The organism is Shimazuella sp. NTD247, from assembly GCF_059510415.1.
In genome coordinates this window covers 575,468-632,983 of record NZ_JCAJZU010000002.1, presented here as the reverse complement: position 1 = coordinate 632,983, position 57,516 = coordinate 575,468, and the positions used below count along the sequence as shown (strand labels likewise).

At 40.2% G+C, this 57,516-nt stretch carries 64 protein-coding genes and 1 other annotated feature (1 of these 65 running past the window's edge); of the genes, 40 read left to right on the top strand and 24 right to left on the bottom strand.

All coding sequences use genetic code 11. The features are described from left to right. Positions 1–806 carry the 3' portion of a zinc-dependent alcohol dehydrogenase family protein gene (locus AC5WOC_RS07835; RefSeq protein WP_496054838.1) on the top strand. Its footprint begins 208 nt before the window's first position, so the window shows 806 of its 1,014 coding nt (coding positions 209–1,014); the start codon falls outside the window, past its left edge; it ends in the stop codon at positions 804–806. 60 nt (positions 807–866) lie between these two features. Further along, a complete protein-coding gene (locus tag AC5WOC_RS07830) occupies positions 867–1,511 on the top strand; it encodes a peroxiredoxin-like family protein (RefSeq protein ID WP_496054837.1) in 645 nt (214 codons plus the stop codon). 95 nt (positions 1,512–1,606) lie between these two features. On the opposite strand, the gene AC5WOC_RS07825 is transcribed toward AC5WOC_RS07830, so the two are convergent. Beyond that, complete coding sequence (locus AC5WOC_RS07825) at positions 1,607–2,431, bottom strand: hypothetical protein (RefSeq protein ID WP_496054836.1); 825 nt, start codon at positions 2,429–2,431, stop codon at positions 1,607–1,609. A gap of 126 nt (positions 2,432–2,557) precedes the next feature. Further along, positions 2,558–2,887 (bottom strand): hypothetical protein, encoded by a 330-nt coding sequence (locus AC5WOC_RS07820; protein WP_496054835.1) that lies wholly within the window; start codon positions 2,885–2,887, stop codon positions 2,558–2,560. Positions 2,888–2,975: 88 nt separating this feature from the next. Between AC5WOC_RS07820 and AC5WOC_RS07815 the strand changes: the two genes are divergently transcribed. The 3 genes from AC5WOC_RS07815 (at position 2,976) to AC5WOC_RS07805 (ending at position 5,676) form a co-directional block, all read left to right on the top strand. After that, positions 2,976–4,082 (top strand): M24 family metallopeptidase, encoded by a 1,107-nt coding sequence (locus AC5WOC_RS07815; RefSeq protein WP_496054834.1) that lies wholly within the window; start codon positions 2,976–2,978, stop codon positions 4,080–4,082. A 15-nt stretch (positions 4,083–4,097) separates the two neighbouring features. Continuing rightward, complete coding sequence (locus AC5WOC_RS07810; protein ID WP_496054833.1) at positions 4,098–5,003, top strand: DMT family transporter; 906 nt, start codon at positions 4,098–4,100, stop codon at positions 5,001–5,003. A gap of 70 nt (positions 5,004–5,073) precedes the next feature. Further along, positions 5,074–5,676, top strand: a complete 603-nt coding sequence (locus tag AC5WOC_RS07805; RefSeq protein WP_496054832.1) for a DedA family protein — start codon at positions 5,074–5,076, stop codon at positions 5,674–5,676. Between the two features lie 178 nt (positions 5,677–5,854). On the opposite strand, the gene AC5WOC_RS07800 is transcribed toward AC5WOC_RS07805, so the two are convergent. Next, entirely contained in the window at positions 5,855–6,376 is a 522-nt protein-coding gene (locus tag AC5WOC_RS07800; RefSeq protein WP_496054831.1) for a DUF4352 domain-containing protein, read from the bottom strand. An 85-nt stretch (positions 6,377–6,461) separates the two neighbouring features. On the opposite strand from AC5WOC_RS07800, the gene AC5WOC_RS07795 reads away from it, so the two are divergent. The 7 genes from AC5WOC_RS07795 (at position 6,462) to AC5WOC_RS07765 (ending at position 11,351) form a co-directional block, all read left to right on the top strand. Next, positions 6,462–6,977, top strand: coding sequence for a YqeG family HAD IIIA-type phosphatase (locus tag AC5WOC_RS07795; protein WP_496054830.1), 516 nt, complete (start codon positions 6,462–6,464; stop codon positions 6,975–6,977). Positions 6,978–6,983: 6 nt separating this feature from the next. Further along, positions 6,984–8,060 (top strand): ribosome biogenesis GTPase YqeH, encoded by a 1,077-nt coding sequence (yqeH, locus tag AC5WOC_RS07790; protein WP_496054829.1) that lies wholly within the window; start codon positions 6,984–6,986, stop codon positions 8,058–8,060. 17 nt (positions 8,061–8,077) lie between these two features. After that, the gene (aroE, locus tag AC5WOC_RS07785) at positions 8,078–8,920 is read left to right on the top strand and encodes a shikimate dehydrogenase (protein WP_496054828.1); all 843 of its coding nucleotides are present in this window, start codon (positions 8,078–8,080) and stop codon (positions 8,918–8,920) included. Position 8,921: 1 nt separating this feature from the next. After that, on the top strand, positions 8,922–9,518 hold the full coding sequence (locus tag AC5WOC_RS07780; protein WP_496054827.1) for a nicotinate-nucleotide adenylyltransferase: 597 nt from the start codon (positions 8,922–8,924) through the stop codon (positions 9,516–9,518). Further along, a complete protein-coding gene (gene yqeK / locus AC5WOC_RS07775; RefSeq protein WP_496054826.1) occupies positions 9,496–10,062 on the top strand; it encodes a bis(5'-nucleosyl)-tetraphosphatase (symmetrical) YqeK in 567 nt (188 codons plus the stop codon). Before AC5WOC_RS07780 ends, yqeK begins: the two co-directional genes overlap by 23 nt. Before the next feature lie 7 nt (positions 10,063–10,069). After that, positions 10,070–10,420, top strand: a complete 351-nt coding sequence (gene rsfS, locus AC5WOC_RS07770; protein WP_496054961.1) for a ribosome silencing factor — start codon at positions 10,070–10,072, stop codon at positions 10,418–10,420. Positions 10,421–10,844: 424 nt separating this feature from the next. Then, entirely contained in the window at positions 10,845–11,351 is a 507-nt protein-coding gene (locus AC5WOC_RS07765) for a GNAT family N-acetyltransferase (RefSeq protein WP_496054825.1), read from the top strand. Positions 11,352–11,534: 183 nt separating this feature from the next. On the opposite strand, the gene AC5WOC_RS07760 is transcribed toward AC5WOC_RS07765, so the two are convergent. Continuing rightward, positions 11,535–11,690 carry a hypothetical protein gene (locus AC5WOC_RS07760; protein WP_496054824.1) on the bottom strand — a complete coding sequence of 52 codons (156 nt, stop codon included), beginning with the start codon at positions 11,688–11,690 and terminating at the stop codon, positions 11,535–11,537. Positions 11,691–12,015: 325 nt separating this feature from the next. Here AC5WOC_RS07760 and AC5WOC_RS07755 point away from each other — a divergent pair, with 325 nt between their 5' ends. From AC5WOC_RS07755 to AC5WOC_RS07745, 3 genes are all read left to right on the top strand, one after another. Then, entirely contained in the window at positions 12,016–12,657 is a 642-nt protein-coding gene (locus AC5WOC_RS07755; RefSeq protein WP_496054823.1) for a TetR/AcrR family transcriptional regulator, read from the top strand. Between the two features lie 5 nt (positions 12,658–12,662). Beyond that, entirely contained in the window at positions 12,663–13,883 is a 1,221-nt protein-coding gene (locus AC5WOC_RS07750) for a cytochrome P450 family protein (protein ID WP_496054960.1), read from the top strand. 170 nt (positions 13,884–14,053) lie between these two features. Beyond that, a complete protein-coding gene (locus AC5WOC_RS07745; protein ID WP_496054822.1) occupies positions 14,054–14,773 on the top strand; it encodes an SDR family NAD(P)-dependent oxidoreductase in 720 nt (239 codons plus the stop codon). Positions 14,774–14,921: 148 nt separating this feature from the next. Here AC5WOC_RS07745 and AC5WOC_RS07740 read toward each other — a convergent pair whose 3' ends face one another. The 6 genes from AC5WOC_RS07740 to AC5WOC_RS07715 form a co-directional block, all read right to left on the bottom strand. Next, positions 14,922–15,215, bottom strand: a complete 294-nt coding sequence (locus AC5WOC_RS07740) for a hypothetical protein (protein WP_496054821.1) — start codon at positions 15,213–15,215, stop codon at positions 14,922–14,924. Next, a complete protein-coding gene (locus tag AC5WOC_RS07735; RefSeq protein ID WP_496054820.1) occupies positions 15,175–16,311 on the bottom strand; it encodes an MFS transporter in 1,137 nt (378 codons plus the stop codon). The genes AC5WOC_RS07740 and AC5WOC_RS07735 overlap by 41 nt, the downstream gene beginning before the upstream one ends. Continuing rightward, positions 16,292–16,693 (bottom strand): hypothetical protein, encoded by a 402-nt coding sequence (locus tag AC5WOC_RS07730; RefSeq protein ID WP_496054819.1) that lies wholly within the window; start codon positions 16,691–16,693, stop codon positions 16,292–16,294. Before AC5WOC_RS07730 ends, AC5WOC_RS07735 begins: the two co-directional genes overlap by 20 nt. 173 nt (positions 16,694–16,866) lie before the next feature. Further along, positions 16,867–18,081, bottom strand: coding sequence for an MFS transporter (locus AC5WOC_RS07725; protein WP_496054818.1), 1,215 nt, complete (start codon positions 18,079–18,081; stop codon positions 16,867–16,869). 5 nt (positions 18,082–18,086) lie between these two features. Further along, on the bottom strand, positions 18,087–18,950 hold the full coding sequence (locus tag AC5WOC_RS07720; RefSeq protein WP_496054817.1) for an NAD(P)-dependent oxidoreductase: 864 nt from the start codon (positions 18,948–18,950) through the stop codon (positions 18,087–18,089). A gap of 106 nt (positions 18,951–19,056) precedes the next feature. Further along, positions 19,057–19,644 (bottom strand): TetR/AcrR family transcriptional regulator, encoded by a 588-nt coding sequence (locus tag AC5WOC_RS07715; RefSeq protein WP_496054816.1) that lies wholly within the window; start codon positions 19,642–19,644, stop codon positions 19,057–19,059. A gap of 312 nt (positions 19,645–19,956) precedes the next feature. Between AC5WOC_RS07715 and AC5WOC_RS07710 the strand changes: the two genes are divergently transcribed. The 5 genes from AC5WOC_RS07710 to AC5WOC_RS07690 all read left to right on the top strand — a co-directional run bounded on the left by AC5WOC_RS07710 (position 19,957) and on the right by AC5WOC_RS07690 (position 23,046). Next, positions 19,957–20,160 carry a hypothetical protein gene (locus AC5WOC_RS07710; protein WP_496054815.1) on the top strand — a complete coding sequence of 68 codons (204 nt, stop codon included), beginning with the start codon at positions 19,957–19,959 and terminating at the stop codon, positions 20,158–20,160. A 403-nt stretch (positions 20,161–20,563) separates the two neighbouring features. Further along, complete coding sequence (locus AC5WOC_RS07705) at positions 20,564–20,848, top strand: hypothetical protein (protein ID WP_496054814.1); 285 nt, start codon at positions 20,564–20,566, stop codon at positions 20,846–20,848. Between the two features lie 411 nt (positions 20,849–21,259). Further along, positions 21,260–21,715 (top strand): hypothetical protein, encoded by a 456-nt coding sequence (locus tag AC5WOC_RS07700; RefSeq protein WP_496054813.1) that lies wholly within the window; start codon positions 21,260–21,262, stop codon positions 21,713–21,715. 230 nt (positions 21,716–21,945) lie between these two features. Further along, positions 21,946–22,323, top strand: coding sequence for a hypothetical protein (locus AC5WOC_RS07695; RefSeq protein ID WP_496054812.1), 378 nt, complete (start codon positions 21,946–21,948; stop codon positions 22,321–22,323). A 357-nt stretch (positions 22,324–22,680) separates the two neighbouring features. Continuing rightward, positions 22,681–23,046: a hypothetical protein gene (locus AC5WOC_RS07690; protein WP_496054811.1), complete on the top strand. Its 366-nt coding sequence runs from the start codon at positions 22,681–22,683 to the stop codon at positions 23,044–23,046. A gap of 242 nt (positions 23,047–23,288) precedes the next feature. On the opposite strand, the gene AC5WOC_RS07685 is transcribed toward AC5WOC_RS07690, so the two are convergent. Next, the gene (locus AC5WOC_RS07685) at positions 23,289–24,395 is read right to left on the bottom strand and encodes a hypothetical protein (RefSeq protein WP_496054810.1); all 1,107 of its coding nucleotides are present in this window, start codon (positions 24,393–24,395) and stop codon (positions 23,289–23,291) included. Positions 24,396–24,652: 257 nt separating this feature from the next. Here AC5WOC_RS07685 and AC5WOC_RS07680 point away from each other — a divergent pair, with 257 nt between their 5' ends. Further along, a complete protein-coding gene (locus AC5WOC_RS07680; RefSeq protein WP_496054809.1) occupies positions 24,653–25,009 on the top strand; it encodes a hypothetical protein in 357 nt (118 codons plus the stop codon). A 322-nt stretch (positions 25,010–25,331) separates the two neighbouring features. Then, positions 25,332–25,958, top strand: a complete 627-nt coding sequence (locus tag AC5WOC_RS07675; protein ID WP_496054808.1) for an SMODS-associated NUDIX domain-containing protein — start codon at positions 25,332–25,334, stop codon at positions 25,956–25,958. A gap of 263 nt (positions 25,959–26,221) precedes the next feature. Here the strand turns inward: AC5WOC_RS07675 and AC5WOC_RS07670 are convergent, their stop codons facing one another. After that, positions 26,222–26,848 carry a chloramphenicol phosphotransferase CPT family protein gene (locus AC5WOC_RS07670; RefSeq protein WP_496054807.1) on the bottom strand — a complete coding sequence of 209 codons (627 nt, stop codon included), beginning with the start codon at positions 26,846–26,848 and terminating at the stop codon, positions 26,222–26,224. Positions 26,849–26,959: 111 nt separating this feature from the next. Here AC5WOC_RS07670 and AC5WOC_RS07665 point away from each other — a divergent pair, with 111 nt between their 5' ends. Continuing rightward, positions 26,960–27,409 carry a hypothetical protein gene (locus tag AC5WOC_RS07665; protein ID WP_496054806.1) on the top strand — a complete coding sequence of 150 codons (450 nt, stop codon included), beginning with the start codon at positions 26,960–26,962 and terminating at the stop codon, positions 27,407–27,409. Positions 27,410–27,756: 347 nt separating this feature from the next. After that, positions 27,757–28,563: a hypothetical protein gene (locus tag AC5WOC_RS07660; RefSeq protein WP_496054805.1), complete on the top strand. Its 807-nt coding sequence runs from the start codon at positions 27,757–27,759 to the stop codon at positions 28,561–28,563. 90 nt (positions 28,564–28,653) lie between these two features. Here AC5WOC_RS07660 and AC5WOC_RS07655 read toward each other — a convergent pair whose 3' ends face one another. Then, complete coding sequence (locus AC5WOC_RS07655) at positions 28,654–29,367, bottom strand: alpha/beta fold hydrolase (RefSeq protein WP_496054804.1); 714 nt, start codon at positions 29,365–29,367, stop codon at positions 28,654–28,656. A gap of 225 nt (positions 29,368–29,592) precedes the next feature. Here AC5WOC_RS07655 and AC5WOC_RS07650 point away from each other — a divergent pair, with 225 nt between their 5' ends. From AC5WOC_RS07650 to AC5WOC_RS07605, 10 genes are all read left to right on the top strand, one after another. After that, positions 29,593–30,357: an IclR family transcriptional regulator gene (locus AC5WOC_RS07650; RefSeq protein ID WP_496054803.1), complete on the top strand. Its 765-nt coding sequence runs from the start codon at positions 29,593–29,595 to the stop codon at positions 30,355–30,357. A gap of 101 nt (positions 30,358–30,458) precedes the next feature. After that, entirely contained in the window at positions 30,459–31,469 is a 1,011-nt protein-coding gene (locus AC5WOC_RS07645) for an ABC transporter permease (protein ID WP_496054802.1), read from the top strand. Positions 31,470–31,484: 15 nt separating this feature from the next. Beyond that, positions 31,485–32,384, top strand: coding sequence for an ABC transporter permease (locus AC5WOC_RS07640; RefSeq protein ID WP_496054801.1), 900 nt, complete (start codon positions 31,485–31,487; stop codon positions 32,382–32,384). Positions 32,385–32,429: 45 nt separating this feature from the next. Continuing rightward, complete coding sequence (locus AC5WOC_RS07635) at positions 32,430–34,001, top strand: ABC transporter substrate-binding protein (RefSeq protein WP_496054800.1); 1,572 nt, start codon at positions 32,430–32,432, stop codon at positions 33,999–34,001. Between the two features lie 64 nt (positions 34,002–34,065). Beyond that, on the top strand, positions 34,066–35,319 hold the full coding sequence (locus tag AC5WOC_RS07630) for a M20 family metallopeptidase (protein WP_496054799.1): 1,254 nt from the start codon (positions 34,066–34,068) through the stop codon (positions 35,317–35,319). A gap of 21 nt (positions 35,320–35,340) precedes the next feature. After that, the gene (locus AC5WOC_RS07625; protein ID WP_496054798.1) at positions 35,341–36,324 is read left to right on the top strand and encodes an ABC transporter ATP-binding protein; all 984 of its coding nucleotides are present in this window, start codon (positions 35,341–35,343) and stop codon (positions 36,322–36,324) included. Beyond that, entirely contained in the window at positions 36,321–37,286 is a 966-nt protein-coding gene (locus tag AC5WOC_RS07620; RefSeq protein ID WP_496054797.1) for an ABC transporter ATP-binding protein, read from the top strand. The genes AC5WOC_RS07625 and AC5WOC_RS07620 overlap by 4 nt, the downstream gene beginning before the upstream one ends. Positions 37,287–37,303: 17 nt before the next feature. Then, positions 37,304–38,251 carry a DUF1177 domain-containing protein gene (locus AC5WOC_RS07615; RefSeq protein ID WP_496054796.1) on the top strand — a complete coding sequence of 316 codons (948 nt, stop codon included), beginning with the start codon at positions 37,304–37,306 and terminating at the stop codon, positions 38,249–38,251. A 14-nt stretch (positions 38,252–38,265) separates the two neighbouring features. Continuing rightward, entirely contained in the window at positions 38,266–38,940 is a 675-nt protein-coding gene (locus AC5WOC_RS07610) for an AroM family protein (protein ID WP_496054795.1), read from the top strand. A 13-nt stretch (positions 38,941–38,953) separates the two neighbouring features. Further along, the gene (locus AC5WOC_RS07605; RefSeq protein ID WP_496054794.1) at positions 38,954–39,916 is read left to right on the top strand and encodes an aminopeptidase; all 963 of its coding nucleotides are present in this window, start codon (positions 38,954–38,956) and stop codon (positions 39,914–39,916) included. A gap of 102 nt (positions 39,917–40,018) precedes the next feature. Here AC5WOC_RS07605 and AC5WOC_RS07600 read toward each other — a convergent pair whose 3' ends face one another. Both AC5WOC_RS07600 and AC5WOC_RS07595 read right to left on the bottom strand, forming a co-directional pair. Continuing rightward, positions 40,019–40,312, bottom strand: a complete 294-nt coding sequence (locus AC5WOC_RS07600; RefSeq protein WP_496054793.1) for a hypothetical protein — start codon at positions 40,310–40,312, stop codon at positions 40,019–40,021. 159 nt (positions 40,313–40,471) lie between these two features. Beyond that, on the bottom strand, positions 40,472–40,753 hold the full coding sequence (locus AC5WOC_RS07595; protein WP_496054792.1) for a hypothetical protein: 282 nt from the start codon (positions 40,751–40,753) through the stop codon (positions 40,472–40,474). Positions 40,754–40,884: 131 nt separating this feature from the next. After that, positions 40,885–41,103: a binding site (T-box leader), on the top strand. Between the two features lie 60 nt (positions 41,104–41,163). On the opposite strand from AC5WOC_RS07595, the gene leuS reads away from it, so the two are divergent. Beyond that, positions 41,164–43,620, top strand: coding sequence for a leucine--tRNA ligase (gene leuS, locus AC5WOC_RS07590; RefSeq protein ID WP_496054791.1), 2,457 nt, complete (start codon positions 41,164–41,166; stop codon positions 43,618–43,620). A gap of 502 nt (positions 43,621–44,122) precedes the next feature. On the opposite strand, the gene AC5WOC_RS07585 is transcribed toward leuS, so the two are convergent. Next, positions 44,123–44,743, bottom strand: coding sequence for a hypothetical protein (locus AC5WOC_RS07585; RefSeq protein WP_496054790.1), 621 nt, complete (start codon positions 44,741–44,743; stop codon positions 44,123–44,125). A gap of 213 nt (positions 44,744–44,956) precedes the next feature. On the opposite strand from AC5WOC_RS07585, the gene AC5WOC_RS07580 reads away from it, so the two are divergent. The 4 genes from AC5WOC_RS07580 to AC5WOC_RS07565 all read left to right on the top strand — a co-directional run bounded on the left by AC5WOC_RS07580 (position 44,957) and on the right by AC5WOC_RS07565 (position 49,260). Beyond that, positions 44,957–45,499, top strand: a complete 543-nt coding sequence (locus AC5WOC_RS07580; protein ID WP_496054789.1) for an isochorismatase family protein — start codon at positions 44,957–44,959, stop codon at positions 45,497–45,499. Positions 45,500–45,625: 126 nt separating this feature from the next. Continuing rightward, positions 45,626–46,357 (top strand): GntR family transcriptional regulator, encoded by a 732-nt coding sequence (locus tag AC5WOC_RS07575; RefSeq protein ID WP_496054788.1) that lies wholly within the window; start codon positions 45,626–45,628, stop codon positions 46,355–46,357. 7 nt (positions 46,358–46,364) lie between these two features. Beyond that, positions 46,365–47,891 carry a gluconokinase gene (gene gntK, locus AC5WOC_RS07570; protein WP_496054959.1) on the top strand — a complete coding sequence of 509 codons (1,527 nt, stop codon included), beginning with the start codon at positions 46,365–46,367 and terminating at the stop codon, positions 47,889–47,891. A 22-nt stretch (positions 47,892–47,913) separates the two neighbouring features. After that, on the top strand, positions 47,914–49,260 hold the full coding sequence (locus AC5WOC_RS07565; RefSeq protein WP_496054787.1) for a GntP family permease: 1,347 nt from the start codon (positions 47,914–47,916) through the stop codon (positions 49,258–49,260). 50 nt (positions 49,261–49,310) lie between these two features. On the opposite strand, the gene AC5WOC_RS07560 is transcribed toward AC5WOC_RS07565, so the two are convergent. From AC5WOC_RS07560 to AC5WOC_RS07530, 7 genes are all read right to left on the bottom strand, one after another. Beyond that, entirely contained in the window at positions 49,311–49,832 is a 522-nt protein-coding gene (locus AC5WOC_RS07560) for a tetratricopeptide repeat protein (protein WP_496054786.1), read from the bottom strand. A gap of 98 nt (positions 49,833–49,930) precedes the next feature. Continuing rightward, complete coding sequence (locus tag AC5WOC_RS07555; protein WP_496054785.1) at positions 49,931–50,356, bottom strand: hypothetical protein; 426 nt, start codon at positions 50,354–50,356, stop codon at positions 49,931–49,933. Between the two features lie 272 nt (positions 50,357–50,628). Then, positions 50,629–50,811, bottom strand: a complete 183-nt coding sequence (locus AC5WOC_RS07550; protein ID WP_496054784.1) for a hypothetical protein — start codon at positions 50,809–50,811, stop codon at positions 50,629–50,631. A 323-nt stretch (positions 50,812–51,134) separates the two neighbouring features. Then, a complete protein-coding gene (locus AC5WOC_RS07545; protein ID WP_496054783.1) occupies positions 51,135–52,766 on the bottom strand; it encodes a glycerol-3-phosphate dehydrogenase/oxidase in 1,632 nt (543 codons plus the stop codon). Positions 52,767–52,865: 99 nt separating this feature from the next. Beyond that, a complete protein-coding gene (gene glpK, locus AC5WOC_RS07540; RefSeq protein ID WP_496054782.1) occupies positions 52,866–54,359 on the bottom strand; it encodes a glycerol kinase GlpK in 1,494 nt (497 codons plus the stop codon). Positions 54,360–54,386: 27 nt separating this feature from the next. Next, positions 54,387–55,097, bottom strand: a complete 711-nt coding sequence (locus AC5WOC_RS07535; RefSeq protein WP_496054781.1) for an MIP/aquaporin family protein — start codon at positions 55,095–55,097, stop codon at positions 54,387–54,389. Positions 55,098–55,298: 201 nt separating this feature from the next. Then, on the bottom strand, positions 55,299–55,850 hold the full coding sequence (locus AC5WOC_RS07530; RefSeq protein WP_496054780.1) for a glycerol-3-phosphate responsive antiterminator: 552 nt from the start codon (positions 55,848–55,850) through the stop codon (positions 55,299–55,301). A 101-nt stretch (positions 55,851–55,951) separates the two neighbouring features. Between AC5WOC_RS07530 and AC5WOC_RS07525 the strand changes: the two genes are divergently transcribed. Then, positions 55,952–56,887 carry a phosphotransferase gene (locus AC5WOC_RS07525; protein ID WP_496054779.1) on the top strand — a complete coding sequence of 312 codons (936 nt, stop codon included), beginning with the start codon at positions 55,952–55,954 and terminating at the stop codon, positions 56,885–56,887. 37 nt (positions 56,888–56,924) lie between these two features. On the opposite strand, the gene AC5WOC_RS07520 is transcribed toward AC5WOC_RS07525, so the two are convergent. Next, positions 56,925–57,416: a hypothetical protein gene (locus AC5WOC_RS07520; RefSeq protein WP_496054778.1), complete on the bottom strand. Its 492-nt coding sequence runs from the start codon at positions 57,414–57,416 to the stop codon at positions 56,925–56,927. Positions 57,417–57,516 lie beyond the last annotated feature (100 nt).

Here is a 57,516-nt window from a genome sequence, read left to right as displayed (position 1 = left end):
TTGTAGAGATAGGCAAAGATGTGACGCGAGTAAATCTAGGTGATAGGGTAGCAGGAAATATATTTCCAAATTGGATTGATGGTCCATTTCATTGGGATAATGCTGCACAATTAGGTGGATCACTCGATGGAATGTTGGCGGAATATGTGGTGCTGAGTGAAGAGGCAGTTGTCCAGATTCCAAATCATCTTACTTATGAGGAAGCTTCAACCCTACCATGTGCTGGAGTTACAGCTTGGAATGCATTGACGGGAGGACAATCGTTAAAAGCTGGTGATACTGTTCTTACCCTTGGTTCAGGTGGAGTTTCGCTTTTCGCTATCCAGTTTGCGAAGCTCTTTGGGGCGCGAGTTATTTCTACTACATCCAATGAAGAAAAAACAGAACGATTGATGATTCTAGGGGCTGATGAAGTAATCAATTATTATACAACACCAGACTGGCACCTTGCCGTACAGGAGTTGACCAATGGACAAGGTGTGAATCGCATAGTAGAGGTTGGTGGAGCAGGTACTCTAGAAAAATCCATTAGGTCAACAGCGGCTGGTGGAGAAATTAGTCAAGTTGGATGGCTAGCTGATGGTGCTTCATCCATTCCTATAAGTGCGATTGCTTCCAATATTTTTAATCTTCGGCGAATTGCTGTTGGAAGTCGGGCTCATTTTACTGCTATGAATGGTGCTATTGATGTTAACCGACTAAAACCTGTAATTGATCGTATCTTTTCTTTCGAAGAAGCGGGGTCTGCATTCCAATATTATAAGGAACATTCTCCTTTTGGAAAAGTGGTTATTACAATCGGTTAGAGAGAAACACAATGTTAATTCAATTTATGTTTAACAATAAATGTGGAAGTTTGAAACAAAATGAACGAATATTTAAATGAACAACTAGAAGCCAGAGAACAAGAAATGAAAAGCAACAAGCCTGATAGTTATCAAATTCTTCAAGAATCAATTGAATATTTGCAGCAGACAGGTCTTGCGAGTGGATTACAGGTGGGAGACACAGCACCAGATTTCACGTTGAGAGATGCACGAAATAGAAATATCCCTTTAGCAGAGAAAACGGCGGGTGGTCCTGTGATTTTGACGTTTTACCGGGGAGGATGGTGTCATTTCTGCAACCTGCAACTAAGAGCTTATCAAGCGGCTCTGCCACAATTTCAAGAATATGGAGCTGCGTTAATTGCGGTTTCACCACAGAGTCCAGATAACACCTTGAGTCAACAAGAAAAAGAACAACTTACTTTTATAGTAGCAAGTGATATCGATGGGCAAGTGGCAAATCAGTACAATGTCTTATATGAGATATCAGGTTCATTGAAAGGATTGTATGAAAAATTTAACTTGAATTTGGAAAAATATAACGTAACAAATCGCTGGGTGCTGCCTATATCGGCAACCTTTGTTATAGATAAGCAAAATATCATCCAATACGCACATGTTGATGCAAACTTTATGAGACGGTTAGAACCAAAAGTGATCTTAGAAATGCTTAAAAGCCTGTGATTTGTAACAATATTTGAAGTTGAAAAACTCCACATAACGTCGGCGAGGCGCCCAGCTGGATTGCTGGGTGCCTCGCTTTCATCCAAGGTAGATTGTCAGTTGTTCTTGACGGCGTTCCATCGGTCGCTCAGGAACTGAACCGCGGCGGTGTTGTACTCCCGCAGAACGGGCTCCTGCGCCTTCTGCTTCTTGTTCTTGTCGGTGATCGCCGATGCAGCCTGCCACTTGGGCGCGAGCTCATCGTTGATCTTCTTGATGAAGTCGAAGTCGATCTTCACGACCGCCTTGATCTTCTTGCAGGTGGCGGTGCTCTCCTTGCAGGCGTTCGCGGCGTTGTTCAGACGCTCGGTGATGATCTGCTTGTTGGCACCGACGTACAGGCCGGCGAGATCGAAGCCAGCACGCTGAGGACCGTCCTTCTTGACACGGTTGAGCAGTGTCTTCATGTCCTCGTTCTGGGGGGTCTCGTACGGGAAGAAGAACTTACCCTTGCTGTAGACGTCCCAGTTCATGTTCTGCTGCTCGATGATCTCGATGACCCCCTGCTTCGCCTGCTCATCCGGGCTCTTCGCCGAGACGGCGGTCGCCTTCGGCTGGGCAGTCGGCTTGAAGCTTGGAGCGCTGGTGACCGGCGACTCCGTTGCGCTCGGCGTCGTCGAAGAAGGCGCCTGCGAGCTCTGCTCCTCTTTGGGAGTGGGCGAGGCACTGGGCTTCTTCGACGGAGTTGCCGATGCCGTCGGCTTCTTCGTTTCCAGCGCGTTCGCGCTGGTCTTCGGCCCCGACTGGGTCACGGACTGCTTGTCGTTTCCGCTCGCGTTCGACAGCGCGTGCACGAGCACCATGCAGAGCATGATGACGATGACAAACGCTGCGCCGATCTGCTGCACCCGCTTGGGAACAGACGGCTTCTTGATGTTCATGAATCTCCTTGGACGAATACCCTATTTTTCCGGGTATGGTTGGTGATGTACTTTTATTATACAAGAAAGTGGGAGGAATGGAGAGATGAAATAAGGAAAAGAAAAAAACCTTGCTTTTCGCAAGGTTTAGAAATCACCTAAAAATCCAGGTATTTCTGCTTGAATATAAATGATGATAAGTTTCAGAAAGAGGAAAAACAAAAGGGGTATCGTACTAGTAAGAATACCAACAACAGAAATAAGGCTCCCATTCGTAGTATAATAACTGTACAATCCTAAAAGCAGAGCAATGATTCCAAAAATGAGAGTCAGCGTTTTTGCGTCTGGGAAAAACACAAGAATAAAGGTGAAAATTCCTAGGATTAGGGAAGCAAATGAAAGGTTTACTGGAGTTAAATATTGCATAAATGCGGAAACACGGTTTTGATTTTCTTGCGGATTTTGATTTGGTTCCAAAATGATTTCACTCCTTGTTAGACAATAAAATAAGTATAACAGAATATATTTACAAATCTACGAAATAATTGGGAAAAGGTGATACAAAATGGACAATCGAATCGACCGTGTTGCACAGTGGCTGCATGAAAATGAATTAGATGCAGCATTTATTACTTCAAGTTCGAATGTATTTTATTTGACTGGGTTTGCTTGTAATCCACGAGAAAGATTGCTTGGAGTATGGATTTTTCCTGATAATAGCTCTGTTTTGGTTTGTCCATTATTGGAGATCGAACGGGTGAAGGAATCGGGATGGCATGGGGAAGTGTATGCTTTTCGAGATGAAGATAGTCCATGGTTATGGATGAAAGATAAATTTGCTCCACTTCTAAACGGTGATGCAAAGGTTGCAGTTGAGGCAGATCATCTCACTTACGGAAGAGCACAAGAGCTATCGGAAACATTAGCGATAAACACATTTATTTCTATCGATGAACAGATGCGAATGATGCGAATACATAAGACGGGAGAAGAAAAAGAAATCTTGCGAAAGGCTGCTAAATTTGCAGATCAAGCCATACAATATGGTATCGAATTCTTAAAAAGTGGACGAACGGAATTAGAAGTAAAAAGTTATATCGAAAACAAAATGCAAGATTTGGGAATAACCAATATGGCTTTTCAAACGATGGTTTTATTTGGTGAACGCACCGCATTGCCCCATGGGACGGCTAGTTCTCGAAAACTACAAGCTGGGGAACTTGTTTTGTTTGATTTGGGGGTAATTGTTGACGGGTATTGCTCGGATATCACTCGAACTGTTGCTTTTGGTGATATATCCGCAAAACAAAAGGAAATATATGATACTGTTTTGCAAGCAAATCAACAAGCGATTCAAGCATTGAAACAAAAAATAGTAGCTACATTTGGAGAACTAGATCAAATAGCACGGGAAGTAATTGACCAAAAAGGGTACGGCGATTATTTCACCCATCGTTTGGGACATGGACTTGGTATTGAGCCGCATGAATATCCTTCCATATCAGGTGATAATACACAGCGTATTCCGAATGAAGCCGTTTTCACGATTGAACCTGGTATCTATATCCCATCGATAGCAGGCGTAAGAATAGAAGATATGGTCATCAGTACAAATGAGGGGTGTGAAGTACTCACTCATTTTCCAAAAGAATTACAGTTGATATCTCCTTGAAGAAAGGATGTAGATATGGGTAAAAGTGGAAAAATCATCTCCGCATTGATTGTTACCTTTTTATGGGGGAGTGTGGCACCTGTGATCAAGCTTGGATATCGTCTATTTGGTATCCAAGCAAATCAAATAGGATCTCAATTACTTTTTGCCAGTCATATTACTTTGTTAGCTTCTTTTCTTCTTTTTTTAATGATGAAAACAGATAAACAATCTATTTTTGTCCCTCGTTCCATCTGGTTTTCTCTCATACAGATTTCCTTTTTCCAAGTTTTTTTCAATTATGTCTTCTTCTTTGTCGGCATCAGTATCAGTACAGGAATCCTTGGTGCAATTATGGCTGGTACCACCTCGTTGTTTCAATTGCTTTTTGCTCATATCTTGTATAAAGAGGAAAAGCTCTCTACTCCCAATTTGATTGGTTTAGGTTTCGGATTGATTGGAATTACAATGTTACATATAACAGAATCAGGGAAAATATCGTTTGGGTTTGGGGATATGTGTTTATTTGCAAGTGTATTAGCTGGTGCATGGGGAAATATTCTTGCTGCCAAAAGAAATACTGATATCGACACAAAAACCATGACTGCATATGCTATGCTACTAAGTGGAATTGCCTTTTTCATTTTAGGGTACATCATAACAGGATCTTATCCTTTTGTTTTTGGTTTCTATCAAGTTTGCATTCTGTTTTATTTAGGTGCAATGACTGCTATCGCGGTGGGTATTTGGAATCACTTGATGCGCAAATATTCTGTTGGAAGTGTTTCTTTGTTTTTGTTCTTTGTTCCTGTATTTGGCGTAATGATTTCTTCCTTACTTCTAGACGAAAATATACCGTACAATACACTAATAGCACTAGTTTTTGTCATCGTCGCAATAGTAGTTGCAAATCGGCCTTATAACAAAAATGAAAATGGATGAAAGGATCAATAGATTTCCATATATAATAAGAAGAGATATATGTTCGATACATGCATGTGGGGAGAAAAATATGTTAGAGTTTGCATTTTCCTTTTTAGAGCGATGTGGAGTTTGGGGGCTTTTTGGAGCAACAGCAATAGAAGCGACATCTATTCCTTTTCCTGGTGCGTTATTTGTATTGTTGTATGGTTATATCATGCAAGTAGAAGCATGGAAGTTGATTGTTATAGGTTTTGTAAATAGTTTTATTTTTAGTATCTTTACACTGGTACCATATACAATTGGTTATCAATTAGAAAATTTTTCTGCTAAGAAGATGGATAGTACAAAGGTAAAAAAGGCACAAGCATGGTTCCGTAAATATGGAGAGTGGAGTATTACTCTGTCACGTCCCCTAAGTGTTGGAAACTATGTGTCTTATATTGCTGGTTTGAGTAAAATTCGTCCTGCGAGATTTTTCTTTTTTACCTTGTTAGGGTCATTTCCTTGGAATACAATTTTGTTGTTTATCGGACGATCGAGTAATGTTGAAGGGATTCAGTACTTTTTAAAAACTTCTGGGAAAATAGGGTCTTATTCCATTACTGTAGTTATAACAGTAGCGATAGTATGGTACAGCATATGGAGATATCGTAAAAAAAATAAAGCCACAAAGGAAACGAAAAGTGGCTAAAGACACTTGTTTGTTAATAAAGTCCTCTTTCTTAATGAAATAATTTTTTTACGAACTTGTGATGTGAAGTCCGTTGCCATACAAACCTTTCTCGTTTTCTTTACAAGCTGTTTCCATTTTCCCATACGAAAAACACTTCTGAAACGATTTCCAGAAGTGTTTTTTTGAAGCAAATTAATTATCTAAGAAGCCGAATATGTGCATTTTGCATTGATTTGTTACTGCCATTGATTTCAAGATATCCTTGTCCTACCCCGACAGAGGTATCAAACAAAAGCATTACGTTTTGCCGTTCCAAAGGTTTTATTTTTTGATTATAAAATCCTTTTCCATTGTTATTGATCAGCAAATCCAAATTCACATCAGGTTCATATATATTTCCTTTATCATCAATCAGACGAAACATGCCTGGAGTGATGGTTACAGGTTTTCTACTTTTGTTGGTAATCCCGATGCTGACACATAAATAGGCGATCTTTGCTTTGTGGCTGATTCCATTTAACGTCAACTGCTTCTTTTGTTGAACATCTGTTAAAACAATGGAAAATGGCTGAGTGGTGACATAATCCCCTGCAATAGGATCAGGGTTATCAGGTTTTACATAGTTTTCTTTCATGTTCGCATCTGGTAGTGAAGTAACTTCAGGTTGACAAGCTGTTAGGAAAACAGCAAAAATCATAAAGACAAACAACCGTTTCAAAATAAATCCTCCTAGACCTTGTTTTGCAAGCTATTTTCTAACTATGTTATATTAGGCACGAGCGTGTTTTCATGGAGGGATCAAGATGTTCTCAGCGTTTGTGCCAAATCAATATGTACCGTCCATCTATAAGATTAACCTAGAAGAGCTGAAAGAAAAAGGGATGAAATCAATCATTGTCGATTTAGACAATACTTTGGTTGAATCTGATCGCAAAGATGCTACTCCTTTGTTAGTGGAGTGGCTGCAGGAATTACAGCAGAAAGGTTTTCAAGTAATGATTGTATCCAATAATAATGAAACAAGAGTTTCACAATTTGCGATACCACTTCAAATTCCATTTATTCATAGAGCAAGAAAACCATTAGCGTTTGCCTTTCGAAGAGCAATACAGGAATTGAACACGGATGTGTCCTCTACCGTCATGATTGGTGACCAATTGTTAACGGATGTTTTAGGCGGAAATCGGATGGGGTTTTATACAATTCTGGTTGTCCCTATATCAAAAACAGAAGGTTTTTTTACAAAGCTCAATCGAAGAGTAGAACGTGTTTTTTTTCGATGGATGGAAAAAAGAGGTTTATTAGAGAGAGGAGAATAACCATTTGTGATACATTGTGAAGGTTGTGGCATTGAGCTTCAAACAATGGACGAAGCAAAACCGGGATATATTCCACAAGCAGCATTGGAACGAGAACAAAAATACTGCAAGCGGTGTTATCGAATTCGGCACTATAATGAATTAGCAGCAGTTGAACATGATCCTGATTTTTACTTGCAAATTCTTGGACAAATTGCCGAAACGAACAGTTTAGTAGTTCAAATCATCGATTTATTTGATATTGCAGGCAGCTGGATACCAGGAATCCACCGCCATATTGGAAGTAATCCGCTTTTGCTTTTTGGAAATAAAGTGGATTTATTTCCACAGTCAATAAAGACAGGTAAATTAAAAGAATGGATTCACAGTTATGCAGTAGATATGGGTGTAAAACCAATCGATGTTGTGGTAGGAAGTGCAGCGAAACAAGCTAACCTGCAAGAGGTGCAACATGCAATTGAGCGTTATCGCAAAGATAGGGACGTGTATATTGTCGGTGTGACGAATGTCGGAAAGTCAACTTTTCTAAATTACTTATTAGAGGAGCCAGTCATTACAACTTCTCCTTATCCAGGAACAACGTTAGATGTCATTCATATCCCGATTGATGATGAACACAACATCGTAGATACACCAGGAATTGTGAAAAAAAATCGTTTGAGTGAATGGATATCTCCAAAGGAACTAGGGGAAGTCATACCTAAAAGCCGATTAAATCCAAAAGGATATCAATTAAATGCAGGTCAAACCGTATTTTTAGGAGGTTTGGCACGTTTTGATTATATGGAAGGAGAAAGACAACCATTTACCTGTTATTTTTCGAATCGGATTTACTTGCATCGCACGAAGCAAGAACATGCAGACGAGTTTTTTCAAAAACATGCAGGTGAACTGCTCCAACCACCAAAAACGCCACACGAATTACCAGAACTGCAAAAACATCGTATCGTTTTAAGCGGGAAAGAAAAACAAGACATTGTTATCTCCGGTCTTGGTTGGATTGCTACTGGTAAAGAAAGAGGAGTAGTAGATATATACGCTCCAAAAGGGATTGAAGTAACAGTACGATCATCGATTATATAAAAACAGAGGATAGCATTATGAAAATTACTGCATACACACAAGCACTTGGCTTATTAGGAAATCCAGTGACGCATTCCAAATCTCCACAGATGCTAAACAAAGTGTGGGAAATACTCGATACTCCTGCGGTATATCTGGCTTACAATGTAAAACCAGAACAATTAAAAAATGCAGTTGATGGAATGCGAGCATTGGGGTTTATTGGGTTTAATGTCACCATTCCTCACAAAGTAGCTATTATTCCTTATCTGGATAAACTCGATGCCACAGCAAAGGAAATTGGTGCGGTAAATACAGTTGTTCATCGTGAAGGACAACTAATTGGATATAATACGGATGGTATCGGTTATTTGCGTTCGCTTGAAGAGGAAACGCTATTTACAGTGAAAGATAAAGTTATCACTATACTTGGAGCTGGTGGGGCTGCAAGAGCAGTCAGTATTACTTTGGCAAAAGCAGGTGCTAAAGAAATCGTAATTGCCAATCGAACAATGGGAAAAGCATCAGAATTAGCTCATGTCGTAAATACTTGGACAAAAGCGACTGCAATTTCCATCCACTCTGCAGCAGATCACATTGCACGATCACAATTATTGGTTAATACAACTTCCATTGGCATGTCACCAAATGAAGATGCTTCTCCTGTAACCGCTGATGTCCTTCATGCAGATTTATTAGTGAGCGATTTAATTTACCGTCCAAAAGAAACGAAATTGTTACAATATGCACAAGCTGCTGGTGCAAAAACACATGGTGGATTAGGAATGTTATTGCATCAAGCAGCAGTTGCAGTGGAGTATTGGTTCCAGCAAAAAGCGCCGATCAAGCAAATGAGAGCAATCTTGGAAAACGAGGATTAAAATGAAGATAGGTATCATTGGAGGGACTTTCGATCCGATTCATATGGGGCATTTATTAATCGCCGATCAAGCAAGAGATCGTATGAATTTAGACAAAGTGTGGTTTATACCAGCAGGGCATCCCCCGCATAAACAAGGTGTGAACATAACCCCGTCACACCATCGATTAGAAATGGTAAAAATCGCAACGGAAGAAAATTCCGCTTTTGAAGTGTTAGATTGGGAGATAAAAAGGGAAAAACTATCTTATACCATCGATACTTTAACTTGGGCGACAGAAACGTTCCCCAGTTATCAATTTTCGCTTATCGTTGGTACAGACATGGTCAATAATTTGCCAAGTTGGTTTCAAATTGAGCAGATTGTCCAACTCGTCTCCATTATTGCCATGCATCGTCCAGGATTTGTAGCAGAGTCATTGCCTGATTTTATTCAGGAAAAAGTGAGCTGGGTAGAAGATGCAGTAGAAATTTTTCTTTCTGCTTCCATGCTTCGTAAGCTGATGTGTGATGGCCGGTCTTATCGTTATGCGGTTCCACACGCAGTTTGTCAGTATATAAAGGAGCATCAGTTGTATGAATCGTCTCGATTATCTTGATCGTACCCGTCAGCAGCTGCCTTTGTCTCGATGGGAACATACTCTGCGCGTAGTCGAAACAGCCGCCATCCTAGCAGAGCGATATGGAGCGGATAAAGAAAAAGTTGACACTGCTGCAATTCTTCATGACTACTGCAAATTTTGGACAGCAGAAGAATTAATTTTTGCCATAAAGCAGTACAAACTACCCCAAGATCTATTATTATATAATCAAGAGCTATGGCATGGACCAGTGGCTTCCGTAGTAGCTGCAAAAGAATTAGGAATAACGGATCAGGAAATCATCAATGCCATTTTTTATCACACCACCGGTAGACCGAATATGAGTCTAGTGGAAAAAGTGGTTTTTCTGGCGGATTATATTGAACCTGCCAGAAAATTTCCAGGAGTAGATGCTGCAAGGTCATTAGCTCTTGAAAGTTTGGAAAAAGCCATTGTGCTTGCTTTACAGCAAATGATTCAATTTCTCAACTCGTCTGGTCTAAAAGTGTATCCGATCACTTATGATACACTTAATAGTATGGCTAGTACGAATAACATCTGAGGGAGGAATCCGGTTGAATCTAGTGGAGATCGCAATGCTTGCGGCTACCGCTGCCGAGGAAAAAAAGGCGCAAGACGTAACTGTGTTGGATATTCGTGACGTTTCTGCTTTTGCTGATTACTTTGTGATTTGTCACGGAGGTTCTCGTACACAAGTAGAAGCCATTGCTACAGCAATTAAGAAAAAGTGCGAAGAGGAAAATATTCGCATCAAAGGCGTTCAAGGACTACAAGAGGCTCGTTGGGTGCTGATTGATATCGGTGACGTGGTAGTACATGTTTTCCACCGAGATGAACGGGATTTTTATGATTTGGAACGTCTCTGGGGAGACGCAGAGCCCGTTAGAATCACAGGTTAGTAGTATAAAACAGAAAAAGAACCTTTGGATTATCCAAAGGTTCTTTTTGTTATTTCTAAAAATACTTCCTTTATTATGGGAAATATTTGACACTCCACACGGCTAAAGCCGTGGAATTTTGGGACGATAACCTCATGACTATTTCATTACCAAGCTAACCCTGTGTGCCTACGGTTTACGAATGTTGATTTCATCTTCGCCGCGAACAACTTGGTTTTGTCTATTGCGGGTATACATGTCACCACACGAATGTTTGTCTGAAAAGTTGCTTTTTCAAAAGTTGGACGAGGTGAAGGAATTCCTTTCCCTCGTCCAACACTTGTTTTCATCTCACGATTAAAACCGAGGGTTTTTTCGCTTGCAATGTTATAAAATGAAGATGGTGAATATTAGAAATGATATGCAAAAAATGAGAGGTGAATAAATGGATCAGGTGATCATTCAATCAGACAAGCTAATACTTAGAAAAACAACTAGAAGGGAGTTAGAATTTGTTCTTCGTGTTGAAAATGAAAATACACCATTCATTGATTCTTGGACAATAGAACAACATACACAAACCTTGGAGAATCCGGATATGGAGCATATGATTATTCAGAGTGTTTCGACTGAAACTAGAGTTGGATATATCATAATGACAGATCTCCATAATATTCATGGATCGTATTATTTAAAGCGTATAGTGATTGATGAAAAGCGGAAGGGCTTTGGAAAAGAAGCACTGAAACTGCTAAAAAGATGGTGCTTTCATGAATTAAACGCACATCGGTTATATTTGGATGTAAAAGATTTTAACCAGCGAGCTCAAAAATTATATGAAAGTGAAAATTTTGCGATAGAAGGAATTGCCAGAGAATGCAGGAAGGAAGGAGATCGATATATTTCTCTTGTTTCTATGTCTATCCTAAAGCAGGAATACGATAACTGTTAAAATTTAATCAAGTGAGTTCGTGATGGATTTTCTGTGTTTCCCGCCAAGATGAACGAGATTTATATGATTTGGAGTGCAACTGGGTGGTGTACAACCTGTTTGTATCACAAGTTGATAGGATAGAAAGGAAAAGCCCTTTGTATGATGGGCTTTTTTCCTAGAAAATTAGATTGTCTCTTTTTCTTACCAAGGAAATTTCGGTTGCAGAAGCTCACATAAATAATCAAGTGCCTCCACTACTCGATTCCGATTTAGTCGATAGATCTTACAAAACTCATCGATGGTTATTCCATCACGAAGTTGAGCAATGAAATAGGACACTTGGATTGTTTCCTTCATGCTGTTAGATATCTTTGTTCAGGTTACCATAATAGAAATTTCTATATTTTTAAAATTAAGATTATCTGACATTAAACCATTAATTAATTAGTTAAAGATAACATAGCGACAGTTTTTTTTATGTTAGAAGTTCGCATGAGTTCAAGGGTCTGATTGATACCGATTATATGTTTGTTACTGTTTCAAACTTTTATTCAGTTTGGATAAAAATTTTCAAATAGCCCATAAAAACACACAAGTTCATGAAAAGATATTGACTCATCAGACAGCATAAACTATAATTTTGCTAACTCATCAGACAGTATAATAGAGAGGGGTGATTTAATTGCCACTACAACTTTACGAGAAAGAAAAGATTTTAGAGGCCTGTCTTTCTGTATTTTCTAAATATGGATATGAAAAGACGACATCGGAGATGTTGGCGCAATCAGCAGGTATTTCCAGGGCTTTGATCTTTCATCATTTTAAAAGCAAAAAAAAATTGTATTTCAGTTTGCTAGAATATTGTGTTGAAAAAGTTCAGATAGAACTTCAAATGGATGCTGTTTTCGAGAATCGAGATTTTTTTGAGGCAATCATGAAAGTTAGTCTCATGAAACTTGACTACTGTCGAAAGCACCCCAATGTATACAAATTGGTTCGCGAAGCGTTTTACTCTCCCCCCGATGAATTGAAGACAGAGATCGAAGAAAAATATAGTTATATTCTTTCAAACCGAAACCAAATGTTGAAACAGTTATTTGAAAAAGTCCCACTCCAAACAGGCGTCAATCGTAAACAGGCATTTGAATTAATTGAGATCGCATCAGAACATATGGAAGCCCGATTTTTAGACGAAGTTACTGATACAGATGCAATAGATGATGAGCATGCTGAAAAGCTCATCGATGAGTTCAAGGCTTTTTATCGAATGATCTGTCATGGGATTTTGCCATTTCGCCAACCTAAAAATATTGAAAAGAGGTAGTTTTCATAAAAAAATTTGCGAGTGCTGAATTTATTTCCCCAAAAACCATGCGCGATTTTTTTGCATTCTATCAACGATTGAATGAACAAAAAGAACCTCTCATCCACATTGATAACTTTTTCGGTATGGGAGAAGGTTGGGCAACATACCGCTATGACGATGCTGTTGAAATACTAAAGGACCCTTGTTTTGTGAAAATAAATCCGATTAGGAATAGCCAAGATCCCACTAAACCACAGAAGACTGGGAATCGATTTGCTGATTGGTTGAATAGTATGCCTAATATGCTTGTTGTTGATCCACCAGATCATACCCGCTTGCGCAGACTGGTCGCCAAAGCCTTCACACCGCAAATGATCGAAAACATGCGTCCTCACATTCAACAGATCGCCGATGGGTTGATTGATGCCATACAAGACCGCGGAGAGATAGATTTGGTGGCTGATTTTGCTTATCCTCTGCCGATTATTGTCATCTCGGAGATGTTGGGTGTCCCCACTTCTGATCGAAACCTATTTCGTAACTGGACCACAAAGCTTCAAAAACTCGCGATGGACCCTAGTAAGGTAGAGGAGTTAAATGTCGTTTTTGAAGAGTTTATTCAATACAGTAAAGCATTGATAGTGGAGAAACGTAAAAATCCGGGGAATGATGTGACGAGTGGGCTGGTTCAATCACATGATAATGGAGAAAAATTAAGTGAAAATGAGCTTATTTCAACATTTTGGCTGCTTATCACAGCTGGGCATGAAACAACAGTAAATCTGATCGCCAATGGCACATTAGCACTACTGCAGCACCCAAATCAGCTGAGGTCACTTCAGGATGATCCATCCTTGATTGTTACAACCGTCGAAGAACTGTTGCGATATGTAGGTCCAGCAACGATGACAATCCGGTATGCACGTGAGGATCTCACCATGCACAGCATGAAAATTTGCAAAGGTGATATGATGCTTATCTCGCTATCTTCTGCTAATATTGATCCGCATAAGTTTACGAATCCGGAAAAATTGGATATTACGCGCGAAGAAAAAGACCATCTCGCATTTGGCAAGGGGATCCACTACTGTTTGGGTGCACCTCTTGCCCGTATGGAAGGACAAATTGCTTTTAGTACATTATTTCAGCGGCTGCCTAATTTGCGTCTAGCTACTCAACCGGAGAAACTGATATACAAGCCGGGAACAATGCTTTCTCTTGAGCGTCTACCAGTATCTTTTTAAATTTCCTTCCTAATGAACTAGGAGCATCAATCATGGGTCTAACGTTATTTACCTAAATAAATCTTTGAAGTAGAAAATCAAGCAAGTTATAAATCAGGATAGTTCCAGATACAAAATAAAAATCAGATAAGGAATAAATTTCAAGAAGACAAGTTAAGCGAGGAGAAAACATGAAAAACTTTCTTATATTTGGAGCAAGTAAGGGCCTAGGAGATGCTTTTGTTAAAGGTTTACCTGATAAAGATGATCGAGTTTGGATTATTTCCAGAAGTAAACCAGAAAGCTTGGAAATGCGTGATGGAGTTCATAGATTTTGGATTGAGGCGGACTTATCCTCACAAAATTCAAGTGATGCCATTGCAAAAGCGATAGAGGAAGAAACAATTGATGTTCTAATTTACAATGCCGGCATATGGGAAGAAGAAGGATTTCAAGACAACTATAACTTTGAGAATGATAATCCAGCGGATATCCTTAACATCATGAATGTAAATACAACTTCTTCTATTATATGTATACAAAGGATATTGCCAAATATAAAAAAATCAACCAATCCCAAGATTATTTTAGTTGGATCAGTAAATGGGCTCGATAATAACGGCAGTAAGCAAGTAACATATGTAGCTTCAAAATTTGGCTTACGTGGTGTCGGTCATGCGCTTCGGGAAAATCTAAGGAAGGATGGTATCGGGGTAACGGTTATCAATCCAGGTAACATCGCAGCAGCTATTCCATATGAGGATGGGTTAGAAAGAGCCATATCCACCTATAATGGTACAAGAATCCCTGTCCAAGATATCGTTTCTTTGGTAAAATGTGTGGTTAATCTTTCGAATGTCTCCTGTGTAAAAGAAATTGATATTCCTGCGATGCAGGATACCGATGCATAATATAAGTATCTACAAATAAATCATAAAAGCTTTCCGAATCTGCTTTTAAAAGCAAATTTTCCATATGCGATAAAATGGAGTGGCTAACAGCGTGTTACTGTCTAGCCAGATGAACCCTCTGGTTCCAAATTAGTGGGAGTTTTATTAATTACTTTAGAGGGCAGCCAATTATTGAAGCGGAAGGGCTCCAATTAGACTGGATTGCCTGGCGTTCCTCCAGCCAAACTTGGTACCTTCTTCTATCCAGTTCAGCCTGATAAAGACAAGCATTGATCTCTTTTGCATAAACCTTTTCTAGGTACTCAATTTCTGGAGAAAAGTCGAACTCATGCAATTCATTCAGTAGTTTAAGATCTTGATACTCATCAACTGCTTTTTGACGTATTGTGATCCTTGACTGCTTAGCACGAAGGTGATTGACAGTCCTGGTACTCTTCCGCACTTTCTTTCGACCAGCGCAATGCACGCAGACAAATGCGCTGGTCGAATTGTGATTTTTTACCGTTTCTTTCCACCATCTTCAACAGAAGAAACATACACTTTTGAAAATGATGGATGGCGACTTGAAGATCCAGCCCGAGTTCCCTCTGGTACTGCTCAAAGGAAACAAGTGGTCTCCCATAAACTGCATACGCGATGTGCAGTTTATCCAATCGCATATAATACTCTTCGTTCAGCCACATTTTCAACAAGAGCCATCGAGAAGAGTACTTGGTAATCCTCTTCCCTCTACTTCGTTTTTGCTTTGGCTTGATGAAGTAAAGGAATCCCAAGGAAGCCATCAAGAGAGGGACGATGGCGAACCACATATGGTCTGCGCCCAACAGTCCCCACATAAGACCAGCATATGCGGGACCAATGACCCCGCCGAGCTGCTTCATGGCAGTACCAGTAGCGTTTGCTGTTCCCAGCCGTTTTGCTGTCTGGTTTACCTTCTCCAAGATGGCAAGTCCTGTACCGGACATGGACATTCCGATGAGCATCCCAATCAACAAAAGCAGCCAAAAAGGATCATTCTTATTGATCAAGATAAAACTCAGGATCAAAAGCAGGATCCCACTTGTGATCACGACTTTATTCCAGCGGACTACCAGTTTGTGCATGATCGTAATCGACAAGGCTCCATTCACCACCTCTGACACGAAGAAAATCATGCCAGAACGATCGCCTACATATGGAGTAAAGTAGGTGAGAAAAGCCCAGTACGCTGAACTGATCCCTACATCGGGAAGGGCTGCAATCAATGCCTTCTTGTTAAAGGATTTTTGTGGCCAACGAATCAGTGTTAGTACGGATTTCTTGATTTTCCACCGCCAATATCTTTTTTCTCGACGGTTATAGCGATCAGCTAGGATTACCCAAGAGACAACCACGGCAGCCAGTCCACCGAAACATACAGCGAGAAGCCAGAGCAGATGGAGGTGATGGACGAGCTTCAGTCCATAGACCGTGGCAACTCCTGCACCAAGATAGTTCAGACCGCTGATCAGCCCATGAATCTTGGCTCGAAATCCTTCACTAGCGGACAAGACTCTCATACGGACAAATACCAAAATGGCATTTTACTTGGGAAAACAGCACACCATTTAGTACCCGGATTGCCATATATGCGTGAAGACTATGAGCAAAGGGATACAATCCATATACTCCAGCCAAGCAAGGCAAGAAGATGAGCAACAGTCGCTGAGGGCCATATTGCTCTGTAATGTTTCCGACGAACAAGGTGCACAGAAGGGTTGTCATGGCATACAAGGTGACGATCATACCTGTCGGCAGTCCCTGCTCATACACCACCAAGTGCAGGGGTTGAGTGATGAACGATGGAACCGCAGCAACAACAATAATCTGGGAAAGAATCACCCCAGCGAGTTGGAGATATTCCAGCATAGGATAGTAAAAAGCCTTTGGGATTTTACTCAAAGGCTTTGCATTATGGGTAAAGTACAACTATGCACAAATTATTTATTAACTGCCAGAGTCTTATTTTCCATTTCTCGCATTTACTACAAATGGTTGCAAAAGGAGGGGACTTTTTGATGAGTCCTATCAAACGAGATTTGGGATCAATATGTAACTCATCATGCATATAATTTTTAATTGGTTGCCCGACGGCCTGACTTAAAAGCCTGTTTTTTGAACCATACCGTAAATATACTAATAACACTTAAAAACAAGAGTACCCAAGGAAAAGATCCTGCTCCTGTTTTCCCTAATAAAATTGCACCAACAATACCGCCGCCGGCAACTGCGAGGTTAAAAATAGTTACCAGCATAGACTGCGCCACATCTGCTCCTTCACCAGCAGCATCTGCAAGCGCTGTTTGCAATAACGTGGGAGCACCACCGAAAGTTAATCCCCAAATAGAAACAGCTAAATAGATAATGAATGGTTCTTTGTTGGAAAGCCCTAATAGTAAGGATGCTATGGCAAATAATACGAGACTGATAATTGTCAGTATTCGAAGCCAATTGTCAACCATAACTCCAATGATCCAAATTCCGAAAATAGATGAGATTCCAAAGATCAATAGAACCAGATCTAAGCGATTGCTTATCCCGACATATGTCGTAAATGACGAGATATAAGTATATAGGATGTTGTGTGCCCATATCCAAAGAAAAAGCACAAACAATATCGAGATTACACCAGGAGTCTTAAATGTTTTACGGATAGAATAGTGATTACGTTCTGTCTGGCCTGGATACTCAGGTAACGCAATTAATCCCCACACAATAACAACAAATGCAAGTGCGGACATAATACCAAAAATACCTCGCCAATCGAAAAATGTTCCCAACCAAGTACCAAGAGGTACACCAAATGACAGCGCAATCGGTTGGCCTACTCCCACTATTGCCAAAGCACGCCCTTGCACATGAAATGGAACCATTTTTCTTGAATATCCAGGTAATAGTCCCCATGTCAAACCTGCAGCCATACCAGCAATGAATCTTGCTATTAGTGTCACTATATAGTTGGTAGATAAAGCAGTGATTGCATTAAAAAGAAATATTCCGCTGATTGCAAGCAGGAAGACCTTCTTTCTCGGCCAGCTTCGAGTAACAGCTATGAGTGGAATTGCCGCTACTACAGAGCCAATGGCATACAGCGATACAAGTTGGCCAGTTAACGATTCTGATATGCCAAGACCATGACCAATTTGTGGGAGTAGACCCGCTGGCATGTTTTCTGTCATGATTGTAATAAAACCAGACATTGTAAATATTAATAGTCGCCATATGGGCATTCCATCTTCTTTTGGAAGATCTTCTATGTCAGCAAAAATCAATTTATTATTTTTTTGCATCTTCATCACTCTTCTTTTCCTAGTCCAGAAGCAGCCATGTCTTTGTCCCCGTGCCCAGCTTCAAGGGAACGATTAAATCGATTAAGCCCAGCAACAGTAGTATCCACGAGTACTCCTGCCTGTTCAGCTGCTTCCACTACTAGCTTCGCATCTTTGGCCGCATTTTTAATAGAAAAGCTAGGGGTATAGTCATTTGCAAGGATGGATGCAGCCTTCAATTGAAAGTATGCACTATCCATTGGGCCTCCATTTACTACATCTACGACGAGGTTTGGATCAACTCCCAGCCCTTTTGCAATTGCAAGACTTTCCGCAACACCATGAGTCAGTGTAAATGCCCAACTATTTAGTGCTAACTTAAGTCGACTACTTTTTCCGATTTGCTCTGATACCCATACGGTTCGTTTGCCAATAGCATCAAACACTTGCTGTACAGCTTCTCGTTGTTTGATCGGTCCCGATGCAAGAATGATCAATTGCCCTTGTTCTGCAGGTTGACGTGTTCCTTGAACAGGCGCATCATAAAATATCAGCCCATGCTGCTCTGCAAAGACAGCTAATTCATCGATAGCTGTTATTCCTACAGTGCTTGCCTGAATCCAAACAGTTCCTTGGCGTAAAGCAGATGCAGCTGATTTCATCGTATCTAATACAACAGGACCATCCTTGAGAATTGTTATGATAATATCAGCCCCTTGAATCGCTTCTTCAGGTGTGTCAACTACATCAATACCATAGGAAGCAAGTGTCTCAGCTTTCGAACGTGTTCGATTCCAGACTCGTACGTCAAATGAATGGTTTTGTAAATTTCTCGCTATAGGTGCACCAATAATACCAGTACCTAAAACCGCAATTATTTTTTTAATCAATTTAATAACCTCCTAAAGCCTATTTTTGGAATGATCGTACCAAATAATGCAAAAAAATACCTGCATAAAATACAGTTTCGAACTTATTGAAATTCAAACAAATACACTAGATTGCATCGACTGTTACATCCACTATATCGATCAATGTAGCTCGTTTATTTTTTCCATGACAGCCTTTACTTAATACTCGTAACCCTTGTATTGTGTTTAATATAAACCGTGCCATTGCACGGACATTTTTATGCGGAGGAATTTCTCCGTTTTCTTGGGCACTGCGAAATACCCCATATAAAGCCATCTCTAAATAATTGAAATTTTCAGCGACAATCACAGCTATCTTTTCATCTTGGCATGCGTGTTCAAGGGCAGCGTTCGCAGTCATACATCCAAACCCTTTTTTATCACTTATTTCTTCCTCGACTACATCCATCAATAAATTGCGCACCCGCTCTTTAACTGTACCAGGTTCAAATAACAATGCAATCTGTGAAGCTCTGAGCTTTTGATATCGGCGAAGCGTACTTTGATACAGCTCATATTTGTTCCCGAATGCATTATAAATACTGCTTCGACTTAAACCTGTATTCTCGACCAAATCTTGGATTGATGTAGCAAAATAACCATGTTCCCAAAAAACTTTCATAGCTGTGTCCACTATCTCGTCGTAATTAAATTCAATTGGACGCAAATTCACCGTCTCCTTATATTGGAATGATCATTCCTTAACAGTATAGGGAATTTAATTTTTTGAGTCAAGGGAGCTCGAAACATAAAATTATTTATCCATAGTATTTAGTTGGGGTCGATTTTTTAAGTCTTTACAATATGTAGGGAGTTTACCTATTTTTTGAAAAAGAGGTTCAATTAGCAATGCGACAACAGAACCGTCCACTTGTCGCACATACTGTTTGTATTCCTTTGGGAGTAATCTTAAATGATTTTTGCTGTACAAATGGGTATGTTAGAATAAACGTGGGAATAGTTGCTCATTCATCAGGAGTAGGATATGTCAAAAGACTATCAGAAATATGCTCTTACCTACTGGAATAAGACAATTACTGAAGCAATCCAGCATCTGGAGCATACAGGTTTTGATGTTCAAGAACTCCGCCGAAAGTTTTATAAACTCAAGGAAGCAGTCCTCCAATATCATCGGAAATCGAACCGCAGTCTAGGCGGAATTTTCAACCAGAATAGGCTAAAAGTTTGAACGATGATGATTTTCATGGATTGACGTTTCCTCTGTGCATGATAGATCAGGAAATCAATTTCTTGCAAGAATTGCATGGATGTCTAGAGAAAAAAGGTTTGAAGAAACATGCTTCCATAATCTCTGAGATTCTAGAACATGAGGTCGCTTTCAAGCTGCGCTATGAGACAAATAGATAAAATTTGTTTGAAGAGACACTGTACCCGCTAATCTCTGTCATTAATTTGACATTGGACTAGCGGGTACGCAATTTAGAGAACTACCATTTTACCATGTGAAATTTTAGTTTATCCTTTGGATGTCAAGATAGCTCCACTCAAAAAATTAGAAAGTATTGATTATAAATAGATTTCGTATTATCTTTAAATGGAAATATCGTCTGGAAAATGGGAGTTTACTGCTGATGGAGACAGTTAAGAAGGACGGCCAGGTTGTTGAGGTTATCTTCACAGATGATGATCTGGAGAAGTGGTCGAAAGACCCGCTGGGTATGGCTGCCGCTAATATTATCAATACTCCTGAATTTGGTACACAGCTTCGCTTTAATCTGTCTGCAGAAACTCACACCGTTTCTGTAGCACGAGGCAAGCGAGGCAATTTTGATAACAGGGGTGGCTCTGTCAGTCCTGGAGGTAAATTCAAAAATTTCAGCGGAGTGAAAGTTATCAATCGATGCAGCCCTCTGTAGCGTTGTCTCCTAGTTTTCTTTCGATCTGCGGGTTCCTTTAGGAGCCTCGTCTGCTCAAAGTTCAATCTTTGAGCAGACTCAAGCAAATTTGAATTGGTTCATATAGATCAATGAACGTCTTTGAAAAGGTGCAAAATTCATTAGAAGGTAATAAATAAAAAGGCTTTGGAAGCAATCTCAAAGCCTTTTTGTTGTTTGGATGAAGGCTAAATGGAAACAAAAGTAGAATTAGGATTGTTTCCAAGTGAATAGATTTCCTAAAAGAAATTAGCAAAGTTGATTTTGTTACTTAAACTTATTATTTGATTTGACAACTCCATACGGCTTTAGTCGTATGGAGTTGTCAACGAGTAAAAATATTGAATAGAAATAGATGATCATATATATTGAGAATACAGGAAGCTTTTACTGGTGAAGGGAAATACGGTGATGAGTTTTCGAATTTGGCTGCGGCAGAAGATTCGTTTCATGCGTTGGAGAGCGCGCATCTGTCTCCTCTCGCTGAAGCGGTGGATGCAGCAGTCTCAGACGATCTCGTTCTCCGCGGACGAAGCAGACAGTCTGCTCCAGCAGAAGCATGGAAAGCTCTTCTCGGCTGTGTACGGTCATGCTCCGCAGTACGCGAACGAGAGTGATTTCGCGATGCTGGTGCTCTTGGAAATGATGGAAGACAAGGTCAAGGAAAACCCCGGGCAGGACTCTTACGAGCTGACTTGGAGGGAGTCCTTGCTTACGTTCGAGTGTCACTCCTTGAAGGCGGTGCTCGGTTCCGAGTATCAGCCGTGGTCGAAGGACAACCGGGTGATCTCTTACAAGCTGGCATTCGCTGAGGCATGGGCGGTCGTCCTGAATCCCGAGAAGTACTGAGCTTCCACCCTGTTATGTCAGCAAGTATGGGATGTAACAGGGGCTCATTTTTATAGTAGTGATATTTAGTGAGATCTAACACTAGCAAACGAAGGTTTGCATTTAGTGTTAGTTTTTATTTTCTACTGTTAAGGCTCCTATCAGTCTACTAGTTATACAACACATCAGGAAATAGAGTACCATCATTGGAACTAGAAGCATGCCAACATAGTTAATAGGAGGTTGTTTTTTTGAAGAGGACTTTTGTTTCTATACCTGTACTATTACTTTTCGTTTTTAGTATGGGTTGCAGTAGAAATTTTTTTGGTGATATAGATTTATCTGGTACATGGTCTCTAACGAATAATAAAAGTGATTGCCCTGTCCAATTAAAATTCGCCTATCAAGTTGGTTCAGGGAATAATGTTATTTTTGTTAAGAATGATGGAAGTGAGCTTGGGCCATTTTATGACGTAGGCACAGGAAAAGAAGTATATTACATCAATACAACAGATCAAAAATTTAACTTTGAGCTAGAGGATAACTTTATTACGAATGATAAATTAACGATGTGGAAGAAAGAAGACAATAAAAAGAAAAGCATGTGTATATATGAGCACAGCTCCTAATCTTTTTGCGACAAAGGGACGGTTCTCTTGTCGTATAATATTTGCATTGTAATGGGGTGTTGGCTATTTGGCTTAAATAAATACGTAGCAAATAGAAAACAGAATGAGTGCTGTGATGAGTTTGCGGTATAGAAAAATCGATAACGACGATTAGTCAAAAGAGAATATGCGTCAGCAAGAACGCTATTTGCTGGAGCTGCTTACTTGAATTTTTAAGAGGGATTCTAATTTGTAGTATTTATTAAATTTAAATGGGAAAGTTGTATGAAAAAACAGATACCCATTAAATTGAATGATGCGTTAAGAAAGCAAATTATGATAAGATTTATATACTGGTTCCGCCAAAAGGAGTTGATCATGTCAAATGAGCTCACCGCTGGATCGCAGTCGCGGGTGTACTCGATGGATTGGATGTTCATTTTCCATATCGCTGCCGCGCGGGTTCGCAGGTCCGGGGAGCTGAAGGATATGGTGAAAGCAAACGTCGAGCTCGATGAGATCCGCCGACGTGCTTTCATTCTCGCCCTGGAGGGCGCCAACGACGCGAACCGTACCCTCGAGAGGAGGGGTCAGCATTTCTCAGCTGAGGAAGTGTTCGACATCGTGCGCTTCGCGTACGTAGTCGGCTTCATCAGGTCGTCCAACTTGGATCTCCGCCAGTCTGCCGTGCTTGTGTACGACAGCATTCCGGCAGATGTCAGGGAAAACTATTTTTCGTCGTGATCCTCAGGCGGCGGAACCGGTCGCTGGACAATCGAGCCTTGCTCGTGAGTTCAGCACCGAATTCAATATTATCGTGATGATCAATATAGATTAGAACCTTTTCTCGATCGAGGTAAGAAAGGAAACCAATGCATTCAGAAAGTTTATTTGCATTGGTTTTTTTAGAAAAAAGTATAAGCCCTTTTTGTTAAAGGCTTCTACCTTTTTAAAGGAGAACAAAATATCCTCAATCTTAATTTACATCACAAAGGTTTATTTATTCCATAAGTGTTTGTGAGACTGGTATTAGAAACTTTACATAAAAACTTTTTCTTTCTCATCGGTTTGATCATACTTAGATACCATTGAGAACTATAGCCGTTATCTTCTGCATATTTTTTAATCTGGAAGGCGGCAGTATCGGTCATACGTGCTTGCGCGGCAAATTGGATGCATTGTTCCAATGGTACAGCATAGAGTGACTCGGTTTCAAAAGCATAATCTTTGGCTTTAATCATCTCAGAATAGTGTTCTTCCCAAGTGGTTTCTAACTTTACATGATAAAGGAATATAGGCTGCATTTTTTGTGTTGGAACTACAATACCATCAAACTGAGCATCATTAATTATAATATTACATTCTTCCTCTATTTCTCTTAAAACACAGGATAAAAAGGGATCTTCTGCTGTAAAATCTATTTCGTTTACCGTGCCAGCACAAGCCATGCCAAAACTTCCAGAAGATACTGCGACGTTTTTTGTACGTTTTACAATCCCGATTTTCCCTTCCTTATCAACGATTAAAACGCTCACCGCAACGATATTCGCCAATGCTTTGTTTTGCAAAACATCTTCTACTTTATGGGGAGAACCATATCTTTTCACTTCACCAATCACTTGATCCATTACGGTAAAAAGACGAAATGAGCGAATAACCGTAGCGATTTGATTTCGAAATGATCGAATGGGGGCATTTGCTGGGTAAACAGTCAGGTTGGTAGTAATAAAATCATAAAAATCTACCAAGGAAATTTGCATTTCCAGTCCTTTATTGGTTTTTGTTATCCCATCTAGCCGAACACAAGACCCATTATGTGGATTGGAGCCATTTCTTTTCCCATAAAACTCTACCAGATATTCTCGTTCTATCTTTGTAAGAGGGGAATGAAAAGGAGTTACATCCACTTTTTTTAGTTTTTCAATGGAATGATTCTCTAAAAAAAATACCCGCTCATCTGGATGAATGAGACGGCGGATTCTTTGGAATACTCCAGACATTCGCAAGTACAAAAGCAAATAAGCAACCCCTCCAACGAGGGCAGCAGCTACTAAATTTGCGATAACATTTTCAAACACACCTGTAAAAGTCATCCCAACGCCTCCACATACCTTTGTATACCTATTATACAAAATATACAGTATTGTATCTCAATTTGTTGGATTTGCAATGTGTGAAATGCGGAATGTCCCTTTTTGTCGCACAAAAAAAACGCTGATTTTTTGACTCCAAAAGGGCTTGGCATTCTTGGCTGTGTAAAAACAATCAGCTTGAATTCTTTGAGAATTATCGCCTTTTGGAATATAATAATCGTAGTTGACTCCAGAAAGTCTGGAGTGGAAGGAGAGTCATGCGTATTGCCGCCGCGTACAACGATCAGGAGGTAACGCTGACCTTCGAAAATGGTATCCGGAAGGTTACCAAGAAGGCGCTCGGCTTTACCTATATCGCCGTCGTCGCCGATGACGCGGTATACGAACTGCCTCACAATGCACAGCGGATCAAGATCTGGCGCCGTGCAAAGATGGCAGCTCTGGATCTGAGCGATCTCGGTCTGAAGCCGCCCATCACCGGTGCAGCCCTCATCGAGAACACTGGTGACAGCATCCGAGTTTGGCATCTTCCGAGGAACGTTCAGCTGGACGACGAGTTCAACCCGGTATCGCTTAGAGAGGCCGGTATCGAGCCGGTTGTACTGAGCTTCTGAAGCCGCTCGACCTTCTGGGGTCATATGGGCACACGAGGACGTTCCTCGTGTGCCTGGCTGCTTTTTATAAAGGATAAATTAGGTCATTTAAATATGAGATAGTTTCCATGCTCAATATTGTATTAACAAACCATTTTTCTGGATTCTACAACACATTCGGCTCAACTTCGTGTGTCATGATGAAAAAATAGATACAACTAGTACTTGAGTGAGTGTAGAGTCGGTCAATGTGATCGTCTGTTTGGAATTTATAACTTTTGGATTTATCTGTTTTATACTATACTTTACTTATCCGATCCACTAGTAGCAGGGAAAGAATACAATGTCCGAAGGTATGATTCGTATCAGTTGTGCTGGGTTCGCCGTCCTTCAGGATGAAGGTGGCCGATACGGGCTTCTGATCAACAAGAACCAGCTCGACCGGCACGGAAAGCGCGTTCTGACTCCGATCGGAGGTGGAATCGCTGCATTCCCAGCAGGGCTGAATTATCTTCGCAGTATCGGAGCAAAGAGCTTCGAGCAGGGAGATGACCTTCGCTTCCAGTTGCCCATGAGTTCTTGTGAGGATCTGAAGAAGTGGTTCTCCAAGCGTATCGATCGTGAACTCTCGCCGGTTCGTGAAATCGAAGAGGAACTCGTTGAAGAGACGAGTGTTCTTACAATGGACGATCTGGCGGGGATGAAGATCAAGTTCAGCGGATACGGAATGAACCGAGGTCAGAGCACTCACTACAGCGAGAACAATCCTATCGATACCCTTCGTCTGGCGGAGCTGTTCACCGTCAAACTCAGCAAGGAAACGATGGAGAAACTGGCTGCTTCTACGAAGGGATGGATTTATTTCGTCTCTGGGGAAGAAATCGAAGCCGGTGTCACGCTGGATGGTGTGAAGATCGGCGGGGTGTGTAAGACCATCCTTCGTCCCAAGCGCAACATCAATCTGTGCTGAAGCTACCTTCGGCAGGATCAACTGGTTGAGTTTCCTTAAATAAGAAAAGGAATTCAGCCACCGGATAGTAACTTTAGTTCTCTAACTAGACTTGCTATCCGGAGCGATAAACTACTTTTTCTATAGATTAAAAGACATCACATTTTTAATATGATGTCTTTTTTATTGAGTTTATAAAATCAGGAAACATTTCATAAGGTAAATCTGAATAGAAAGTGAAAATACAAAACAACCTACAAATCCTCAAATTATTGCATTGATTGCTATTCCGATTCCATGTTTTGAATATACCGCAAAGCTGTCGGAGGCGAAGTGTCTTCCAGCCGTTGGCGGATCAATCTAGCACATTCCTCTGAGTTAAGTACTGAGGTATCAACTTCCAGATCATAAATCCCTGGTATATGGACAGCTTTTTGCCATAATTCTACTGCTTTTGGGATCGAACCATCCTTTTCGTAAGCTGTACCCCAAGTAGCAATTCGCCGCTGCATGACAACCTCGATCGGGCAAAGAACACCAACCAACAAAACTGGCAGATCTTTCAGTATTCGGGCACAATGGGGAAGAATTTTTCTCGAGACAGAATATTCATCATGATGACCGACATCAACTACAACGTTTAACCCCAAACGACTGTGAATAGCAATGGATTCATACATCGCTTGATATAATGTAACAACCAGCGGTTCAAGATCAGGGCGTTCTCCTCCAGGGCGAAGCCCAATCCCGGGCTGATAGTGTTCAGGGGTCATCTGCATAAAGCGGTCGACTCCCATGTTCATCCATACACCTTCAAACGTATTTTGAATCACAGTGGCAATACTGGATTTCCCAGACCGTGGTGCCCCGTTTAAAATAATAATTTGTCCGGGCTTGTCTACCTCTGACATCTGCTTCCTCCTTTTCTCTTCAAACTTTTTTCCCAACAATGAAATTGAACTAGAACAGCGTTTCATATATCCTGAAACTACAGGAAGCTTATTTACTTGAAGGGAAATGCAATGAGTGGACTTCGTTCCCGGCTGAACCGCCGTATGGATCGCTCCAAGCGTTGGCAGAGGATGGATTTTCATTTGCTTTCGTGGAAGCGGTCGCTGTTCGGTATTCACAAGATCGAGTTCTCGAAAAAACAGGCAGAGAAGGTAATAAAGCGGTATCTTGGCGGTCTTTATGTTGAAGGATACGGATACGAGCCCGGATACGCATCTTGCAGTGATTTCGCTATGATGACGCTTCTTACCTTCCTAGAGGACAAACTCAAGGCAAACCCGGATCAGAAGACTTACGAACTGAGCTGGGATGAAGCCTTTCTCGAATTCGAGGTTTGGTCTTTGCGGGCAGTGTTCGGAAAGGAAGATCATTGGATTAACTTGAAGGATGCTCGAACGCTACCATATAAGGTGGCATTCATCAAGGCATGGGAGCATCTTCCTATTCTCATGAAGTACTGAGCTTCCACCCTGTTATGTTGCGTTTTATGGGATGTAACAGGGGCTTATTTTTTATAAGACATGCGGAAATGCAGATTATTATCTTTTTTTACGTATAGAATGAAACCGTTTTTCACTTCACAATCTTTTATCCTCTTTTTTTCCTTTGTTCTTTTTTATATTGTCCCAAAACTACAAATCCAAAAAATCCTTTGCAATATGGCACTTATTTATACATTGGGTGTGTAATATCAGGAATTAATAAACAAATACCTGCTAAAGTAACTTATCGATCAAGTGAACAAAAAGGACGGTGAAAGCGTATCGAAGATTTAATAAATAAAATAGGTAAACATCCAACATGGAGCTTGATAGAAAAAGAGAGCCAGTTTGTCCTTACTCCAACTGATGATCAAGATAGAGAAAATACCTTATGGAGTATTACATCTATTCCAGAAGGGCAAGTACCTGATACACGAAAGAAGCAGTATACTACAACAATCATGGAACGGAAAAAACAGATATTACTGGATTACTACTCCTTTCCTAATGGATCTGGTATGTATCATCACCTTGGTAGAAACTGGCTTCTTTGGGATGCCTCAAAAAAGTATTATTTCTTATCCACAGATCAAGAACAATATTATTGGAATCGTATGAGGTATTGGCTGAGGCATTTTATTACCGAAAAATTATTGGTTGATGAAACTTATTTTCCTGTACATGGAGCACTTGGCAGGTTGAAAGGCTCAAAAGATAAAGGTGTTTTGATACTTGGAAAATCTGGGTCAGGCAAATCATATCTCATAAACCAGTTGATAAAAAATGGAATAGTGTCAGAATGTTTAGAAGAGGATTGTACGGTAGTTAATCAAGAAGGAGAAGCGTTTTGTCTATCACCAAAAGAAGTTGAGTGTGTTTATTCTGAGAAATTAAAGATAAAAGTAATAGTATCACTGCAAGCAGAAAATAGCGATGTAATCATCGCTCCCATTCAAACTATCCAAAACAATGTGCAAGCTGATCCAGCACCATTGCCGTTGTATTGGTTTACTTCAAAATCAAATAGAAGCGAAATAGATATAAAAAATGATTGTATTCCAGTACTGCAAGTGCCACGAAGAGGAGAAATAAATGAAATTATAGGGAAAATAAAAATCATCATAGTTTCATAGAAGCAAGTTTGACCGACTGGTAGCTGGGATATCAGTCGGTCATTGTTTATTAAAAAAATAAAAATATCCGTTTCCTTTTTAGCCAGAGTGTCACTTCGGATTGTTGATAAAGTTATGAATGACTTGCGCTAATTCCTGTGGATTACTCAGCATAGGCAAGTGCCCAGTATTAAGGCTTAGTACATTTTTAGTACATAGATTGGCGATCATTTTGTCTTGAAGCGTTGGTGGAAATTCTTTGTCATTCATCAGTTTTATATACATTTTTGCTGTATCAGGAATAGGAACATTGATTTTATCGATATAAAGTCGCAGTGACTCTGGGGAAAAAGAGTTTACTATTTTCATTGCCTGATCATCAGATAGATCATTGCACAGTCCCTTTAGAATCGCTGAACTAGGGGGTTTTGTTCCAAAAACCTGTAACATTAACCGCATAAAAAGACGTTTTGCAAATGGGAAAATCGAAAGGAAGGATTCTCCATTTTTTGGTATAGCTGCTCCAATTGCCACAAATCCAATCATTCGGTCTGGGTATAGGTATGCCAGTTTTAAACCCAGCAGTCCTCCAATGGAATGTGCTACTATGATAAATTTATCGATCTCCCATCCTTCTATCTGTTGTTGAATATAAAGAATATATTCTTCAAGAGAGATATTTGTTTTCGGTTTCTGTGGAAAATCAATCTGTAACACTGGCTGATTTAAATGTTCTGACACTTGTGACCAAATTCCGCTCCGTAAACCTGCTCCATGGATACAGACTAGACCTACCTGATGTCTATTTCTATTTTCTTCTATCATTCGAATGCTCCTTAAATCCATTATTTTGAACATTTATTATACTGTGTTTCCCTGACAGTTACTGTCAGGGAAAATTAAAAATGATTACTCCTGGGAGAATAGTAGTGTCTCTGTGTCTGTTGGATATTAATGTTAAAAAAAATTTATGGATATTATATTAAGTTTTTAATATAATCATTTTAACAGAAAAGAAACATTGTTTCTAATATAGGTACAGGTGATGTTATGAGCCTAAAAACTTTGGAAAATTCTTTGGATATATTAGAATTTTTCACAAGAGAAACCCCGTCATGGGGAGTTCGTGAGTTGGCGAAGGAGTGTCAAATGAGCCACTCTGTCGTACATCGAATTTTGTCAACCTTTGAAAAAAAGGGTTTTCTGATGAAAGATCCATTGACACAAAAGTATGAACTCGGAATTAGTTTTTGGCAGTATGGTCAGATGGTACAAGAAAAGATTCATCTTCAAGATCTTATCCATCCTGTATTGGGGCAGATATGTGAGAAGGTTGGAGAATCGGTATTTTTTACGGTTTTGGATGGACAAGAGGGTGTCTGTATGGATATTGCCGAAAGTGCTCAAAGCATTAAGTATGCAGTAACATTAGGCAGCCGGACACAATTGTATGCTGGAGCATCCAATAAAGTGATCATGGCTTATTTAGCGGATCATATTCAAGAAAATATTATCCAGCATGGCTTAGCTCCTGTGATCCCAAACCATGTAATTGATGAGGACAAACTAAGAGAAGATTTGGTTTCAATTCGTCAAAAAGGATGGTGTTATTCGGTGGGAGAGTATACCGAATCTGTTTTTGGTATTGCGATCCCTTTATTTAATTACCGCAATGAAGTATTTTCTTCTTTAACCGTGTCTGGTCCTGCTTATCGTATGGAGAAAGATCGAGTAAAGCCGATCTTAGCAATTTTGCGAGAAGAAGGAAAAAAAATACAGGAGTATTTCCATCGATTGAGAATTACGAAGATTTGATCTTGGAAAAATTACAAAGGCAAATGTAATTGTTTATGGGAATGAAGTAGAAAACCATTTCTGATTGGTTTTTTATTCAAGATGAAAAGGAGGTATACACGTTGCTTGGATATATATTAAGACGCTTGTTGTATATGATTCCTGGAATTATTGGAATTATTCTCATCACTTTTGTTTTATCCCGTGTACTTCCAGGCGATCCAGCTGTGATGATGGCTGGAGAACAAGCTCCTCCAGACGTTGTTGCAAAGATTCGTGTGGAACTCGGATTAGATCAGCCGATCTATATACAATTTTTCGACTATGTCAAAAAGTTGATACAAGGTAATTTTGGGACTGCTTGGCATACCGGACATACCGTATTGCAAGACTTTGCTTCCCGATTTCCAGCTACTCTCGAGTTGACTTTAGTAAGTATAGTTATTGCTATTTTGGTAGCGATTCCAGTTGGAATTATTGCTGCAGTAAAAAAGGAATCGATATTAGACCATATTTCCCGAATTTTTTCTTTGATTGGTGCTTGTGTTCCTATTTTTTGGCTAGGTTTGATGTTGATTTTCCTATTTTATTCGAAATGGAGTATATTTCCTGCTCCGATGGGGCGGATCAGTGATGGGATCAACCCGCCAACCACAATTACAGGGCTCTATGTGATTGACAGTTTGTTATCTGGAGACATGATTGCGTTGAAAGATTCGCTCATGCACTTGATCTTGCCAGCGATCTGTTTGAGCACAGGAACGATGGCGATTGTTGCTAGAATGATGCGCTCAAGCATGCTAGAAGTTATCGGACAAGATTATATACGTACAGCACGGGCAAAAGGGATGCATGAATCCAAAGTTATTCTCAAACATGCACTGAGCAATGCTTTTATTCCTACTTTGACGCTGCTTGGGTTACAGTTTGGATTTTTGATCGGTGGAGCTGTCATTACAGAGACTATCTTTAGCTGGCCTGGTGTCGGTGGATACATTACTGATTCGATATTGTCTACTGATTATGCACCGATTCAAGCATTTACATTAATTAGTGCAATTGTCTTTAGCTTAGTGAATTTGCTGGTAGATGTCCTTTACGGCGTATTTGACCCGCGGATTCGTTACGATTAATGGGGAGGAGGTTTTATGATGTCATCTGCTGAGATCACACTACCAACTGCACAGGTGAAGAAAAAAAGCAAAAAGAAGAAGACGTTTTTGACATTAATGCTTCATAATCGATTGGCTATGATTGGCCTTTTTTTCATCGTAATATGGACAATTATTGCAATTGTTGCGCCAATTATCGCACCGCATTCTCCAACAGATACAGATACGATTTCTAAGTTACAAGGACCTACCGTTTCCCATTGGTTAGGGACAGATAACTATGGAAGGGATATTTTCAGTCGAATCTTATATGGAGCACGTATCTCGATTTGGACAGGCCTGATCGGGGTAGGGATATCCTTTATTATCGGAGTTCCGCTTGGTGCAATCGCCGCTTTTTATGGCGGAAAGTTAGGCAATTTTATTATGCGATGCATGGATGTACTGCTAGCGTTTCCATCTCTGATTTTGGCAATGGCCATCGCTGCTTCCCTCGGCCCTGGTTTAACCAGCGCAATGATAGCAGTGGGGATTGTTGGCATTCCAGAGTTTGCTCGTTTGATGTATGGACAGACGATTACGTTAAAAGAAAAAGAATTCGTTGAAGCGAGCAAAGCAATCGGGGTAAAAGATACAACAATCTTATTTCGACACATTTTCCCCAATGCGCTTGGTCCGATCTTGGTACATGCAACACTAGGTATGGGCTTTGCTATTTTGGTGGCTTCCAGTCTGAGTTTTTTAGGACTTGGCATTCAGCCGCCAACACCTGAATGGGGAGCGATGATTTCGGAAGGCAGAGAATATATCATCACAGGTCAGTGGTGGTTGGTTACTTTTCCAGGACTTGCTATTGCAACTTCTATTCTAGGTTTCAATCTACTTGGTGATGGACTACGAGACGTTTTGGATCCTCGCCTTCGCTCAAGTAAATGAAATATATAGATTTTTCTATCATTATCATATGAAGGAGTGGCTGGAATGCTTAGAAAGAAAAAATGGATGGCAACACTTGCTTTTGCTTTATCTGGAGCACTTGTCGTTTCTGGTTGTGCATCAAACGCAAACTCCAATTCAAACGAGCAAAACACAGGAAAATCAATGACCATTGCTTATTCGGATGGTGGAAAAACACTTGATCCAGCGGAAGCGAGTGATCTAACCTCCGATACAATGACCATGAATGCTTATGATCAATTGGTTACTTATGGTGTGAAAGATGTAAGTGGCAATCAAACCGCAAATACAGAAAATATCAAGCCAATGCTATCGAAAGAATGGAAAGCATCTGCTGATGGAAGAACATATACTTTTACACTTCGAGATAATGCAAAGTTTTCTAGTGGAAATGCTGTAACTGCCGCTGATGTTGTTTACTCCATGGACCACGTGAAAAAATCACAAAATGGCAGCTTCATGTATCAAATGGCTTCTATTAAAAATGTTACCGCAAAAGATGATAAAACCGTTGTTGTAGAGCTTGAACGTCCTAATCATCTATTTTTACAAATGGTAGCAATGTATACTTTCTCCATCATTGATTCCAAAGCAGTCCAAAACCAAGCAAAAGATTATTTGAATACACATACTGCTGGTTCTGGCCCATACAAAGTAGACAAATGGGATCCAGCTTCAGAAGCTGTTTTATCAGCTAATGCAAATTACTGGAATGGTGCTCCAAAAGTGAGCAAAGTCACGATGAAATTTATTAAAGAACCATCTAATCGTGTGATGCTGCTAAACAAAGGCGATGTTGATCTCGCAATTGAAATTCCGCCAAAAGATGTGGACAGCATCAAACAAAATGCGAAATTAAATGTTACTTCCACACCAAGTAATCGAATTTTATACTTTGGCTTTAATGAAAAAGTAAAACCATTTGATAATGCGAAAGTACGCCAAGCGATTAATTACGCAATTCCTTACGATCAATTAGTACACGATGTTATGTATGATCAAGCAAAACAACTAAAAAGTTCGATACCTAGCAGTATGCCTGGTTATACGGAAGACGGATTTGTATACAAACACGATCTCACAAAAGCGAAACAATTGTTAAAAGAAGCAGGTTATGCGAATGGATTTACTTTTGATTTCACTTTAGGATCTGGATTTGATGATTGGAAAGATGACGCTGTGCTGATTCAAGCAGAATTGAAAAAAATCGGCGTGACAATGAACATCAAACCAATGGCACGTGCAGAATTTTTGACAGCACAACAAAATAAAACGCTTACTTCCTTCGTTTCCAAATGGACATCTTTCGTGAACGATCCTGGTTATCACCTTGGATTGCTGCTTTACAGCAAAGGTTCCTCCAATACGTTTAATTATAGTAACCCACAAGTAGATAAACTTTGGGAACAAGCAGAACTAGAAAAGGATGCTACCAAACGAGAAGCTCTTTACAAACAAATGCAAAAACTCATCAATGCGGATGCACCTTGGGCTTACTTGTATGAATACAACCGGGTGATCGCTTCGAAAAAAGAAGTCAAAGGATTTATATCTTATCCAGATGAATGTATTCGCTTTTTCCCACTTTCAAAATAATAGTCTCTTCCCTACGAATAGCAGATCTATTCGTAGGGTGTATTTTCATAAGGAGTGAATGAAAATGGATGTGCAACAACGTGTACGGAATGAAATAGAAAAACAACAAGATAAGCTGCTTTCCCTCTGCTCTACTCTGTTACAGATGAATACGGAAAATCCACCCGGAGATACAAGTGAGATTAGCAAATTTATTATCGATTATTTGGCTTCTTTTGGGATTGAAACAGAAGTTTATGAATCAAACCCCAAAATGTTTAACCTTATTGCGTCGATTGGCGAGCAAACGGAAGATAAACATCTGATCCTGTGTGGTCATACGGACGTTGTTCCAGTTGGAGATCTAGAGAAATGGGATTTCTCTCCGTTTTCTGGGCATATCGAGAATGGGTATATTCATGGCAGAGGAGCTAGCGACATGAAATGTGGGCTGGCAGGACTTATTTTTACAATGGGTTTGTTGAAGCAGCTCGATATACCCCTGTCAGGAAAGCTTTCTTTACTGGTTGTTCCTGATGAGGAAACAGGAGGAGAATACGGGGTTCCTTGGGTGCTAGATCGCAAGCTGATTCATGGTACGTCTGCTATTATCGCAGAACCATCACATGCCCAGCATCCGACAATCGGACAGAAAGGAAGCTGTTGGTTTGAAGTAGAGATCGAAGGTACACCAGGGCACGGGAGTTTGTCACCTGTTATTGGGGACAGCGCGATCTTAAAAGCAGTCAAAGCAATTGAAGTTCTACAAGAGATTTGGAATTTTGAAGTTGTCATTCCAGATGAGATGAAAGAAATTATTGCTGTTACAAAAGCGTATATACGAGAGCGGGAAGAAACCGATACAAGCGATGTATTGGATCATATCACCGTAAATATCGGACAGATTCAAGGTGGTACCAAGGCGAATGTGATTGCTGATCATTGCGTAATTCAAGTAGACACACGTCTTCCTTTTGGAGTGCAAAACGAAGAAATGTTACCTAAAGTAAGAAAATTATTAGCTGATGCTGGGATTGAAGCAAAAATACGACCGATTGGTTTTCAAAGTACTGCTAACTGGACTCCTCCAACCGATCCAATTGTAACTCTATTAGTGGATAGCATCAAAGAAGTGAGCAACAAAGACGCATATGGGGTTTTACAGTGGGCTTCTAGTGATGCAAGGCATTTTCGAACACACCATATACCAGTATTGCAGTATGGTCCAGCAGATTTGCCAACCATTCATTCTTATAACGAAAGAGCACCCATTGACCAAGTTATTCAAGCTGCAAAAGTATATGCTCTTACTTCTCTTAAATATTTGGGAGTCAAATAAGTAGCAAGGGAGGGAATCTTCATGGAGCCATTATTACAAGTCAAAGATTTGCAAACCCAATTTCATACAGATGCTGGATTGGTGAATGTAGTTGATGGTGTAAATCTAGAATTGAAAAGAGGGGAAGTCCTCGGAGTTGTGGGGGAATCAGGTTGCGGAAAGAGTGTAACTTCCCTTTCTATTATGCAACTTCTGCCAAAAGGAATCGGCAAAATTATTGGCGGCAATATCTCGTTACAGGGCAAAGATATTTTATCGCTGTCCAAGTCCGAGCTGCGGAAAATGAGAGGCAGTCAAATTTCAATGATTTTCCAAGAGCCGATGACATCTTTAAATCCAGTATTTAAAGTGGGTGAGCAGATTATGGAAGCAATTCGCTTCCATATGAAACTCTCCAAAAAAGAAGCAAAAGCGTATGCAGTTGAAATACTGAAAAAGGTCGGAATCTCGAGACCTGAGTCAGTTGTGGATGAATATCCTCACCAACTATCTGGAGGAATGCGGCAGCGTGTAATGATCGCAATTGCAATGGCTTGTGACCCGAAAATTTTGATTGCTGACGAACCGACAACTGCATTGGATGTAACTATTCAAGCACAAATATTAAATTTAATGAGACAGCTGCAAGCTGAAAAAGGTACTTCTATTCTGCTGATTACCCATGATTTGGGAGTAGTTGCCGAAATGTGCGACCGAGTAATTGTCATGTACGCTGGACAAGTAGTGGAAGAGACAGATGTCAGGAGTTTGTTTAAAAATCCAAAACATCCTTATACCAAAGGACTGCTGGCTTCTCTCCCGCAGTTATCTGGCGATCAGGATAAACTGAGCTCCATCCCTGGACAAGTTCCTTCCCTCGATGAGATGCCTGTCGGATGCCGGTTTGCTCCTCGCTGTTCATCACGCATGAATATTTGCGAAACGAGCAATCCAAACTTAGTAGATTTGGGAAGCAGTCATCAATGTCGATGTCACTTATATACAGAGGAGAGGATGCCAACATGAGTACATTGGTACAAGTGCAGAATTTAAAAAAGCATTTTCCTGTGACCAAAGGTTTTCTTCAAAAGCAAGTCGGCGCAGTGAAATCAGTGGATGGTATTTCCTTTGACATTCAAGAAGGAGAGACACTAGGTATTGTTGGAGAATCCGGTTGTGGAAAATCGACAACAGGGCGCGCCCTTTTGCGAATTTTAGAGCCGACAGAAGGAGAAGTTATTTTTGATGGAGTCGATATTGGAAAATTATCCAAACAAGAACTCCGTTCTTTTCGTACCAATATGCAAATGATCTTTCAAGATCCTTATGCTTCTCTAAATCCGCGCTGGACGGTTCAAGAAGTATTGGAAGAACCACTTTATACACATGGCGATCGAACAAAGGCGGAAATCAAGCAAAGAGTAGCGGAATTAATGGAATTAGTAGGATTATCACCCCAACAAGCCACACGTTTTCCGCATGAATTTTCAGGTGGACAACGCCAGCGTATTGGGATAGCAAGAGCACTCGCACTAAATCCAAGATTTATTGTTTGTGATGAACCTGTTTCTGCTTTGGATGTGTCCATACAGGCTCAAGTATTAAATTTGATGAAAGATTTGCAAGAACAATTTTCGCTTACGTATTTATTTATTTCCCATGATTTATCTGTCGTAAAGTTTATATGCGATCGGGTAGGTGTGATGTATTTAGGGAAACTAGTGGAGTTGTCTTCTACGAAAGAAATCTATACAGAACCGCTGCATCCATATACAAAAGCATTAATGTCAGCAGTTCCGGTTCCTGATCCCAATGCAAAGCGTGAACAGATTGTACTGTCTGGTGATGTACCAAGTGCGATGGACCCGCCAAAAGGCTGTGCATTTCATACGAGATGTCCAGTTGCGATGGACATTTGTAAATCAGTAGTGCCTGCATGGCAGGAAATATCAGATGGTAGACATGTTGCTTGTCATTTATATCAATAATGGAGAGGAGAATCATTGTGTCCTTAAAACATACGATTACTGCATTTGAAACGTTAGATGATGGAAATGTAACAGGTGAAAAAGTGAAGCGATTATTTACTTCCTATCGAAATGTAGAGGTTACCGTAAAAACGGTAGAAGGTCAGAGTGGATCTACTGATTTTGTGCAATTTAAAATCGCAGGAACCAATGGAAAAACTGCTGGCGGAAATGCTCCTACTATCGGTATTGTAGGAAGACTTGGAGGAATTGGAGCAAGACCAAGTCGTATTGGATTGGTTTCTGATGGAGATGGTGCAATTGCCGCGGTTGCTAGTGCATTGAAATTAGCGGACATGTCGGAAAAAGGGGATCGATTGGCAGGAGATGTTTTGATTGCAACGCATATTTGTCCTGATGCACCAACCCTTCCTCATGAACCAGTTGATTTTATGGATTCCCCTGTTGATATATTAACCATGAATAAATACGAAGTTTCTGACGAGATGGATGCCATTTTGTCTATTGATACAACCAAAGGCAATCGGGTGATCAATCACAAAGGTATAGCTATTTCTCCTACTGTCAAAGAAGGTTACATTTTGCGTGTGAGTGAAGACTTATTGCGTATTATGGAAATGACAACAGGTCAGTATCCGGTTACGTTTCCGATCACCACACAAGACATCACTCCATATGGCAATGATGTTTATCATGTGAACAGTATTTTACAGCCCGCTGTTGCCACATCTTCTCCAGTAGTGGGTGTAGCTGTAACCGCTCAATCGATGGTGCCAGGCTGCGGGACAGGTGCAAGTCATGAAGTAGATATTGCCCAAGCAGTTCGTTTTGCAGTCGAAGTTGCCAAAGAATATACAAATGGCACTTGTGAATTTCACAGTAAAGAAGAGTTCGATCGGTTAGAGCACTTGTATGGATCAATGAAAATGTTGCAGACGGCTGGCAAGGAAACAGCTGCAAAATAAAGGAGACATCTTTGATGGGTAGAAAAATAGGTATAGTGACAATTGGACAATCTCCACGAACAGACATCGAGCCTATTTTTCAAAAGTACTTGCCAGAGGCACAAATCATTCAAGCAGGTGCTTTGGATGGCTTGGAAAAAGCTGGAATTGATAAAACATTATCACCAAAAGATGGAGATTATGTGCTGACAACACGTCTGCGATCTGGGGATTCGGTAGTCTTAGCAAGACATAAGATCGAAGAGCGATTACAACAGCAGATTTTTGCACTGGAAGAAGCAGGATGTGACCCGATTCTTGTGATGTGTACAGGTGTTTTTGATCACTTAACAACAAAAAAAAGTATTCTAGTGGAGCCAGATCGGGTTATTCCTCCAGCGGTTGCAGCAGTGATCCAAAGCAAACAGCTTGGTTTGATTGTGCCGTTGCAAGAACAAGCTGTTGCATCGGAAGAAAAATGGGTTGCAGCAGATAAAACTCCAGTCGTTGCAGTGGCTTCCCCTTATACTGGAAAATATGCAGATTTTAAGCGGGCAGCCAAGGAGTTAGAAAAAGCAGGAGCAGAAGTGCTGTTGCTGGATTGCATGGGTTATGATGAAGCAATGAAAGAGTGGGTGTTGGAATTCACTTCCAAGCCTGTGATATTATCAAATGCATTCATGGTCAAACTCGTTTCTGAGCTTGTGTAAAGGAGTGTCTCTTTTGACAGATGCAGTAAGCCTTTGTAAAAAATTATTGGAAGATTGTTTGGGGTTGCGGCAAGGGGAATTGTTTCTTGTCGTAACAGATCCTAAAAAAGCTGAATTAGCACAGAATTTATATCAAGCTGGTCAAAAAATAGGTGCTGAATCGATGCTGTTTTTAATGGAGGAACGGGAAAAATCAGGGCAGGAGCCTCCTCTTCCTGTAGCAGAAGCGATGAAGCAGGCAGATGCAGTGGTATGTATTACAGAGCACTCTCTGACTCATACATCTGCAAAAAAAGCAGCTGTAGCCACTGGTACAAGAGTAGCAACCATGCCAGGAATTACCGCAGATATGTTTTACAATGGTGCGATTACTGCCGATTACCAGCAAGTCAAAGATTTGACTGAAAAAGTAACGGCTTATTTGGAACAGAGCAAAGAAGTGAGAATCGAAAAAGAAGGGCAGTCGCTCACTTTTTCCATTGATGGCCGGCATGGTATATCCAGTACTGGAGTGCTGGTTAATCGAGGTGATTCTGGTAACTTGCCATCTGGAGAAGCATTTATCGCTCCTGTAGAAGGGACTGCATCTGGAAAAATAAAAGTGGATGGATCAGTCGCTGACGTTGGCATTTTGCATTCACCATTGTGGTTAACGCTTCAAGAAGGCCGACTGGTGAAGGTGGAAGGAGAAGCAGCAGATCCACTGCTTACCTTGCTTCATTCTGATCAAAGCAGACAACTCGCTGAATTTGGAATTGGCACCAATGATAAAGCTAGAATTACAGGAGTAGTGTTGGAAGACGAAAAGGTTTATGGAACGATTCATCTGGCATTTGGAAACAATATAACCTTCGGCGGGCAAATTGATGCTGGTGTACATATCGATTTGGTGATCAAAGAACCTGATGTGTATTTAGATGGGAAAAAGTTTATGGAAAAAGGCGTTCCTTTGTTTCCAGAACTGACAACGAAATAAATCAGGTGGGAGCTAGTAAGTTACTAGCTCCCATTGTTTTTACATTCTATATCTTAGAATCATAAAAATGAGAGGACGTTGGTTGCCCAATGCCCTTTACGATCACTTCAAAAATACCTCTTCTAAGTGAGAAATAACATATTTGATGAGAAAATCTCGGTTCTGCTCAATGCGAGACGCATCACCTGATCGGAACGCTTCCACTGCATGAGCGATGTTGCCTAGAATGGAATTGTTCCCAAGCTTTCCGAGATTTTTGACTTTTTGGATTCGCTCAAAGCAAGCATGTGCAGATTCAAGCTGATCAATTGCTTCCTGCACGCTCAACTTAGGATCACATGCAGTCTTGATGTTCTCAATCGTAAGCCTTACGTTCGTCTTGATGTCAACTGGCATTTTCTCTCCAGTGATCGTAGGTTGGATGATATTCTGGTCATCCACTTGAAGTATAGCATAGTCTCGTTTTAATAGTTTAATTTTTAAATAGTAGAGGTGTCCAAGTCATTAAGGGATGTTTAAATATTTGAGGACGCTGGTTGCCCAAGGCCCTTTCGATCACTTGATATTCTTCAGATGAGGAATGACTGACTTGAGCTGTTCCATACAAATGTGGATACGCTCAGCATCGTTTGCCCTGAGAGCATCGATCGCACTGTTGATGTTGACAATGACAGAATACTGACCAAACTTGCTGTCAACAATCTCCTTGGGACACGATAGGAAGACTGTCTTAGCAGAGTCGAGCTGGTCAGCAGCATCGGCTCGCTTATCATTGTTAATAGCGTTCTGCAGGTGTGTAATCACATTCTGGATCTTTTCAGCAGTAGTGTTACCCATTTTTCCTCCAGTGATCGAAAATTGTGTAATTTTAACATCATCTATTTTCGCATAATTCACAAAGGAATACTATTGCAAATTTCAATGTTCTTGACATTGGCGAAAAAGCAGGGCATAATGATGGCAACATCTATGAAGCTAAGATGGAGAGTAGTAGCTAAATTCACTCAGCTTAGAGAGTTGGCATTCTGGTGCAAGCCAACCTGAGGGAAATGTGAACTCGCTTCATCGCTCCAAAGGGGAACAGAAGTAACCTTTGGCGTATACCTACGTTACAGGTTTGAGCCGAGTGCTATATACATAGCACTAATTAGGGTGGTACCGCGGGAATACAACCTCTCGTCCCTAGCAACCTGCTAGTGGCTTGAGGTTTTTATTTTTTCGAAGTTGAAGAAGAAAGGTTGATTGGCATGAAGGAGTATGCGCATCGGGAGATAGAAGCAAAGTGGCAAGCATACTGGGAAGAAAATGCATTACATAAGACAGATGAAGATCAGACGAAGCCCGCTTATTATGCATTGGAACAGTTTCCATATCCATCGGGAGACGGTCTTCACATGGGGCATGTTCGAGTCTATTCCATTGGAGACGTTATCGCTCGTTTTCGTAGAATGAATGGTTATCGTGTGCTTCATCCCATGGGTGCAGATGCATTTGGACTACCAGCGGAAAATGCGGCTATTCAACGAGGAATTAATCCCAGAGAGTGGACGCTTAATAATATGGAACGAATTCGAAAAGAACAGTCTCTGCTCGGTGGTTCGTATGATTGGGACCGCTACGTAGGAACGTGTCTGCCAGATTATTATCGTTTTACACAGTGGCTGTTTTTATTGTTTTATGAACGTGGACTGGCGTACCGTAAGGAAGCATCGGTAAACTGGTGCCCAAGTTGTAATACCGTGCTGGCCAACGAACAGGTAGAAGATGGGAAATGTTGGCGGTGTGGAACAGAAGTGATCAAGAAGGAGCTAGTTCAATGGTTCCTGCGGATTACGGATTATGCTGAACGGTTGCTTGAAGGATTAGACACCTTACCAAAATGGCCAGATAAAATCAGAACAATGCAGCGCAACTGGATTGGAAAGAGCAAAGGGGCAAACGTCACTTTTTCTTTGCCGTCTGTAGGAGAAGAAGTAAGTGTATTTACTACACGTCCTGACACACTCTACGGTGTTACCTATATGGTGTTGGCTCCAGAGCATCCACTCGTTCCTAAGTTGATTGCTGGGAATGAAAAAGAACAAGAGATACTTTCCTTTATTCATACGATGCGAAATAGCACCGAACTTGAACGTACGGCGACGGATGTGGAAAAATTAGGGTACGACACAGGAGCAAAAGCAATTCATCCGTTGACAGGTGAGGAAATACCGATCTGGATCGCTAATTATGTGTTATTTGATTATGGGACAGGAGCAGTCATGGGTGTACCAGCTCATGATGAGCGCGATTTTGTATTTGCGAAAAAGTATAACTTGCCAATTAAAGTAGTAGTGCAACCGGAAGGCGAGCAGATGGTCGAGCCTTTAACTGAGGCATACACAGGAATAGGGAAACTCGTTTCCTCTGATATTTTTGATGGAGTAGAAAACCAACAAGCGATTACTGCTATTGCTGATCATTTGGATCGTATTCACAAAGGCGGCAGCGTCGTCAACTATCGTTTGCGTGATTGGCTTATTTCCAGACAACGTTACTGGGGTACCCCGATTCCAATTATATATTGTGATGATTGCGGAACTGTTCCTGTGCCAAAAGAACAGCTGCCAGTCGTACTTCCAGAAGATGTGGTATTCGATGGAAAAAGCAATCCATTGACTACTTCGGAAAATTTTGTGCATACAACTTGTCCCAACTGTGGAAAAGCAGCACACCGTGAAACAGATACAATGGATACATTTATTGATTCTTCTTGGTATTATTTGCGTTATGTTGATGCAGATAATCAGACGATTCCTTTTGCAAAAAATAAAGCAGATGATTGGCTGCCTGTAAAAGAATATATCGGTGGAATTGAACATGCGGTGCTCCACTTGCTCTATTCTCGATTTTTCACCAAAGTACTTTATGATGCCGGAATGGTTTCTGTGGAAGAACCTTTTGAAAGCCTATTGGCACAGGGTATGGTATTACGAGACGGCTCCAAAATGTCCAAATCCAAAGGAAATGTAGTCAGTCCATTAGAGATTATTGAAAAATACGGAGCGGACACGGCGAGATTATTTATTTTGTTTGCAGCTCCTCCAGAACGTGATTTGGAATGGAGTGATGCTGGGGTAGAAGGCAGTTACCGTTTTATCAAACGGGTTTGGCGGTTGGTGCATGAAAACAAAGGCCTGTTTGCCGATAAATCATCGTCTGCTGATTTATCGTCTGCAGCAAAAGAACTGCGTCGCCTGACGCACCAAACGATTCAAAAAGTAACCGTCGAGATTGGCGAACGAAATCACTTTAATACAGCAGTCAGCAGTGTAATGGAGCTGGTAAATGGTATTTCGACTTATCCAGCAGGGGAAGACCGTTCGGTGCTCAAGGATGCTCTGCAAAACGTGGTATTGCTGCTTGCTCCATTTGTCCCGCATTTGTCAGAGGAACTATGGGAAGTGATGGGGAATAAAGACACGATCCATCTAGCAGCATGGCCGGCTTATGATGCTTCGGCATTGGTTCAAGATGAAGTGGAGATAATGGTACAGATTAATGGAAAAAACAAAGAAAGATTAGTAGTAGCGACCAAAGCTACCAAAGAAGAAATAGAGGCGATTGCGATCGCGAATGAAAAAATTCAAAGTTTGATCGCTGATAAAACAGTAAGAAAAGTAATTGTGGTACCAAAGAAATTGGTTAATGTAGTAGTAGGGTAACAAAAAAAGGAATCTTTTCATAAGGTTCGTTTTGGACTGAAAATAGTGACACTGGTAACTTTCGTTACCAGTGTCATTTTTTTGAGACTATACATATATTACCATGAGAATGTTTGTTTGTATATCTATTTTTTCCAAAGGTTGAGCTGCTGAAGGGTCATTTTTTCCCCTCGTTCAACGCTCGCTTTTAAATCGTGGGTTTTCTCGCTCGCAATGCTATAAGTAGTGACTAACTGAATAACCTTATTTTTTCAAATGGACGGCTCATCTCGTCAAATTGAAACATCAGTGTTTCTATGCCATTGAGCCAAACCCCTCGACCAGTCCGTCGTATATAATGGCAAACCCGAACTCTGTAGGTCGGCATCGAGGACCGGCCTCAATTACCAGCAAATTATTTTTGAAAGTGTACAGAATCGGCTTCATCAAGTGTCCTATCACTAGACGATTCATTTGTGCAAATCGATTATATGCCAATACGATTGTTCATTCTAGAAAAGATTTAAAAGTGTTGTATGATAAATTGTTTGGTCCATTCCAACGAGTCTTTAGTGTCTTCTATTGAAATTTGGTTCCATTTCTCATGATTTGCGTTATTTTTTAAATGAGCATAGGAATTTAAAATACCCTGTGTTTCGGAATCAAATACTTTTTTTAAGGTTAATTGTTCGATCATCCCTACTAGTGTCGGTTGATCAAGTAATTCAATCCGGTACTTCAAACATAATTTTTTTACCCCTTCTTCTAGGACACTCCCAATGATAACAGTAGCAGGTTGATAGGAATTATTTTCAATTAGTTGTTTTGCCTGATCCAATAAACTTAAAAATAATTCACTTTCAATGATAATACGGACATCAAATAAGCCGCTTTGCAGGTCACTTTTCATTGCTGTTATGATGGGCAGATAGTATTCACATTTAAATAATTCCCCCCATCCATTGTTTTTTATATCTTCTACGGCAATCGCAAACTTATTGTTTGATGATAATGATTGGTTGATGAGATGATCAATACTTGTCTGAAATTGAATGGCAAGTTTGATATCTTGTTTTTCAATCGCTTCTTCCCCTAGATGGATCAGTTCCTCTAATCGTCGAATGATTTTATTTTCTAATTTCATTGATGTATTCTCCTTGCTAATTAAATCTAAGATAGTACATTATTTCGAAACAAAAGGTAAATCTCCTTTTTTTAGATGTTGAATTTTTTGTATAAATGAAATTGCAAACTCTCTTGACTTTAATAGACACAAATCGGTGGAAAATTTCGTAGTGGCAATTGCTGAAATAGCAGTTATGATGAGAATAGAAAATAAAAAAAAGGAGTTTTTTCTTTGAAACAAGCACTGCTTATCATCGATGCTCAACAGGAACTAGTAGAGAGTGTTTACCGCAAAGAGGAACTGTTAAAAAACATTAATTGGGTTATTCAAAAAGCAATGGATGCCGAAGCGAATATTATATTTATGCGTGATAAGGATGTAGCAGGAGGGCAAGGAAGTGGATTTGAAGTTCACTCGGAAATCTTTATTCCTATGCATGCGGTTGTAATGGATAAGACAGCAACCAATTCATTCTATAAAACCAATTTACTAGCATACTTACAAGAACATGATGTGGAACACATGGTAGTAATGGGCTGTAAAACAGAGCATTGTGTAGATACTGCTGTACGAACGGCAACCATTCATGGATTTGATGTAACTTTAGTAGGGGATGGTCATTCCACAACTGATTCGGTTGCTTTAGAGGCGGAAAATATTATCAAACATCATAATGAAACACTGCATGGTCACTATAATATAGATCATTTTTCGGTTGTAAGATCCAGTTCAGACAACTTGTTTGATCCAAGCCATTCTATCTATCGCACATAAATATAAAAAGGACATCAGCGTCTAGATGTCCTTTTTATATTTCCAATAAAAGCGCTTGCAAAAAAAATGTTTCTTAGTATAATACTTGTATACAAGTATACTTAAATAGAATAGAGAAGGGGTTACATGGTAGATTCGAAAGGATTTCTCTATCCGGAAAAATGGTTGTCAAAAGCTTCGGCAGGGGAGCGGGTTACTAGTGAACTTCGAATGCGTATCATTTCAAGTATGATTGAAAGCGGTACCATCTTATCGGAAAATAAACTAGCTGTTGATTTTGCCGTAAGTCGATCTCCTGTGCGGGAAGCACTCAAAATACTGGCATCAGAAAATTTGATTCGTTTGGAACGAATGGGGGCTGTAGTTCTTGGGATACAAGAAAAAGAAATAGAAGAAATTTATGATGTACGTCTACTCATTGAAACATTTGTATTTGAACGATTGGTAAGACAGGATACAACAAAGCTAGTCGAAGAACTGAGTAAGATCTTAGAAATGATGAATGTTGCCATCAAATATAAAGATGCAGATGAGTTTTCTTACCAAGATGTTTTGTTTCATGAAACGATTATTCGATCGATCGATCATTCGTATATTTTAATGATTTGGGCTAATTTAAAACCAGTAATGGAGAGTTTTATCCTTTTGTCGATGCGTAAGAGAGTTCAAGAAGAATGCGATGATTTCACACGGATATTAAAAAATCATGAGCTGTATATTGATGCTATCCGAACAAAGGATAGAGAACGAATGATAGAGTCTTTGCATAAAAACTTTGATGATGTACAAGGAAAAGTGGAAGACTTATGGATATCGCAGCAAACGCTTTCAAAAGGAGTAAGTTCAGAAAATGAGTAGCTACTATATGCTAGGAATAGATATTGGTACCACGAGTACGAAAGGAGTTTTATTTACAGAAACAGGGGAGGTTATTCACAAAGAAAGTAGCGGATATCCACTTTATACCCCTGATATGTCTATTGCAGAACAAAATCCAGAAGAAATATTTCAGGCAGTTTTACAGGTTATTCGTGAAATAAGAAACAAGCATAAAGACAAAAAACCAGCATTTTTATCATTTAGCAGCGCAATGCACAGTGTGATTGCCATGGATGAAAAAGATCATCCGTTAACACCTTGTATCACGTGGGCTGATAATCGCAGTGAAACTTGGGCGAATAAGATAAAAGAACAACGAAATGGTCATGAAATTTATAGGAAGACAGGTACACCAATTCATCCAATGTCTCCGCTCACGAAAATTGCTTGGATTGTTCATGAACGACCAGAAATTGCAAAACATGCTAAAAAGTATATTGGTATCAAAGAGTATATTTTCCATAAATTTTTTGCACAGTATGTTGTTGATTATTCCCTTGCATCTGCAATGGGCATGATGAACTTAAAAACTCGGCAATGGGATAACGAGGCATTAGAAGTAGCAGGTATTTCATCAGATCAACTTTCGACACTAGTGCCAACTACAAAAGTATTTCGAAACTGTTGTCCTGATTTGGCAGAACAAATAGGTATTGATCCAGCTACTGCTTTTGTTATTGGGGCGAGTGATGGTGTTCTTTCTAACTTAGGAGTAAATGCGATACATCAAGGAGAGATAGCTGTAACTATCGGTACCAGCGGAGCAATTCGTACAATTATCGATAAGCCTAAGACCGATGAAAAAGGAAGGATATTTTGTTATGCATTAACAGAAGATCATTGGGTAATCGGAGGGCCTGTTAACAATGGCGGAATGGTGCTTCGCTGGGTTCGTGATGAACTTGCTTCATCAGAAGTGGAAACCGCAAAGCGATTAGGAATTGATCCCTATGATGTATTAACGAAGATTGCAGAGCGAGTAAGATCTGGTGCAGATGGGTTAATATTTCATCCTTATCTCGCTGGTGAACGTGCTCCGTTGTGGAATCCAGATGTAAAAGGTTCTTTTTTTGGATTGACGATTTCTCATAAAAAGGAACATATGATTCGAGCGGCATTAGAAGGTGTAATTTATAACCTGTACACTGTATTTTTAGCATTACTTGAATGTATGGACTCGCCTGTAACTCACATTAAGGCCACTGGTGGTTTTGCAAGATCTGAAATTTGGCGGCAAATGATGGCAGATATATTTGAGTCAGAAGTCGTAGTACCAGAAAGTTATGAAAGTTCTTGTTTAGGTGCATGTATTTTGGGATTGTATGCACTAGGTAAGATCGATTCGTTTGAAGTTGTTTCTGAAATGGTTGGTCATACATTTCAACATCGTCCAAAAGAAGAAGCGATGAAAGAATATAGACAGCTATTGCCGATATTTATTCATTTATCTAGAGTCCTAGAAGAGGATTATGCACAAATTGCAAAGTATCAAAGAAGTCTTATTGACAACTAGAGAGTACTAGGAGGATATAAACATGCCATTGATCATTGTAGCAGTTGGAATTATCGTGTTGCTATTACTTATTATGGGACTGAAATTAAACACGTTTATTTCTCTCATTATTGTATCTATTGGGGTAGCGCTTGCTCTTGGAATGCCAATGGACAAAGTTGTTTCTTCTATTGAAGAAGGATTAGGTGGAACATTAGGTCATTTGGCACTAATTTTCGGTCTTGGAGCGATGTTAGGAAAGTTATTAGCGGATTCGGGCGGGGCACAGCGTATTGCTATGACTCTTGTGAATAAATTTGGGGAACGAAATATTCAATGGGCTGTCGTTTTTGCTTCGTTTATTATTGGGATTGCTTTATTTTTTGAAGTGGGACTTGTATTGCTAATTCCTATCGTATTTGCGATTTCCAAGGAGTTAAAAGTTTCCATTCTCTATTTGGGGATTCCGATGGCAGCCGCCCTTTCTATTACTCATGGGTTCTTGCCGCCGCATCCAGGCCCTACAGCAATTGCAGGGGAATACAAAGCAGATCTTGGACAAGTGTTATTATATGGATTTATTGTTAGCATTCCTACAGTAATAATCGCTGGCCCTCTCTTTACCAAACTTGCCAAAAAGCTCGTGCCAGGGTCTTTTACGAAAACAGGTAACATCGCATCATTAGGGCAGCAAAAAGTATTTAAACTCGAAGAAACACCTGGCTTTGGAATCAGTGTTTTTACAGCTGTTCTCCCAGTCATTTTAATGGCCGTCGCCACAATTATTACATTACTCCAAGATACACTTGGATTTAAGGACAATCTTTTGCTTGCAATCATCCGTTTTCTTGGCAGTGCTTCTCCTGCAATGTTGATATCCATTCTCGTCGCTATTTATACAATGGGAATAGCAAGAAAGATCCCGATGAAAACGGTAATGGAATCATGTACTGCTGCTATTACACAAATTGGTATGATGCTTCTTATCATTGGTGGCGGTGGTGCTTTTAAACAAGTGCTGATCAATGGAGGTGTAGGAGATTACGTAGCAGAGTTATTCAAAGGATCAGCAATTTCTCCTATCTTATTAGCTTGGTTGATCGCTGCAATTTTGCGGATTTCATTGGGGTCTGCTACGGTGGCTGCCTTAACAACAGCTGGTTTGGTCATTCCGATGTTAGGACATACAGATGTTAACTTAGCCCTCGTTGTACTCGCTACTGGGGCAGGAAGCCTGATCGCTTCCCATGTAAATGATGCAGGTTTTTGGATGTTTAAAGAGTATTTTGGATTGAGTATGAAAGAAACGTTTGCTACATGGACATTGTTGGAAACTATCATTTCTGTTTCAGGATTGGTATTTACGCTTTTGTTAAATACAGTATTGTAAGCGCAGACAAAACAAAAGAATCCTCCGCGAAAGTGGGGATTCTTTTGTTTTTATTCGTTTTTTCCGTCCCATGTTTCATCCAAATGCTGCGCATAATAGAGCAATCCACGCCCAAAGTACTGTAATTTTTCATCCGATGTCGTTTCTAATAAATTGGTCATCAGAACTTCTATTGCTTCTTTATATAACTTGTTGTTATACAGTGCTAAAGACAGATGGGCTTGTAATGCCCGGTTATTGGGAAATTGTTTTACGCCCTGTTGCAGTGTTTGTAACGATTTTTCGTAATATCCCATACAGCGATAAGTACTGCCCAAGCCTAAGAGGCAGCGTTCCAAGTCAGCTCCCGCAAGCCCTAAGTTTATCGCCTTTTCATAGCAGGGAATGGCTTCTTTTCCCATTCCAGAGTTATCAAAGGCAACTCCTAATTGAAAGGCAACCTCTGGTTTTTCTGGGTAAGCAGTGACTAATTCCATTAACATGTTACGAGCTTCAGCTAGGATGGCAAGGTCTTGTTTTGTTCGTCCTTCTTCACGTAGTTCGATTGCTGTTTTTAATGGATCTTGTGGCATAAAGACACTCCTTGAAAGGCAAGGTTTAATATATATATAAAGTATACACTGAATTTGCTGTGGTGCTAACAGCGAGTGCTAGCACCAGATGATAGAAACTAGTTCTTCATGAGCTTGATGAACTGCTCCCACCAACTGACTTCCAGACACTTCGGGAAGGGAACAATGCCCTTGTGAATGGGATCGTTATCCATGAAAATGCTGGAAATATCTACGTTTTTACCATCGACTAGAACTTGAAACTGGGCGTTTTTTGAACCTTTTGGGGTGTAGTGGGTAAATTCAATGTTGTGTTTTTTTACAATAGAAGACATATATTGAATTTGCAAAGAATATTTCCCCTTCTCAAACTTAACCCATCCTTCAAATCGATAAGGGTAGCTCTCTTTGATAGGAATAAGATATCCATCAACCATTAGGGAATGATCCTCCAGTGTATCGAAGGATCTGACCATGCCGAACTTCGGTCCCCCATTTTTACATTCGAGAATATTATTCGCGAACTTGATTTTAATTGGAGTCATGATAATCCTTTCCTCGAAAGTGAGTTACTATTTTATTGTATAGGATTTTTGTTTGCATGGGGAAGCATTAATAAAATGATCCGAAAGGTGGTCAAATTGAATAGAGAGATGACAAAAAGAGATTGTTTGCTATTTCAATTATAGAATTAAGTATTACCAGAATAATGTACAAAATGATTATTATTAACTTATTCTATTTGAAGAGGTGAAAATAAGCGGACCAGTCACGAATAATCGCAACTGGTCCATAGACCTAGAGGAAGAACAAAAAGTTAATCAACAGATTTCTCCTCACCGTTATTGATTCGCTTGAAGCGTCCGCCCTCAGGATGGTCTTTATGACCGACAGGATACTCTAAGTAGACGATGAGATTATTACCCAGTCGCTTCATCCAATACTTAACTCCATTTTTAATACTGTCGGGAGAATCAGTGGGGAACCTGTCCTTAGCCATTGCGTTCCTCTTTCTAAGATCGGGAATCACTCACCGGGTAAGAGCGATCTTCTCATTTAAAGGTAACGCAGTTTGATTGATGGATCAATAATGGAAAAGCTATCAGCACGTTTTTTATGAGATAATAATATATCGTTCGGTGATGATCTAATACTTTCTATTAACACTTGTTTACTACTAAAAACCTCTTGTATTTTAATATAGGTACACTATAGGACTAGCGAAGAGCATTTCATTTTAAAGGATGATTTGTTACTTGGTTGAGGATAGAATAACTCCATTACTCAATAGAAAAGAGGAGAAGGTGTACCTTCTCCTCTCTCTTAATTTGCAGTCGTAGCATATTTTATTTCTTCCTCCAGCAACTGATAAAAATGAGAAGATTGCTCTTCATCCCATAGGAAATGGTTTTTCATATATTCAAATACAGGTTTTTTCCATTGTTGCACCCAATCGATATGGAAAAACATAGCACCGGTGCGCCTAGCAAAGAAGTCGACTGGTGTAAGTACCATTTCTTGTTCTATACCATATACCAATGAGGCAAATACAGCAGGAGATAAACCTGCTTGTTCTGCTTCTATTCGCCGATTTTTAACAATATCATACACTTCTCCTACGTTACTGCCATATAATCTTGCTAAGCGTTCTGCTTCTTGTCTCTTTAAGCCGATTTCTACCCCTTGCTGCGTTTTTCTTGCTAAATAGCTTGATAGATTTTTAGATCCTCCTACATTACCACCAGAAAGTGTCATCGTTTTGGTTTTGCTAGTGGGGTAGGAGCTACTGCCTTTTATGTGTTTTGCAACTAAATCAACTACTCGTTCTGCCATTTTCCGATAACCAGTCAGTTTTCCTCCTGCGATGGTAATCAGTCCAGTGGGAGAATGGAAAATTTCATCGTGACGTGATATCTCCGAAGGTGCTTTTCCTTCTTCGTGAATGAGAGGTCGAACTCCAGCCCAGCTTGACTCAATATCTGTTTCGGTCAGTTGCAGGGAAGGAAACATATGATTTGCTGCTGTGATCAAATATTTTTGATCCTCTTTTGTTGTTTTTGGATGAATCAAATCATCATGGTAATCGGTATCCGTTGTACCAATATACGTCTTGCCTTCACGAGGAATCGCAAAGACCATGCGTTTATCTGGTGTATCGAAATAGACTGCTTGTTGCAGAGGAAAACGTGACTGATCAATAACAAGATGGACTCCTTTTGTCCAATGGAGTGTTTTGCCTTGTTTGGAACCATCTTTTTCTCGTAAGTCATCTACCCAAGGTCCAGCTGCATTGACAATTTGTTTGGCATAAACGTTCACTTGTTCGCCTGTGAATACATCTTCTACGACGACGCCCTTTATTTTTCCATTTTCATAAATAAAATCTACTGCTTTGGCATAGTTGTAGGCAAGAGCTCCATGATGTACCGCCTTTTTCAGTACTTCAATGGTTAAGCGAGCATCATCCGTTCGGTATTCTACATAGTAACCAGAACCTTTTAAGCCTTCTTTTCGCAGGAGTGGTTCTTTCTTTAATGTTTCTTCTTTACCCAGCATTTTTCGTCTTTCTTCGTGTTTCACACCTGCTAAATAATCGTATAGCCGGATACCAAACGATGTAGCTAGTTTACCAAACGTTCCTCCTTTGACGATTGGCAACAGCATCCACTCTGGTGTTGTGACATGAGGGGCATTTTCATAAACAATTGCTCGTTCCTTTCCTACTTCTGCCACAATCGAAATTTCTAGTTGTTTGAGATAACGGAGTCCTCCATGAACCAGTTTTGTGGAACGGCTGGATGTACCAGCTGCAAAATCTTGCATTTCTACTAATGCTGATTGTAATCCTCTTGTTTGTGCGTCCAATGCAATGCCGGCTCCAGTGATTCCTCCGCCTATAATTAAAAGATCAATATCTGTTTCCGTTAATTGATTTAAGGCTATCTTGCGACCCATTTTTTTCTTCCCCCTTTAAAAAGAGAAGACCACAAACCTAACTACCTTATGTAGTATGGGAATGTGGCCTTCTCCTTATCTCCGGTCACTATTAACTTTTTATTTAAAAACACGTGTTGCTTCCACAGCTTTTACCCATCCATCATACTGCTTTTGTCTTGTTTTGTCATCCATCCGTGGATTATAAGTGTGGTCGATATCCCAATTGTCAGCTATCTCATTTTTATCTTTCCAGAAACCAACGGAAAGTCCTGCCAAATATGCTGCGCCTAATGCAGTTGTTTCTAAAACTACTGGTTTTTCCACTGGAACATCAAGCATATCGCTTTGGAATTGCATCAAGAAATTGTTTGCAGTTGCTCCGCCGTCTACACGCAATTTCTTGAGTGAAATACCAGAATCGGATTCCATGGCAGAAAAGACATCTTTCGTTTGATATGCCAATGATTCCAATGTTGCACGGGTAAGATGAGCTTTGGTAGTTCCTCTAGTCAATCCAAAGACAGCACCTCTTGCATCACTATCCCAATAAGGGGTTCCCAATCCGACGAAGGCAGGAACCATGTATACACCATCGGTACTGTCCACTTGGGTAGCTAAGTCTTCAGAATCTGCCGCATTTTGGATAATATTTAATCCATCTCTTAGCCATTGAATGGCAGAACCAGCAACAAAAATGCTGCCTTCTAACGCATATTCGACTTTACCGTCAATTCCCCAGGCGATAGTGGTGAGGAGTCCATGTTTGGAACGAACTGCTTCTTCTCCTGTGTTCATCAAGAGGAAACAACCTGTTCCATAGGTATTTTTCGCCATACCAGCATCAAAGCACGCTTGCCCAAATAAAGCAGCTTGTTGATCGCCTGCGACACCAGAGATCGGTACTTCTTGGCCGAAAAAGAGATGGGAATCTGTTGTGGCATAAACTTCGGAAGAAGATCGTACTTCTGGTAACATCGATGCAGGTACTGTTAAGATATGGAGTAACTCATCGTCCCATTTTAAGTCATAAATGTTGTACATTAGCGTACGAGAAGCATTTGTGTAATCGGTAACGTGTTTTTTTCCGCCTGATAATTTCCAGATAAGCCATGAATCAATCGTACCAAAGAGCAAGTCTCCATTCTCTGCTTTTTCTCGAGCGCCTTCCACATTATCCAATATCCATTTGACTTTTGTTCCTGAGAAATAAGCATCGATCAGCAATCCTGTTTTATTACGGAAAAGGTCATCGTGACCAGCAGCTTTCAATTCATTACATATATCCATCGTTTGCCGTGATTGCCATACAATTGCATTGTAAACAGGGATTCCTGTGTTTTTATCCCATACAACTGCTGTTTCACGTTGGTTGGTGATACCAATAGCGGCAACTTCACCAGCAGATACAGGATATTTGGCTAATACTTCGGAGATAACACTCTGTACTGATCCCCATATTTCCATTGCATCGTGTTCTACCCAGCCCGGCTTTGGAAAGATTTGAGTAAATTCTTTTTGAGCAACACCGACAATTTGTCCCGATTTATCGAAAAGAATGGCTCGTGAGCTTGTAGTCCCTTGGTCAATGGCTAAAATATATTTCTTCGTCATATTGGTAACCCCCATTTTTGATTTATTTTAAAACAAGCCGATATATGCTACTGCAGCCAAAATAGCGCCGATAATAGGTCCTACAACCGGAATCCAAGCATAAGACCAATCAGATGAACCCTTTCCAGCAATCGGTAAAATCGCATGTGCGATTCGTGGACCTAGATCACGAGCAGGGTTGATCGCATAACCGGTTGTCCCGCCTAATGACATCCCTATTGCAACGATCAAGAAAGCAACTGCGAGTGTTTGTACACCATCTGAAAATACAAGTCCCTTTGCGCCAAAAGCGAGTAAGACAAATACAAGAAGTGCAGTACCAATAATCTCACTTAATAAATTTGCAAAGGTACTCCGGATAGCTGGCCCAGTAGAGAAAACAGCGAGTTTTGCCTCGGCATCATCCGTTTCTTTCCAATGTGGCAAATAATGCAACCAAACAACAACTGCTCCTAAAAATGCACCGATCATTTGCGCAATTATCATTGGAAATACTTGTGACCAAGCGAGTTTTCCTGCAATTGCAAAGCCAATTGTCAGCGCGGGGTTTAAATATGCTCCGCTAAAATGCCCAACAACGTATGCGCCAACCATAACAGCAAATCCCCATCCAAACGTGATCACGATCCATCCAGCATCTTTTGCCTTGGATTTGTTGAGCAGCACGCCTGCAACAACACCATCTCCCAAAATAATCAGGATCATAGTACCAATCATTTCTGCCAAAAATATGGACATGTATTTGTCCCCCTTTTATCAAATAAATGCGTGGTGGTGTAACGAGAAGAAAAGAAAGAATCACAAAACTCCCCTCCGTTAGCATGTAGGGAAATTTTGTGATTCTCCGCATCTCATCACAAGATTAACTTTTATTAAACAATGAAACCGTTTACAATTCAAATAATAAACTATCCTGCGGAGAAATGCAAGCGTTTTCTTTTATGCATCCCAAATTTCTTTATCCGATGTGGTAACAGCAATAGCACCAGCATCTAGAGCCATTTTCACGTCCGATTTTGTACGGATCAATCCTCCAGCAAGCAAAGGAATTTTTGTTTTCTCTGCTACTTCTTTGATGACATGTGGCATGATCCCCGGTAAGACCTCAATAAAATCGGGATGAAATGTTTCGAGTAATCGATAGCTGGTTTCTAAGGCATGTGAATCCAGTAAAAATAATCTTTGAATAGCAATCAGCGATTTTTTCTTGGCTTCTTTGACCACCGAAGTTCTTGTGGAGATTAGGCCTGCTGGTCTGATTGTTTGGCAAAGAAATTGTGCTGCATATTCATCACTGCGTAAACCTTGAATCAGATCAGCGTGAAGCAGCACTTTTTTCTTATGCGTATTTGCTAATGCGATTAAACTGCCCAGCTGTCCAATATGTGTGTCAAGAAGCACGATATACTTATAATGGGAGCGCAGCATTTTTTCAAACTGTTTAATGTTTTTGGCAGCCGGCAATATTTTTTGATTGGCAAAATAGGACATTGTAACCTCCGGATTTTTGATCTACTACTTAAAGTGTACCCGATTTAGGCAGGTATTCATATGATAAAGAAGATTATATGCTGCTCTAGAAGGTGAATGCTTTGAAAATCAATGCTCAGATCCCAATTACTCCGAAACAAATACGAGCGATAGTGGAGTATAATTATGGCTGTGAAGTGAAACAAATGGAGAAAGTTCGTGCAGTCTATAAAGTACGAACAGATCGAGGCATCTTTGCATTTAAGAATGCAAAAAAAATAAAAGATATTTCGTTTATCGATTCCGTTATTCGTCATCTTCATCAAAATGATTTTCGCAAAGTTCCACAACTGTTAAAGACAGTGACTGGTCAGTTAGTTGTTTCTTTTGAAGATCAGTGGTATGTGATGGAACATTGGCTGCCAAATGATGTAGTAGAAGTAGGCGTCCATAAAGACGATTGGTTATACGAAGCTGGGGAGTCTTTAGCAAGTTTTCATCACGCCATATGTACGTATCCAATAAGCACAATTTCAAAGAAGCGAATGCGACGTCCTTGGCCGATTTGGTTTTTGGATAAATACAAAAAAATGAAGTACCATTATACGTTTGAAGAAACTTCGACCAAATATTTGTTGTTGGATCGCATGAAGTTAGCGAAGCATCAACTGAAAAAGAATCCAATGATTACGACTCAATTATGCCATGGGAGTCTTCACCAAGAAAATATAATGATGGATGCTAAGCGAAAAGTCTGGTTTATCGATTATGAACGGCTGACATATGATGCAAAAGGAAAAGACCTCGCACAGTTATTGGATTATCATTTTCGGTTTCATCCATGGAAAAAAGATACAGTCGAACAATTTTTAGCTGGCTATCAATCCATTTCGCCATTGAATCAAGCTGATTTTTACCATTTATGTACGAGGAGCCTTATTACAGACCGCATGATTTATGCTTATTTAGATGGGAAGATTGTAGTGAATGATTGGGAGCAGGAAATGAAGAAAGAACAGGTTTGGAAGCAAATCGTTCCGGATTACTTTAAGAGGTGAGCGGGCACTGGAGAAATTCATCCAGTGCCCCTGATCATTACGGGATCGTAATTACATTTGCTAGGTTGACATAAACTCTATTTCCTACACCGCCATAGGCGATGGACTTCCCAGTGATTATGTCATAATTCGGGAAGGAGATAGAGGCATTTCCATGTTCAGAATGCATCGTAATATAGTTTTCCATACACCCACATCCATCAAAGTGATACTGAATCTCCTCATCGCAGATCGCTGTGTATTTCCTGTGATTGGAGGAGGAAGTCTGGTTCACTACCAGCTTGCACTTTCCATTGCTAGTAATACGCATATCATGACATGTAGCCACAACATGAATGGAATTACTTGCTGTCATGTTCCACTTTCCCCAAGAGAGTACTTTTGCTGGTTTGCGTTCACTTGAATGTACAAAAACAGATCCATCTGCGGTTTTTTCCACTTCTCCCTTACAGAGTACATAAGATGACCCAAAAGAGATCTTTTGGTAGCTGTTGGAGTTTTGATGGACATGAAGCAGGTGTTTCTTCATGGTATTTCCCGTTCCCTCTCTTTATTTTCGGTTATACGGGTAAATTTATTATAGCCATCCTGCGCAAAGATGAGTAGGAAATGGCATTTTAATTATAAAA

Excerpts from the sequence above, each read along its gene's own strand:
- AC5WOC_RS07830 (WP_496054837.1), top strand. The coding sequence starts at position 867 with ATGAACGAATATTTAAATGAACAACTAGAAGCCAGAGAACAAGAAATG.
- AC5WOC_RS07825 (WP_496054836.1), bottom strand. The coding sequence starts at position 2,431 with ATGAACATCAAGAAGCCGTCTGTTCCCAAGCGGGTGCAGCAGATCGGC.
- AC5WOC_RS07815 (WP_496054834.1), top strand. The coding sequence starts at position 2,976 with ATGGACAATCGAATCGACCGTGTTGCACAGTGGCTGCATGAAAATGAA.
- AC5WOC_RS07810 (WP_496054833.1), top strand. The coding sequence starts at position 4,098 with ATGGGTAAAAGTGGAAAAATCATCTCCGCATTGATTGTTACCTTTTTA.
- AC5WOC_RS07805 (WP_496054832.1), top strand. The coding sequence starts at position 5,074 with ATGTTAGAGTTTGCATTTTCCTTTTTAGAGCGATGTGGAGTTTGGGGG.
- AC5WOC_RS07795 (WP_496054830.1), top strand. The coding sequence starts at position 6,462 with ATGTTCTCAGCGTTTGTGCCAAATCAATATGTACCGTCCATCTATAAG.
- aroE (WP_496054828.1), top strand. The coding sequence starts at position 8,078 with ATGAAAATTACTGCATACACACAAGCACTTGGCTTATTAGGAAATCCA.
- AC5WOC_RS07780 (WP_496054827.1), top strand. The coding sequence starts at position 8,922 with ATGAAGATAGGTATCATTGGAGGGACTTTCGATCCGATTCATATGGGG.
- yqeK (WP_496054826.1), top strand. The coding sequence starts at position 9,496 with ATGAATCGTCTCGATTATCTTGATCGTACCCGTCAGCAGCTGCCTTTG.
- AC5WOC_RS07765 (WP_496054825.1), top strand. The coding sequence starts at position 10,845 with ATGGATCAGGTGATCATTCAATCAGACAAGCTAATACTTAGAAAAACA.
- AC5WOC_RS07760 (WP_496054824.1), bottom strand. The coding sequence starts at position 11,690 with ATGAAGGAAACAATCCAAGTGTCCTATTTCATTGCTCAACTTCGTGAT.
- AC5WOC_RS07745 (WP_496054822.1), top strand. The coding sequence starts at position 14,054 with ATGAAAAACTTTCTTATATTTGGAGCAAGTAAGGGCCTAGGAGATGCT.
- AC5WOC_RS07735 (WP_496054820.1), bottom strand. The coding sequence starts at position 16,311 with ATGAGAGTCTTGTCCGCTAGTGAAGGATTTCGAGCCAAGATTCATGGG.
- AC5WOC_RS07725 (WP_496054818.1), bottom strand. The coding sequence starts at position 18,081 with ATGCAAAAAAATAATAAATTGATTTTTGCTGACATAGAAGATCTTCCA.
- AC5WOC_RS07710 (WP_496054815.1), top strand. The coding sequence starts at position 19,957 with ATGTCAAAAGACTATCAGAAATATGCTCTTACCTACTGGAATAAGACA.
- AC5WOC_RS07705 (WP_496054814.1), top strand. The coding sequence starts at position 20,564 with ATGGAGACAGTTAAGAAGGACGGCCAGGTTGTTGAGGTTATCTTCACA.
- AC5WOC_RS07690 (WP_496054811.1), top strand. The coding sequence starts at position 22,681 with ATGTCAAATGAGCTCACCGCTGGATCGCAGTCGCGGGTGTACTCGATG.
- AC5WOC_RS07685 (WP_496054810.1), bottom strand. The coding sequence starts at position 24,395 with ATGACTTTTACAGGTGTGTTTGAAAATGTTATCGCAAATTTAGTAGCT.
- AC5WOC_RS07680 (WP_496054809.1), top strand. The coding sequence starts at position 24,653 with ATGCGTATTGCCGCCGCGTACAACGATCAGGAGGTAACGCTGACCTTC.
- AC5WOC_RS07675 (WP_496054808.1), top strand. The coding sequence starts at position 25,332 with ATGTCCGAAGGTATGATTCGTATCAGTTGTGCTGGGTTCGCCGTCCTT.
- AC5WOC_RS07670 (WP_496054807.1), bottom strand. The coding sequence starts at position 26,848 with ATGTCAGAGGTAGACAAGCCCGGACAAATTATTATTTTAAACGGGGCA.
- AC5WOC_RS07665 (WP_496054806.1), top strand. The coding sequence starts at position 26,960 with ATGAGTGGACTTCGTTCCCGGCTGAACCGCCGTATGGATCGCTCCAAG.
- AC5WOC_RS07655 (WP_496054804.1), bottom strand. The coding sequence starts at position 29,367 with ATGATAGAAGAAAATAGAAATAGACATCAGGTAGGTCTAGTCTGTATC.
- AC5WOC_RS07650 (WP_496054803.1), top strand. The coding sequence starts at position 29,593 with ATGAGCCTAAAAACTTTGGAAAATTCTTTGGATATATTAGAATTTTTC.
- AC5WOC_RS07640 (WP_496054801.1), top strand. The coding sequence starts at position 31,485 with ATGATGTCATCTGCTGAGATCACACTACCAACTGCACAGGTGAAGAAA.
- AC5WOC_RS07635 (WP_496054800.1), top strand. The coding sequence starts at position 32,430 with ATGCTTAGAAAGAAAAAATGGATGGCAACACTTGCTTTTGCTTTATCT.
- AC5WOC_RS07630 (WP_496054799.1), top strand. The coding sequence starts at position 34,066 with ATGGATGTGCAACAACGTGTACGGAATGAAATAGAAAAACAACAAGAT.
- AC5WOC_RS07625 (WP_496054798.1), top strand. The coding sequence starts at position 35,341 with ATGGAGCCATTATTACAAGTCAAAGATTTGCAAACCCAATTTCATACA.
- AC5WOC_RS07620 (WP_496054797.1), top strand. The coding sequence starts at position 36,321 with ATGAGTACATTGGTACAAGTGCAGAATTTAAAAAAGCATTTTCCTGTG.
- AC5WOC_RS07610 (WP_496054795.1), top strand. The coding sequence starts at position 38,266 with ATGGGTAGAAAAATAGGTATAGTGACAATTGGACAATCTCCACGAACA.
- AC5WOC_RS07600 (WP_496054793.1), bottom strand. The coding sequence starts at position 40,312 with ATGCCAGTTGACATCAAGACGAACGTAAGGCTTACGATTGAGAACATC.
- AC5WOC_RS07595 (WP_496054792.1), bottom strand. The coding sequence starts at position 40,753 with ATGGGTAACACTACTGCTGAAAAGATCCAGAATGTGATTACACACCTG.
- leuS (WP_496054791.1), top strand. The coding sequence starts at position 41,164 with ATGAAGGAGTATGCGCATCGGGAGATAGAAGCAAAGTGGCAAGCATAC.
- AC5WOC_RS07585 (WP_496054790.1), bottom strand. The coding sequence starts at position 44,743 with ATGAAATTAGAAAATAAAATCATTCGACGATTAGAGGAACTGATCCAT.
- AC5WOC_RS07575 (WP_496054788.1), top strand. The coding sequence starts at position 45,626 with ATGGTAGATTCGAAAGGATTTCTCTATCCGGAAAAATGGTTGTCAAAA.
- gntK (WP_496054959.1), top strand. The coding sequence starts at position 46,365 with ATGCTAGGAATAGATATTGGTACCACGAGTACGAAAGGAGTTTTATTT.
- AC5WOC_RS07565 (WP_496054787.1), top strand. The coding sequence starts at position 47,914 with ATGCCATTGATCATTGTAGCAGTTGGAATTATCGTGTTGCTATTACTT.
- AC5WOC_RS07560 (WP_496054786.1), bottom strand. The coding sequence starts at position 49,832 with ATGCCACAAGATCCATTAAAAACAGCAATCGAACTACGTGAAGAAGGA.
- AC5WOC_RS07555 (WP_496054785.1), bottom strand. The coding sequence starts at position 50,356 with ATGACTCCAATTAAAATCAAGTTCGCGAATAATATTCTCGAATGTAAA.
- AC5WOC_RS07550 (WP_496054784.1), bottom strand. The coding sequence starts at position 50,811 with ATGGCTAAGGACAGGTTCCCCACTGATTCTCCCGACAGTATTAAAAAT.
- AC5WOC_RS07545 (WP_496054783.1), bottom strand. The coding sequence starts at position 52,766 with ATGGGTCGCAAGATAGCCTTAAATCAATTAACGGAAACAGATATTGAT.
- glpK (WP_496054782.1), bottom strand. The coding sequence starts at position 54,359 with ATGACGAAGAAATATATTTTAGCCATTGACCAAGGGACTACAAGCTCA.
- AC5WOC_RS07535 (WP_496054781.1), bottom strand. The coding sequence starts at position 55,097 with ATGTCCATATTTTTGGCAGAAATGATTGGTACTATGATCCTGATTATT.
- AC5WOC_RS07530 (WP_496054780.1), bottom strand. The coding sequence starts at position 55,850 with ATGTCCTATTTTGCCAATCAAAAAATATTGCCGGCTGCCAAAAACATT.
- AC5WOC_RS07520 (WP_496054778.1), bottom strand. The coding sequence starts at position 57,416 with ATGAAGAAACACCTGCTTCATGTCCATCAAAACTCCAACAGCTACCAA.